This window comes from Shewanella sp. ENK2, from assembly GCF_043568515.1.
GTDB classification, from domain to species: Bacteria; Pseudomonadota; Gammaproteobacteria; order Enterobacterales; family Shewanellaceae; genus Shewanella; species Shewanella japonica.
Genome location: NZ_CP171406.1, coordinates 4,202,271 through 4,259,941 on the forward strand (window position 1 = coordinate 4,202,271; position 57,671 = coordinate 4,259,941).

Sequence of the window (57,671 nt, forward strand, 5' to 3'; positions counted from 1 at the left end):
CCCGTAATCTGGGTTTACAGGTCCAATTTGAGTCATAGAACAACAGTTGGTATCTGTTTCAGCATATTCTGCACGGAATAAAATATTAAAGTCTTCGCCGTCGTCATATAACAGTTGACCACGAAGTCCTGATTTATCTTGTTCACCGATTTTGTAGTCTTCATGACCTGGCATGGTATTGTCGATCCAACCATCAACTTCACTCCATTGTGCATTCATTCTGAATGCCCAATTATCACCAATCGGTACATTTACTACACCACTAACATCAATACCGTTATCTTGAGTGACTTCAGTTCGGATATTGCCGCCAACAGCATTCAAGTTAGGTTTTTTGGTGACATAATGCAGCATACCCGTCGAGGTATTTTGGCCGAATAGGGTACCTTGTGGACCACGTAAAGCTTCAACACGTTCGACATCAGCGACCGCGAGGTTAAGCATTGACTGTCGAGGTAAAACTTCACCATCAATGACTACTAAATTTGATGATTGCAAACCAATAGAGTTTGTGAATGTTCCAATACCACGTGATTTTAGTGTAGTTGTTCGGATTTCACTGCTTTCATCAATACCAAAACCTGGTAGGTATTTAACAAGATCAAAGCCATTTTGTACGCCTAACTCTTGAACTAAGTCGCCATCGAGTACTTCAATAGAAACAGGAACATCTTTTAATGCTTGTTCACGCTTTTGCGCGCTGACCATGATGACTTCAATATCTTTTGTTGAAGCGGCCTGTTCAGCATTATCCGTTCCATCCTGCGCATATAGATTGCTTGATGTGGCTGCAAAAGAACAACCAGCCAGCAATATTGCTTTGTGCAATTTACTATATTTCGGCATTTTCTTACTCCGTGTATTTATTATTTATGTCTCATTGCGGGAATGTGACTTCCCCCATACAAAATGAACCGAGTAAACGACGACTAACTGTTCACGATGTATTAAAACCTGCTTGTTGGTATATGTATAAAAAACAGGCAATACAGTTCATATGAAGTATTTAAACATGTGATGTTTAAATGTGCAACATGTTAAACTTTTGTTATTTTCACGGTCTATCGCATTGATTTTCTGTTATTTATTGGTGAAATTGTCCTTGCTTGTGGTATTTTTGTAAATAAAAAAATCAATTTATTGTGGTGATAAGAACCAAAAGCAAAGATTTCAAAAAGGATGGTTTATCAATAAAAGAGATAGAATTTAGGACAGGTTGTTGATGTCTTTTTACAGTAAACTCAATGATTAACGTTACTTTTCATTATCATGCGAAATCGATTTGCTGCTGTTAAATATTGCTAGTTGTTGGCTAACCTCGAAAACATTGTTTATAAATTTAAACATCATATGTTTATTAAATTACTATGTTTTAGTGTTAATTTAAGGTAGGTTAACAATATGTTGCGTCTTGGCTGAGTATATGAGGTCGCCAATCCTTTAACAGTGATGTCGGTATTAATGTCATGTTGTCTAAGCACGTTTTATATAGTCGCTGGGCATGTAGTTAGTCCTTATTAGTGTTTATGGCGTAAAGACCTTAGCTTGTAAGTCACGATTGTCAGCATGAAGTTGTAAATCATCGTGTATATGAAATGGAGTATTTTCTAAATGAAAGCATCAATAATAGGCAGTCTGGTATTGTTATCGAGTACCTTGTCTTTTAATACCTTTGCCGAAGAAGTCACTGAACAACCTAATATCATTTTAATCTTTGCCGATGATGCAGGTTATGGAGACTTTGGATTTCAGGGCAGTAAGGTTATGCAAACGCCACATTTGGATGATATTGCACAGCAAGGGGTTATTTTTGAGCAAGGTTATGTCAGCGATGCAACTTGCGGCCCTTCAAGAGCTGGGCTCATGACAGGTAAGTATCAACAACGATTTGGTTATGAAGAAATCAACGTGCCTGGCTTTATGAGTGATAACTCGGCTTTAGATGGTGCTGAAATGGGGTTGCCACTAGATCAATTAACCATGGCTGATTATCTTAAAAAGCAAGGTTATAAAACCGCTGTGTTTGGTAAATGGCATCTTGGTAGTGCAGATAGATTTCATCCATTAAATCGTGGTTTTGATGAGTTTTTAGGTTTCAGAGGTGGCGACCGCAGTTATTTTCCTTACCCTGACACTACACATAGTGATATCAATGACATTATGTACGATAAACAACTTGAAAAGGGCATGGGTAAGTTTGAAGAACGAGAAGGTTACTTAACTGATATTTTGGGTGATGCCGCGGCTGACTTCATTGAAAGAAACCAATCTGATCCTTTCTTTATTTACCTAGCATTTAATGCTGTGCACACTCCACTTGAGTCAAAGCCTGAAGATTTAAAGCAATTTCCTCATTTAACAGGAAAACATCAAGAACTCGCTGCTATGACATTAGCAATGGATCGTGCAACAGGTGTCGTCATGGATAAATTAGATGCATTGAATTTAACTGATAACACTATCGTTGTTTTCACGAATGATAATGGTGGGCCATCAGATAAGAATGCATCAAACAATGCCCCTTTAGCTGGCACAAAATCAAATCACTTAGAAGGCGGTATCCGTGTGCCATTTATTATGAGTTGGCCTGCGAAAATTAAAGAAAATCAGCGCTATACTTATCCTGTAAGCACAATCGACTTACTGCCTACTTTTGTCGCTGCGGCGGGTGGTTTAGATACTGTTACTGATACAGATGGTGTGGATTTAGTTCCGTACATTAATGGTGAAAATACTTCACGACCACATCCAGTCATGTACTGGAAAAAGGAAACCAGAGCCGTTATCCGTGACGAAGACTGGAAACTTATTCGTTATCCAGATAGACCTGCAGAGTTATACAATCTAGCATCTGACACAGGCGAGCAACACGATCTAGCAGCGAAACACCCAGAGCGTGTGAGAGCAATGTTTAAGTCATTATTCGATTGGGAGTTAACGCTTGAACGCCCAAGATGGTTATTAAAGCGTAAGTTTGAAAAATACGATTTAGACAGAATGGATAAATATCGTGAGCCTGCAACTCAATAAGTATAAAAACAAAATAATAAGCCGGTGAATACAAATGAAAATTGAATCAGTAGAAGCCTTGTTGGGCTGCGTTGGCGCAAGAAATCAGTTACTTGTTAAAGTCGTGACTGAATGCGGCATCGTTGGGTGGGGCGAATCAGGTTTATCCAATCGTGAACATGCAGTGATGGGAGCTGTTAAACACTTTGCGTCTTTCCTTAAAGGTAAGGACGCACGACAAATTGGCCGTATTTGGCAAGAATTATACCGCAGCCATTACTTCGAAGGTGGCCGTGTTGTCACCGCTGCCATCTCTGCAATTGATATCGCCTTGTATGACATACTGGGTAAAAAGTTAAATGTACCTGTATATCAATTACTCGGTGGCAAACAGCGTGACACTATTCCTTGTTTTGCTTGCTGTTACACAGAGGCTGATCCCGATAAACTTGACGAACTTGCCAAAGAGGCCTTGGCCTTAGTTGAGTTAGGTTGGACGACCATTCGAGTGATACCGAGTCGTTTTGATGATCCTGTTTACTTTGAACCACAAGAGTCTATCACTCGCACAGCTCGCTGTTTAAATGACTTACGTAAAATATTGGGGCCAGATATTACCTTAGGTATTGATTATCATCATAGGTTGAGCGTGGCTGAAACCGCCTCATTTTGTCAGCGATTAGCGCCAGACACCTTAGATTTTATTGAAGAGCCTATTCGTCACGAATCACCTGATGCGTACAAAACTTTAAGAACCATGACAAACATTCCATTTGCTATCGGCGAAGAATTTAGCTCTAAATGGGCCGCCAAACCTTATATTGAGCAAGGTTTGACGCAATATTTACGTGTGGATGTGTGTAATATTGGTGGTCTCACTGAGGCGATGAAGGTTTCAGGCTGGGCAGAAGCGCATTATATTGATGTCATGCCTCATAACCCCCTAGGGCCAGTTTGTACTGCTGCAACCAACCATTTTGCAGCCGCTTTACCTAACTTTAGTTTAATGGAAACCCACCAAGGGCCATTCAGTCCATTTGGAGCGCATGATAAGGCACTATTTCCTGTGCAGCATACTTTATCTGGCCCTCAATTTACGGTACCTGAATTACCCGGTTTAGGTGTCGAAGTGAATGAAGCCGCGTTTAGAAAAGCGACGCCGATTGAAGTTGAAGCGCCGCATTTAAGCAAACGTGATGGTTCACATACCAATTGGTAGTTTGACTAGGGACTGATTGAATGCAGCAAAATAACAGCATGTGTTACAAGGGATGTTATGAGTAAGCTTTTTGATGCAAGAATTAACTATGTTGGTGAAAGCCCGTTGTGGCATCCACTTACGCAAACGCTTTATTGGGTTGATTTTCCCAATAAATTAATCAGAGGTAAGAGTGCTACACAAACTGTGGAATATCAGTTAGCCGAAATGGCTACGGCCATGAGGCTGGATTGATGAAGCCCATTTATTAATTGCGACAGAAACAGGCTTATATCAGTTTCACTTATTAACTCAAAAAACAGTGTTAATTATTAATGTAGAACATACATTAACAACGAATCGCAGTAATGATGGAAGAGCAGATCCCTGGGGCGGCTTTTGGATCGGCACCATGGATAATGAGGCAACTCTCAATAAAGGCAGTTTTTATCGTTACTATCAAGGTGAGCTGACTCAATATATTTCAGAACTGACTATTCCTAATGGGATGTGCTTTGATAAGTCTCGTTGCCGGGCATATTACGCAGATTCACAGTCGCAGAAAATGTTTTGTCTTGAACTAGACCCTGAAAATGGTGCACCGCTAGCGGGCGTTAAGCCGACGTTATTTGCAGATTTTTCTTCAACAAAATTTTCACCCGACGGGGCTGTTGTTGATGCAAGTGGCAATGTGTGGATAGCACTATGGGATGGCGCTTGTGTGGTGTGTATTTCACCATCAGGTGAAGAGTTATCACGCATTGATGTGGGGACTCTGCGGCCAACTTGTCCTGGTTTCGGAGGCGCTAATGCCCATCAACTTTATACGACGACAGCGCAATGTGGACTTGAACAAGAGCCTGTATTACCGCATGAACATGGCACAACACTGTTAGTCTCTGAGCAGATTAAGGGCGTATATGAGCCAGCTGTGATCATAGCTTAGATTATTGTTGTTTTATCATTGAACGGAGTCACTGACTCCGTTTTTTTATCTCGTCATTCTCATCCAGGATGAATTCCTTCATCTCTGAGTAAATCCGGACTTTCAAAGCTCAGGAATAATTTTATTAACATTCCCATAAACATATTGCCTATTGAAACATCATATGTTTAAATCTTGTTAATAAATTATAACTAAACCCTCTTATCAGTAAATTGTACCTTGGTGAAACTCAAGTGAATTTACCAGGCATAAGCAAGGTTAACAGACTGCAAAAAACTGGGGATTTCACCGTGATAGAGACATCAACCGCAGACAACGCTATAACAAAAACGAATAAACATATTCAAGCCATTAAATTTTCGATGATTGCCGCTTTCGGTGGATTTGTATTTGGACTTGATGCTGCAAATATTTCTGGCGCACTTCGTTATGTGAGTTCTCAATTTGAGTTGACCAGTCTGCAAACGGGCAATGTTGTGGGCTGTGCGATTGTTGGGGTTATTCTAGCGTTATTTTTTACAGGCAGTTTATGTCAACGTTTTGGGCGTAAAAAGGTGCTGATTGGGATTTCGCTTACGTATTCACTATCAACAGTTATATCAGCATTTGCAGTAAGTTATGAAATGTTGGTGGTAGGCCGATTTATCGGTGGGGTTGCTTTTGCCTCCATCACAGTGTCCGCCATGTATATCGGCGAAATAGCACCAGCTAAACAGCGTGGTCAGTTTGTGTCGGTCAATCAGTTATTAATTACCTTAGGCAGCCTTTGTGCATTTATTATTAATTATTTCCTTGTAAAATCAATTGGAAACATTGAATCATTAACAGATGAAAATATTTGGCGATTAATGCTAGGTTTCGAAATTATTCCTAACATCATATGGTTCTCACTATTATTGACCATCCCAGAGTCTCCTCGGTGGTTAATCAGTAAACAACGTGATCAAGAAGCCCAAACAGTCTTTGAAAGAATTACTGAGCAGGGTGAAGTTGCCCCTTTGATGGCTGAGATTAAACAAACTGTTAAGCAAGACAGTAGCCAGTCAGTGATGCAGCAACTTAAATTATTATTCAGTAAGCCAATGCGGTTCTTAGTGTTAATAGCCGTGTGTTATGCGGTGGTTCAAGGGGCAACGGGTATGAATGCGGTGCTATTTTATGCGCCTACCGTATTTGAACAAATAGGCATGAGTGTTGAAAACACCTTTTTGCAGACCATCGTATTAGGTAGTGTGTCGGTGTTGTTTACCTTAGTGGCTATTTTTACCGTTGAAAAACTGGGTCGAAAAGCGCTGACCGTGATTGGCTTGTTGTTAATTACCTTAGCCCATGTCTCTATTTGGTATGGTTTTGATAATGCAAGCTACGTGATTAACCAACCTGTGATTGAAAAGGTTGCAGAGCAGCAAGTTGATGCCGATAAATTGTTACCGTTTTTAGGTAAACATTACCAAACAGACGTTGAGCTTAAAGCTGACTTAGCGAGTGTATATACCAAAAAAGAGTTGCCGTTAGTGAGTGGCGCTGTGATTAACGCATCAATTAATATTAATCCAGCTTTTGTATTGTTCGGTTTATTTGCATTTCTCGCTGCTTTTAACATGTCAATTGGCCCGATCATGTGGGTCATATTTTCAGAAATTTTCTCCAGTCGAGTACGGAGTGTCGCTTTACCTTTCGCAGCATTAGTGCAAAGTATATCAAGTTGGAGTATTCAGCAGTTTTTCCCTTGGCAATTAGAAAATATGGGCGCTGCCAATACGTTTTTGTATTATGGTGGCGTGGCATTTGTTGGCTGCATTGTAATGTGGTTAATCTTGCCAGAAACAAAAGGTAAAACGATTGAAGCGATTGAACGAGACTTGGTCACTGCAAAATAGTGGCAAAGAAATGAGCTACATTAATCCTAAAACTGGCTCATACAAGAAATATCAATAACACAAAACAATAATAGAGATAACTATGTCTGAACGTTTATTAGGTGAAGTTGCGATTGTTACAGGCGGCGCAGATGGTATTGGAGCTGCTATTGCACAAGAGTTTTGCCTGCAAGGTGCTAAAGTGTGTATTGCTGATAGGAACGAAGCACTAGGTATGCAAGTGGCAAGTCAACTTGTTGCTCAAGGATTTGATGCCACTTTTTTTGCCGTGGATATCTCAGATGAAACATTAGTCAATGCCATGGTTGCTCATACAGTCGCAGAGTTAGGTGAGCCAAGCATACTCATCAATAATGCTGCATTAATAAGTCCAGGCAATGATATAGATGCTGTGGGCGTAGATGCGTGGAAAAAAGTTTTTCAGTTAACGTGGATGGAATGTGGTTTTGCAGTAAAGCCGTGTACCCATACATGAAAAAGCATCAACGAGGTAGCATAGTCAATGTGGGCTCGGTTCATTCTTTTAAAATTGTACCGGGTTACTTTCCTTACGCAGTGACAAAGCATGCCGTTATCGGGTTAACAAGAAATATGGCGGTTGAGTTTGCCCAATTTAATATCCGCGTAAATGCGTTATGTCCAGGTATGATTGAGACGCCTATGGCATTCAAGTCATGGGATAACACCGATGACCCACAAGGCTCACGTAAAGCAATGGGCGATGTACATCCATTGAAACGTAATGGCACGACTGCTGAAATTGCCAAGCCTGCATTGTTTTTAGCCTCAGACGATTCAAGTTTTATGACTGGCCAAAGCTTAGTTGTTGACGGTGGACGTTCTGTTATTTATCACGATTAATTATCATTGATGTTGTCGCTGACTCGTTCTTTCGTAAAGGCTTTATCAGGCAAGAAAGAAACCAATATTGAAGTGATTACCTTAGCTAATGCACGTGTATCTATGAGCATTGTACCTGAATTAGGGGCTAAGATTATCTCGTTAAAGTCGTTAACGAATCAATATGAATGGCTGCAGCAGTCACCTTATTCCAAGATGTCAGTGCCAGAATATGGCGACTCCTTTATTAATGGATTCGATACGGGAGGTTGGGATGAATGCTTTCCAAGTATTAAGCAAGATATTTACTCAGCAGAAGGTTATAAGGATTTAGCGCTGCCAGATCACGGTGAACTATGGTGCTTACCTTGGAAGATTACTAAAATCATCGAAACTGATAACTTTGTGACATTGTCTTTATGTTGCCAAGGTAGGCAGCTGCCATATCAATTTACTCGCAGTATTACTTTACATAAAGACAGTCATGAATTTGTTATTCACTATCAACTGGTCAATCTTGGTCTTAATCCACTGCCTTATATGTGGTCAATGCATCCAATATTTGCTGCGCAACCTGGCATGCAAATACAACTTAGTGACAACGTAAAACAATTTTATACAGATAATGGCTTTAATCGTTTTTTTAATCATTCAGAGTCTGTAATTCATTGGCCATACTCTTACGCTCCTTCCAATATCGATAGCCTAATTGAAAATCATACCTTTAAAGAAGGTGCTCAGGCTTTAAATCAGCCCTTCGCGAGTCAGTCCTGCGATAATCAGCGATATTCTCAATATTGTTGTTTATCTTACGTGATGGACAAACAAAGCCATTTTGCATCAAAGCTCTTTAGTAAGCCCATGAATAACAATGCTCAAAATAACTTGATCACAGTTGCACTGACTCGTGAGAACGGTGCGCAGCGCTGTGGCTTTTCGTATTATTCAGATGAAGTGAGTCATGTTGGTCTTTGGCTCAATTATCAAGGATGGTCAGGAAGTGCATTAACGCCAGCCTATGTTGTTGGGCTGGAGCCCTGTATAGGCGGGCATGACTCACTGCAACAGGCCATGACTAAAAATGAATATGCGCAGGTTCCTGCGAGCGGCAAGCACAGCTGGAGTGTTAGCTGTTTTATTGAATAACTGTCTGAATTAACCAATCTTGCTTTAAAACCCATGTCGAGGGTAAAAACATTTTTTTAACAATTTTAACAGAATCTCTGCCGATAGGATTGTTATTTTAAACATCATATGTTTAAATAGTTACTATGTTATGTGGTTGTGAATTTTTACTTGTGATGAGACCTATTAATAGGTGACTTAGCTTTGCGCTAACTAGGCAAGCAGTTAACAACGAGTAATGTTTTAGAATGATACAAATGGAGCTGTACTAATGCTTTATAAAAAACTTTATATCGGTGGCGAGCTTGTTACAAGCAATGTAACGACAGATGTTGTTAATCCAGCAACATTGCAACCTGTAGGCAGTATCGCCGCTGCAGATATTCCACATGCTGAGCAAGCATTAGTGGCAGCACAAAATGCATTTCCGATTTGGTCGAAAACATCGATTAAAGAGCGTACTGATTGGATGTTTAAACTCCGTGATGCGGTAGTAGAAAATGAGCAGCATTTACGAGATTGTATTCAGCTAGAAATGGCAAAGCCTTGGTCATCAACGAAAGATGATTTCCAAATGTTAGTCGATAGTTTAGAGTTTTATGCTGATGCGATGTTAACCATGGAGCAAGAGCCGCTCGAAGACAAAGAGGGCACCCATTCACATGAGTTAAGACGTGAACCGTTAGGGGTTGCTGCCGCTTTTTTAGCTTGGAACTTTCCTTTACTTAATTTGGCTTACAAAATAGGTCCTGCGATGGCTGCAGGCTGTCCCATTGTCATTAAACCATCGGTAAAAACACCATTATCAGCTTATGCAGTAGGTGAACTTTGCGCTCAAATTGGTTTGCCTGCAGGTGTTGTCAACATCATATCGGGTCCTGATCATAAAGTCGGTGATGCTATTTCATCATCCACTATTCCAGCACTTTTAACATTAATCGGTTCAACGAATGTAGGTAAACATGTTATTGGAACCGGTGCGACATCGATCAAACGATATTCAATGGAACTAGGTGGTAATGCGCCCGCTATTGTGTTTGCAGATGCAGATTTAAATACTGCTGCTGATGTCATAAGTGGCGTTAAATTCAGTAATGCGGGTCAAATTTGTGTAACACCAAACCGCGTATTTGTGGATGAAACGATCGCTGCACAATTTATCGACATGCTACTGACTAAAGCAAGCAATGTTAAGGTCGGCTTCGATAAAAATGCAGACATCGATATGGGACCTTTAATGGATGAGGCTTCTTGGATTCGCATTGATAATCTCGTTAAGGATGCAATCAATCAAGGTGCAACACTACTCACAGGTGGCGGAAAGCCAAAAGGATTACAGACAGGCTACTACTATAGCCCAACCATTTTAACGGGTGTCACACCAGAGATGGCGATATATCAGGAAGAAATCTTCGGTCCTGTTATTTGTATTGCAACCTTCTCAAACGATGAGGCTGTGCTAGCTGATGCTAATGATACTGATGCGGGCTTAACCTCATATATTTTCACCCAAGATGAAACCAGAATCGCCCATTTTTCGAGTGAACTGAGGTTTGCCGAAGTGCAAGTTAACGGCATTAAATATGCGATTAATCTGCCGCACTTTGGGATCAAGCAGTCAGGAGTTGGGGTAGATTGTTCGTTGCTAGCGCTCGACGATTACCTTAGCTACAAACGTATTTCACGTGCTCTTTAATCAGTATCTAGGATAGTTATTCATGAAAATTATTGAAATAAAAAGTCACGTACTGCAATACGATCTTGAAGAAGAATTGGGTTACTCACAGCAATATTACGCCCAAAGAACAACCCACCTTGTTGAAGTTATAACAGATGCTGGGATTACAGGTTGGGGTGAATGTTTTGGTGGCGGCGGGATCGCTTTTGCAAACAAAACCATAGTCGAGAAAGTTATCCAACCAATGATCTTGGGGATGGATCCATTAGACAGAGAAGTGATTTGGCACAAAGTCTATAACTTGATGCGAGATCATGGTCAGAAAGGGATGCCAATCCAATCCTTATCAGGTGTCGATATTGCCTTGTGGGACATTGCAGGAAAATTCCACAATCAACCCGTTTATAAGCTACTTGGCGGTGCGTTTAGAGAACGTATCCCTGCTTATGGTTATGGGATGATGTTACAGCGCTACGATGATCTGGAAGCTCGATTTACTGATGAAAGTGCAAGAATAAAAGCGATGGGCTTTAACGCAACCAAGATGAAAATTGGATTAAGCCCTGAGCGCGATATTAAATTAGTCGAAGCGGTACGAAAAGGCATTGGCGATGACATGCGTTTAATGGTTGATGCTAATCATGCTTACACCGCAAGAGAGGCTATCCCGCTAGGTCGTGAGTTACAAAACCTCGGCGTTTATTGGTTTGAAGAACCTGTGGCACCAGAAGATAAACAAGGGTATCGCGATTTATGTGAAGCCTTAGATATAACTATTGCTGGTGGCGAAGCTGAGTTTACTCGTTGGGGCTTTAGAGATCTCATTGAAAATCGCTGCGTTGACTTATTACAGCCAGAAGTCTGTGCACTCGGTGGCATTACTGAGTATCAAAAAGTGCTCGCAATGGCGCACGCACATTTTATTCCAGTGATTAACCATGTTTGGGGCTCTGCCATTGCGGTAGGCACAAACTTACACCTTTTGGCTGCATTACCCGATTTGCCTGGTGCAGCCCATCCAGTTCAACCTATGCTCGAATATGACACAACGCCAAATAGATTTCGTGAAGACTTGTTAAAAGAGCCATTAAACATTCTTAAACAAGTTAAGGAAAATCAAGGAAGTGTTGCTTTACCTCAAGGTCCTGGGATCGGAGTCGAGCCAGATCCTGACTTTATTAAGCATTACGAAGTCTCTTAATAGTATATCGAGAACATTCTCATGATAGAAAAATCATCATCTCAACCTGCGTTAATCGCGGTTGACTGGGGAAGTAGTAACTTTAGATCCTTCTTATTGGATCAACGGGGTCAAATATTATCTGAAGTAAGCGCAGCAAAAGGCATGCTTAATTTAGAAATAGAGCAATTCGAATCAACTTTATTACAACAGATAAGTCCTTGGATAAATGATCAAGGCAAAACGGAAAACAGTTCAAATACCAAAAGCCGCTTGCCAATACTGATGGCCGGAATGGTTGGCAGTGCGCAAGGCTGGAGTGATGCAGGTTATATCAGCTGTCCAGCAGATGCCATGCAAGCGGCTGAACAGTTACATAAAGTGACTAATCAAGCGCAACTTAATATTCACATTGTGCCAGGAGTAAAGTGCCAAACGAGTAATTTACAACCCGATGTCATGCGCGGTGAAGAAGTACAGGCATTTGGCGCAGTGGCTTTATTGGAACAAGAGTTAGGCTTATTAAATAACGCACAACTTGAAAAACTGGTGTTTTGTTTACCTGGTACACACTCAAAGTGGATCAGAATGGCAAAAAGTGATGCGGGTGACGCATTAATTGATGATTTATCTACGCATATGACTGGTGAGGTTTATAACCTGATTGTTGAACATAGCATTTTAGGTAAAGGTCTAGCTAACACCAATAACGAAATGGCTTTTGATATTGCGAGCTTCTTGCAAGGCGTTCATACCAGTCAGCGTGAAGGTGGATTATTACATCATTTATTTAGCGCCAGAACATTAAGGTTAGAACAGCGCTTAACTGAATCAGATGTCAAAAGTTATATTTCTGGTGTACTCATTGGGGCAGAACTCAATGAAGTACTGACATCATCGCCTAATCTTGAACATATTTATCTTATTGGTGGTTCACAACTTAATTATTTATACAGCGAAGCATTAAAAGAATTGGGGTATTTATCAACGACGGTTAGTAGTTCGAAAGCGTCTGCCGTTGGCATGTTAAATATTGCAAAACAAGCAAAACTTGTAACATCAAAGGACATAGGATAATGACTATTTCATTAACAGATGCATTAAAAGAATTACCTTTAGTGGCAATTTTACGTGGCGTGACTCCTGAAGAAGTGATCGCTATAGCTGATGTACTTGTAGCAGCAGGATATCGTGTAATTGAAGTGCCACTGAATTCTCCTAATCCTTATGAAAGCATCAAACGCTTGAGTGAAAAGTATGGTGACTCTGTTGTAATAGGTGCAGGGACGGTAGTATCGAAGGAGCAGGTTGATTTAGTCAAAGAGGCGGGGGGAGAATTATTATATCGCCTCATGTAGATATCGACATTATTCAATACAGTAAAAAGCTGTCTTTATATAGCGTTCCAGGCTTCTTAAACCCGACTGAAGCTTACGCCGCAATTAATGCAGGTGCAGATTCATTAAAGTTATTTCCTGCTGATACAGTTGGTCCTAAAGGATTAAAAGCGATGTCAGTTGTGCTACCAAAAGAGATGCCGATTTTACCGGTAGGTGGCGTATCCCCAAGTACAATGAAAGCGTTTTTAGATGCTGGAGCCAGTGGTTTTGGTTTAGGTAGCGGGTTATACAAAGCGGGCATGTCAGTTGAGCAAACGAAGCAAAATGCATTGTCTTATGTTGAGGGATATCAAGCCGCCGTTAGCATTCATTAAGTTATAAATTGCTAAATTAATTACCTTTTTATTTTACCTTGTTAGTTTCCTATTTCACTTCTGTATCTTTAGCAGCCGCAAGGCTGCATTTTTTTAGTTTTTTATGCTACTTAACCGCTATTAATTTTTATGACCTATAACAAATGGCTAAAAATATAGAATAAAGACTAAGGTGTCGATTGTTTTCAATTGACACTGCAAACATACTATGTTTCTATAGGACTCATGAGTGAATTAATATATTACGATTTAAAATGCACCCAAGGAATGTCTCCAAGTCTATCGGTGCAAGTCGCGAAAGAGCTTGGTCGCAGAATTGTGTCAGGCGCTTTTGAAGCCCATAGTCTAATTGATGATGAAAATGCATTAGCTGCCCGTTATCAAGTTAGCCGAGTTGTTGTTCGTGACGCAGTTAAAATCCTCGTAAGTAAAGGACTGTTAGAAGTTCGACGTGGAATTGGTACTCGTGTTCAATCTAGAGATAAATGGAATATGCTGGATGACGATATTCTTGCATGGCATTTATCTGCGCCACCAAATCTTAGCTTTTTAAAACAATTGATGGATGTGCGATTGGCTTTTGAGCCTAAAGCGGCAAGGTGGGCTGCTGAGCGTGCTACCGCAGAAGATTTAGCCGACATCGAATCAGCTGTTGAGAGAATGGCTCAAGCTAATAATACCGCAGAAGATTTTATCACTGCCGACTCACTGTTTCATAAGTCAGTGATGAAAGCCGCCAACAATGGCTTTTTAGCGTCAATGGAAGGAGTGATTTACTCTGCGTTATTAGTGAGTATTAAAGTCACGAATAAAGATCCTCGTGAAAATGGGGCGTCGGTGCCTTTTCATCGAGAAGTTTATGAAGCTATTGCAGCTAAAGATGGTGATAAAGCAGAAAAAGCTCACTGAAAAATTGCTGAATGATGCCAGTATTCGACTTTCTTTGACTCAAAACAGCAATTAATCGTCTCTGGCGGTTGTCTATTGTCCTAAAATCAGATAAATAGTATGTAGTTATTTTTATGGACAATATAATTACATGAGTGAATTAACATACTACGATTTAAGACGAACAAATTCGATGTCACCGAGTTTACCTGTTCAAGTGGCGAAAGAACTGGGTCGTAGAATTGTTGCCGGCACCTATACTCCTGGGACGTTAATTGATGACGAAAACAAGCTAGCTGAGCGCTTCAAAGTTAGCCGTGTTGTAGTGCGTGATGCCGTTAAAATTCTAGTAGGTAAAGGCTTATTAGATGTTCGCCGTGGTATTGGTACGAAAGTTAAAGCGAGAAATCATTGGGCTTTACTTGACGATGACGTACTGGCTTGGCACCTTTCAGCACCACTGAATCCAGAGTTCCTAACTCAGTTGATGGAGTTTCGACTTGCATTTGAGCCCAAAGCTGCATCGCTAGCGGCCATGAATGCGACCGATGAAGATATTCAAGCAATAGCCGCTGCCCTTGAAGAGATGGCTTCTTCAACCAATGATGTTGATCGCTTTGTCGTTGCCGATGCCCACTATCATGGCGCAATTCTACGCGCATCTCACAATGAATTATTTATTTCTATGGAGTGTGTGATTTTTTCATCACTTTTGGTCAGTATTCGAGTCACCAACCAAAATGATGCAGAAAATAAAAGCTCTATTCCATTTCACCAAGAAGTTTTTGATGCCATTAAAGACCGTAATGGTGAGTTAGCGCAATCGTTAACTGAAACACTATTAAGTGATGCTAAAGCACGACTGACGCAGTTAATGAAGTAAGTTCCTCTTACTAGCAATCATTGTTAAATTGTAAAACATAAGCCCAACAATAGTTGGGCTTTTTTTGTACTGACTAAAAACATAGTGAATATATTTACATTGTTTATCGAAACATCATATGTTTAAATTTGTTTAATAAAAAATCAAGGCAACGTGTTGCTCAATCAATTAAAAATCAATTGATGTTATTAAAGGAATTATTGTGAGCGAGTTTAATCAAACAAAGCAGGACGATGTGCAAGAACATCAAGATTTGCACATGAACGAGGACAAACAAAAATACAGTCAATCTCAATTAGATGCCGCAACGCATTTATTAAAGCAGCGACAACAAGCTATACCTGTTTCTGATTTACGAAACAATGCGCCTAAGACACTTGATGATGCGTTTGCTATTCAACAAATCATGATGGCTCAAACCTCCAGTGAGCATATTGGGTGGAAATGCTTAATTCCACAACAAAACGGGAATGTGATCGTTGCGCCATTATTATCCCAATTAGCCGCAGAGCAGCAAGATTGTTCAATAAAATCAATAAAAGGTTATGCCCTAATCGAACCTGAAATTGCATTTGTATTAGCAAATGATTTATCTGCAGGTCAAACATACAGTAATGATGAAATCGATGATGCAGTAGGGGAAACACGCTTAGCATTAGAATTAATTGAACCACGATTTTCTAAAGACTACGATGCCAATCATTTTGAACGCTTAGCCGATGGCTTAAGTAATCAAGGCTTGTATTTAGGCCCAGTTATTGACAAACCTATTGCTTATAAAGCTGCAAAAATTGACATTAATATTAGCCAAGAAAAAACTGAGCAAGTCTTTGCAGGTGTTCATCCATGTGAGTTACCTCAGAACCCACTTTATTGGCTTGTTAATCACTTAACAGCAAGAGGAATTTCATTGAGAGCTGGGCAAGTTATTATTACAGGTTCCTATTGTGGTGTTGTAAAGGTAGCGATGAATAGCCCTGTTAACATTAATTACCAAGGGATAGGCCAATTTTCAGTGAATTTTACTGGCTAAGGATATGGCGGCAATTTATTAAAACAAACTGAGTTATTCGTCGGTTTTACCATAACTCAGTTTTTTTATGTCGTCATTTCAGTCGAGGTGTTTACTTGAATGAATCTAATTTGATTTCTCTGTCAAAAATTCTTATTTTATTTTCTATTATTGTATAAATTATGTTGACTCAGTGACATAACGACATTATTTTGCATCTCCATTTTTGACTTACATTACCAACAAGGAAAAAATCATGACAGAGCCATCAGCGATCAGTTTGATCCCGCCAGTGGTTGTTTTGATATTAGCAATTGTATTAAGAAGACCTATTTTAGCGTTAGTAATAGGTGCTGTTGTGGGTTTGTTAATGCTTGATCCTGTTGAAGCATTAAATAATTTTTCGGAAATATCGTTAAGTGTCATGGCTGATGAAACCATTGGTTGGTTAATCTTAGTATGTGGCACGTTTGGTGCGCTAATCGCTTTACTCGTTCGAACGGGCGGGGCATTCGCATTTGGAAAAAATGCACTGAAGGTAGCTAAAGGCCCTAAATCATCATTAATGATGACATTTGTTTTAGGTGTTGCCATTTTTATTGATGACTACCTTAATGCATTAACTGTGGGTGAAACCATGAAGCGAGTGACGGATAAATTTCGTATTTCTCGTGAAATGTTGGCGTATGTTGTCGATTCCACAGCCGCACCTATTTGTGTTCTCGTCCCTTTATCGACGTGGGCTGTGTTTTTTGGCGGCTTACTTGTTGATAACGGTATAGCAGAACCTGGGCAAGCAATCTCAGTTTATATGCAAGCCATTCCATATATGCTTTATGCATGGGTTGCTGTGATTATGGTTCCTTTAGTCATTTTAGGGGTGATGCCGCTTATTGGTCCGATGAAAAAGGCTGAGTTAAAAGCAAAGCAAGGTATTGGGATACCGGTTGATGAGTCAGCTGATATTCAAACCAGTAATGACTATGCCGTTAAGGCGATGGAAGATGAATTTAAAACGGCTGATCATCAAGGAAAATTACATAATTTCCTTGTGCCGATTATGATGCTTGTTGGTTTTACCGTATATTTTGATATTGATGTGTGGCTTGGTTTGTTAGCGACCATGACAATTACGATCCCTTATTATGCTGTGCAGCGTTTAATGCCTTTTGCTGAAATGATGGAGCAAATGATTGATGGCTTTAAAAGTATGTTACCCGCAATTGGGACAGTGATAGCAGCATTTATTTTTAAAGATGTATGCGATAAGTTGCTGTTACCTCAATATGTAATTGAGAGCTTAAGTCCCTACATGACAGCACAGTTTTTACCTGCAGTCGTGTTTGTTGCAATGGCATTATTAGCCTTTGCTACGGGGTCAAGCTGGGGGATTTTTGCCGTATCGATTCCCATTGTTATGCCGCTTGCTCAAGCGGTCGGCGCGGACATTCCGTTAGTGATCGGTGCATTACTTTCTGCATCATCCTTTGGGAGTCAAGCTTGCTTTTACAGTGATTCTACAGTGTTAGCAGCGCAAGGTGCAGGGTGTAACTTAGTCAGCCATGCCATCACTCAGTTGCCATACACCTTGATTGCGGCAAGCATCACCGTGATAGGTTTTATTGTGATAGCGTAATAATGTGACCACATGAAGTCGACGCGACTTATCTGTCGTGGCTAATAATGTTAAAACCAGTGCTTGTCACTGGTTTTTTATTGTCTGGAGTTCAGCCTAATGGATGACAAGAACACTGAGAAGTTTACGGGTTGTAAAATGGCGTTAATTTCAGGACGTCAGTTGGTCGTGTATTTAAGAGATAACCTTGCAACCATTCCTTATCCCAATTGTTGGGACTTTCCAGGTGGTGGGCGTGAGGGGAACGAAACAGCTGAAGAGTGTGTGCTTCGAGAATTGTATGAAGAGTTTTCACTTGTTTTAACTAAAGCGTGTTTGATATATAAACAAATCGACATTAATCAAACTGGTAATGGCAACGCTTATTTTTTGCAGCTCATATTGATAATGAACAGCTTGATAAGATTAGGTTCGGAAATGAAGGCCAGTATTGGAGGCTGATGGATATTGAAGATTACCTAGATCACCCACAAGCTATTAACTCTTTACAGCAGCGACTTAAACGATATCTATCCGAAATAGATTATTGATGAATACTATAATGACATCAACTAAAACAAGGATTTGTTTTGTATATTCCAAAAAATCTAAGAATTAATGATTTAACATCACTCCATAAGTTTGTTGCTGATTATGGTTTTGCTGTCATCACAACTGCGGATCTAACTGCGTCCCATTTACCCTTATTACTTAAAGCAGATGAAGGTGAATTGGGCACACTCTATGGCCATATGGCTCGAGCTAATCAGCACTGGAAGATAGTCGATGGGCAGTCAGTTTTAACTGTTTTTTCAGGCCCACATGGCTATATCTCGCCAACATGGTATGAGAGCAGTCCCGCTGTACCCACTTGGAATTATGCGGCTGTACATGTAAAAGGGACTGTCACATTGACAGACGATGAAACAACCTTGTCTATACTTAACGACACTATTGCGAAATATGAACCCAGTTTACTGAGTAGTGAAACCCATGGTCATGATGGTTTTATACCGCCTGACTATAAATTGAAGTTAGCCAAAGCGATAGTGGGCTTTAAAGTAAAAATCGATTCAATTGAAGGCAAAAATAAATTAGGCCAGCATCGTTCTCTAGCCGATCAAAAGGGAGTGCTTGCTGGACTAAGCGAATCAAGTCGATTAGACGATCAGGCGTTACTGGCATATACCAAACTGCACTACCAACAACATGAGTAAACCGCCCATTTTAAAAATCAACATGAAGCATCAGTAATCAGAAGTCTATAAGCACATACAGTAAATCGTACAGTAGGGAGCGACAGTGAATCAACATAATAAGTTTGAGTCTGTTCAACCGGTAGAGGGGTATTATATCGATACGGATAAAACTAATATCGATATAAATGTCGTCTATGGGTATATTTCCAATTCTTACTGGGCGAAAGATATCCCAATTGAAGTGCTGACCAAAGCCATTGCCAATTCATTATGTTTTGGTGTGTATACCGTGGATGATCAACAAGTTGGTTTTGCCCGTCTTATTACTGATAAAGCCTCTTTTGCCTATCTCGCTGACGTGTTTATTCTTGAGCAACATCGAGGTAAAGGATTAAGCAAATGGTTAATCCATGACATTATGACTCATCCTGAAATTGTCGGTTTACGAAGAATGATGCTAGCGACACGTGATGCTCACGGATTGTATGCTCAGTTTGGTTTCCTCCCAATAGAAAATCCAGAAATTTTAATGCAAATTTGGCGTCCTTCAATCTATTTAAGCTCTCAAAATGATGATTAAAAGACGTTAAAACGATGTAATAATCCATATATCGAACAAGATAAATGTAATCAATTTGCACATTCTGTGACATTTTCAGCTGTTTATTTATTTTCAACCCAGCATTGATAAGTTAAAGTAATTACTTAATATTTTACTATTTTGTTCATTACTTTGGATTTGGTATGTCGAATTCTCAACAAATTGATAAGACACAAGATTTAGATTTTGTCCGTAAAGCAACGCTCGATACGATCGCAAACACCATGATTCACTCAAGTGAATTACATGGATTTGGTTTGTTTGCTACAGATGCCATTAAAGATGAGCAAATTCTTTATTTATTTGATGGCCAAGTGGTATCAATTGCAGACTATGAAAAAATCGAGTCGCTCATGGCAAAAGACATTGCCCCTTATTCGAATTACATTTTCATGGAATGTAATTACCTCAATAATGAAACCTTATTAGTCAGAAATTTCAGAACTAAATACAGTTATATTAACCACTCAAGAACGCCGAATACTGAAATCCGGTATCACCCAATGCGTCTAGTGGCTATCAAAGAGATTCAAGTTGGTGAAGAACTAACAATTGATTATCGCAAAGAGCAACTTTCTGACGACTATCTAACTAACCCAGAAAAACAATTTTTATAATAATAAGAAATCGTTATGCCGAAAATTCGCGTTATGTGTGTACAGCCTATTGAGGTTGATTCAGAGCAATATGAACAACTCATCAGTAAGAAAAGCCGTATTGGCAAGTTAATTGGGACATTTGATAGAAACCATTTCAAAATTGAATGGCTTAAACAATTCAACGCATTACATCGTGATTTATCAAATTTTAAATGTATTTATCGCAGTGAAGAAAGCAAGGTTTCAAATCTTTTATTAAAGCAAGATCTACAGTCTATAGACTTTCATGTAAATGGTTTGCATGACATCAGTGAGTATCTTGATCTTGAAAATACAACCTATGAATTGGTTTTCGATCAACGATTTTTTAACTTTGTTTTGGTTGTTGAAATACACTTAAACTTACCTGATGACAAAACAGCTGAACTATTATCAACAGAGCTGACAGCAGATGAGCTCGCAGAAAATCAAGGCGCTGATTTTTATAATAATCTGAGAAATTTATTAGTAAAAGAGCATGACACTAGCGCACTCAGTCAATGGGGTAATGCAGTACGTTTAGAAGTGTGTAAAAGAATTCAGGCTATTAGCCATATTCCGTTAAAAAGTAGCCACAGACCATTAGCTTATATCGGTAATAATTCAGGAAATTTCACTTTCTTTGTCGAAGCTAGCCCGCAAGATAAACAAATGAAGCAGCAGTTTTTAGCCTGTAATGCTAAAGCTGAGCGTGTTAAAGGTAATAATACGACAATTATCGATAATGATTGTGTGCATTATGCCTTTTTCAGTCGTTTTCATACGATTATGACGTTAGATATAGGACGATATTACCGATTTGCGCCGATTCAGCATCATATTCAATCAACTTGGTATTACGTCAGTTTTTATAGCCGTGTTTTAGATAAACTAAATAGTCATATTCTTGCAAATGACTCGAAGAAAACCCTTAACTCAAAACGTAATGTTATTGATGAATATATTAATAAGATTGAGTTGCTACGAATGAATAACGAAAATTTCAAATTAGCAATTGAGTCAGACAACGAAGATGTTTATCAAAAAATTGAGTCTAAATGGAATGTCGAAAGCAGCCTAGAGCATGCTAAAACTTATGTTAGTTTTTTTAAAGACTATTTAGAACGTGCTTACGCTCGTAAAGCAGAGCAATCTAATCGTCGCCAAAATCAAATATTGTTCATCATATCCTGTATCCAAATATTGGGGTTGATTAGTATTTGGAGTGATTACCTAGGGTTAAGTAAAATAGAGCGCTTTATTAACTCAACAGGTATTCATACTGGTTCCAACGTCGATACCGTTTTGCAAATCAACACTTGGTTACCACTTGGCCTTATTGCAGTATTGGTTTTGTTGATGATGTTGGCTTATATGCGCCGAGACTAATCATCTTAGAAAAGAAAAAAGGAGCAATTGCTCCTTTTTTTATTGGTTTTGTAATTTTTGGTGTTTAAAAAAACGCGTTAATGGCAGCCAGATAAAGCCACAAAATAACCCACCGAGAACGCCAATAAAATGAGATTCGGTCGCGACTCGTGCATTGATAATAGCGCTGACACTTTCGCTGGCACCAAAGTACATTTCGTATCCCACTTTCGCAAATACACCTAGCAATAATAAATAACCTGAATTATAGCCTTTACGTATATCTAATAGGGCACCAAAGGTAAATAGGCCATGTAATAACCCGCTGAGTCCGACATAACCTTTAAGCTCTGGAAAAAACCAGTAAAGACCTAAGCCTTCTAATACACACAAACTGATAAACAACGAAGCAAACTGACTTATATGGCCTTTGTAATGAGATTCATGTAAAAATAAAATAACCCAAAAGCCTGCAAGGTTCATTAATAAGTGCCACAAGTTTGTGTGCAACAAATTACCTGTAATAATGCGCCAGTACTCACCTTGAGCGATGTTATCGTAGCGATAACTTAATAGATTATCGACATCAATTGTTCCCAATGGGTTCATCGACAAAACAAAGAATACACAGCATGTAATACTGACCAAAATTGCAAAGTAATAGGCACTTGCACTGTTACGACTTCTTCTTGCCATGTTTAAAGTCCGTTTTACCTTATAATATTGTTTATTATAGTGAATCGTTAACACTTTGCTTAACTAAATGCTGTTAAACACAGTCAGGAAATAGAGGTTTATGGCTGACGTTTCAAATCACCTATGCGATTTGTTGGTAAATGATTTGATAAAGTGACACGTGTTTTAACGTGCTGACTTACGATCTAAATCAGCCATAACGCTTTGACGATTGTTAAGGTAATCCTCTAAACCTCTTTGTCTCAATAAACAAGCTGGGCAATCTCCACAACCACTGCCTTTAATGCCGTTGTAACAGGTTAAGGTGTCATCTTTAACGAGAGTGAGTGAGTGATACTTATCAGCCAATGCCCATGTTTCAGCTTTATTCAGCCACATAAGGGGCGTAACAATATTGAGCGGTTTGTCCATACCAAGCTCTAATGCTTGTTGCATTGATTTCACAAAATCATTTCTGCAATCTGGATAACCTGAAAAATCGGTTTCACATACCCCGGTGATGATTGCATCGCAGCCTAATTGATAGGCATAAATCCCTGCTAATGTTAGAAACAATATATTGCGACCAGGAACGAAGGTACTAGGTAGGCCATTGTCCATTAATTCATGTGAAACCGGAATCGCATCTCGTGTTAATGATGAAATGGCTAATTCATTTAATAAACTGACATCCATGACTTTATGGCTTGCTACTTTAAGCTTTTTAGCAAGGGCTTGGGCAATGTCGATTTCTTCTCTATGGCGTTGACCATAGTCAAAGGTAATGGCATGGACTTCATCGTATTGAGTCAAGGCTTGAATAAGGCATGTGGTGGAGTCTTGACCACCTGAAAAAACTACAATTGCTTTGGACATTAAAATCACCGGAAAGACAAATATAAGGTAATGGACGAAAGTCATCATCACTATGCACATGTTTGTCTGTTATTAATAACAAAAGTGCATTTTATCTTATCCAGCATAAAGTTGGCAAAAACTTGCAGCTAGAAACAAAATCATCTATAAATGCGCCCTTGAAATTAATAAGGCTTGCAAATGAACTATCCTGTAAACGAAGTATTTGAAACAATTCAAGGTGAAGGTAGCTTTACCGGAGTACCTGCCATTTTTGTCCGTTTACAAGGCTGTCCAGTGGGTTGTGCTTGGTGTGATACTCAGCAGACCTGGGAAGTGTTAGCTCAAAACAAGGTAAACCAAGCTGATGTCATTCAAGTTGATGGCACTATTGGACGTTGGGCCGAGCATGATGCCAGTAGTTTAATTCAAGCTTTTCAAGTCAAAGGATATACCGCAAAGCACATTGTACTGACTGGAGGCGAGCCATGTATGTACGATGTCACTGATTTAACTAGTGAGTTTATTGCTGCAGGTTATGCTGTGCAGATTGAAACCAGTGGCACTTTTGACGTGCTGTGCCACGACAAGGTCTTTGTGACGGTTTCACCTAAGGTAAACATGAAAGGCGGATATGAGGTGCTTGAGCAGGCGTTAACACGCGCGAATGAGATTAAGCATCCCATAGCAACACAAAAGCACATTGATGAATTAGATGCCTTATTAGCAAATATTGATACGCAAGATAAAGTGGTGTGTTTACAGCCAATTAGTCAAAAACCTAGAGCGACTGAACTTGCGATGAAAACATGTATTGCTAGAAATTGGCGCCTTTCGATTCAAACGCATAAATATTTAGATATTGATTAAACAAAAAAACCGCTCATTGAGCGGTTTTTTGTTGGTGCACTAATCGCTTAAGGTTTTAACGAACCACTACGATTAAATTGTGTAAGTTGCTGGTCGAAAAATGCAGTATCGCCGATGTTTTTACTTATCCACTCAGGGTTGTAATAGGTGTCTAAATACCGATCCCCAGAGTCACATAATAAGGTGACTAACGAGCCTTGCTGATTGCGCTGTTTCATTTCACAAGCTAGCTGAAGAATGCCATAAAGGTTAGTTCCTGTTGACGGACCGACTTTGCGTCCAATCAGTTTGGCTAGCCAATTCATTGTTGCTAATGACGCTGCATCAGGTATTTTTTTCATATCGTCCACAACCCCAGCGATAAAAGAAGGTTCGACTCTTGGTCTACCAATCCCTTCAATTTTACTGCCATTTTCACACGTAATGGTGAGATCTCTTTTGTGGTAATAATCGTAAAACACCGAATTCTCAGGGTCTACCACACATAACTGTGTTGATAATTGTTGGTAATTTAAGTAACGGCCAATGGTTGCAGATGTACCGCCAGTGCCAGGACTCATGACTATCCAAGCAGGAGTAGGGTGCGGCTCTTTCAGCATTTGGTTAAATATAGAGTCAGCAATATTATTGTTGCCACGCCAGTCGGTTGCTCGCTCTGCATAAGTAAACTGATCCATATAATGACCATTAAGCTCAGTGGCTAACTTTTGAGATTCAGCATAAATTTTACTGCTGTGATCGACAAAGTGGCACTGACCACCATAAAACTCAATTTGTTCAATCTTAGTTTTTGCAGTTGAAGAAGGCATAACGGCAATAAATGGTAAGCCTAATAACCTTGAAAAATAGGCTTCGGACACGGCGGTACTGCCTGATGAAGATTCGATTATAGTGGTGTTCTCGTTTACCCATCCGTTTGAAAGCGCATATAAGAACAGTGAACGTGCTAAACGATGTTTTAAACTGCCTGTAGGATGGGTACTCTCGTCTTTAAGATATATATCAATACCTGAGAGCTGCGGTAAATCGAGTTTAATAAGGTGAGTATCGGCACTTCGCTGAAAATCTGCTTCAATTTTGGCGATTGCTTGATTTACCCATTGCTTTGACATGATGATATCCCGATTAACAAATAAAAAATCATCATAGACTCAAAGTGGCAATGCTAAAAGGTATACAGATCACTTTATCGATTAAATAACATTAATTGGCGCATCAAGCGGGTATATATAAAGTTTATTCGACACATTTACTGCTTTAAAGATAATAGACTTGAATAGAGAGATAATGAGGATATTTGAAGCGAGGTATACAAGATAAGAAGTGGTGGAGGGAGAAGGATTCGAACCTTCGAAGGCTGAGCCGTCAGATTTACAGTCTGATCCCTTTGGCCACTCGGGAACCCCTCCACATTTTCTTACTTGTCTTGCAGTATTGTTGGCCGCAACAATATTTTTTAATAATCAATAAACCGATAAATGGTGGAGGGAGAAGGATTCGAACCTTCGAAGGCTGAGCCGTCAGATTTACAGTCTGATCCCTTTGGCCACTCGGGAACCCCTCCACGAAACGGTATATTTATCATTGGTGCAAATGGTGGAGGGAGAAGGATTCGAACCTTCGAAGGCTGAGCCGTCAGATTTACAGTCTGATCCCTTTGGCCACTCGGGAACCCCTCCTCAATTGCGGCGGCAATGATAGTCACGAATTAAATATAAGTAAAGCCAAAATCGAAAATAACTCTCAAGTATTTGTTTAAGTGGTCGATAAAATATCAATCCTAGTAATTAATGATGTTTTTATATGCAAATCGAGTTTCCTTTAGTCAATGAACTGCAGTTAGGTCGTCGTTTAAATGACGCGATTGAACATGACCGCCGCGGCGAATTTGGCTTACTATTATCTATGCTATCGGCAGACGCTAGAGATATGTCTCAATTTCAGCTTGATAAAGAACTCGATGATAATCAAAAGCTTTATAAAGCCTTTGACTTACCCAAGCAGCAGCAATTGGTTTGTGATTTATCGAAACAACAAGCAATAGATAATGCTAGTGCATTTCATCAAAGCGGCTCATCTCAATTTCAGTTGACTCAAGCATTACATCCTGAGGCCATAGTGACTCGTGGTGAGTTTGATGATGATATGCAAATAGCACTAGCAAACTGTGATGTATTAACTAAATTAAAGCATCAGCAAAAACTACCTGAAGTATCTGAGTTAGATAAAATGCACTTTTTAGATCAGTTATCAGTACAGCGAAAAATCAGCGAAACAATTGCCAATCAGCTGTACGCAGTTGCATAACATAATATAGAGTATCTAGAAATAACCACCCGAGTCAGAATGAAATAACAGAAACCGCTAATAGTGTGAACTAGTTATTAAATTAATCTCAGTTTTTACGTTAAGCTGACGCTTTCTTTATCATTGTGATAGGTGACTAATTATGATTAAAACAATTACCCAGCAAGAAGTTCAGGTAAGTGATAGCTGTAATGATTGTGGATCATTTGTCGATATTGGCACTGTAATTGACGAGCAGGATACACGCCTTATTTTGAAAATTACTGGCGATGCCGTTGCCGAAGAAGCAGAAGATATCATTACAAAAGCAAAAACGCGTTTTGACTCAGTTAAGGTTAATAGCGAGCAAACGGAAGCAGATATTACTGTCATTATAGATTTTGAATTCACTGCTGAAAAAATGATCTTTCAATTAGAGAATAGCTTGTAAATAGCTAAAATATATCAAATATATAATGATTTTTGCGCTAACAACTTGCAATTTAATTCAGTGAGTGTAACCATCGTTACATTACTACTTTATGCTTAGACATATGTCATAAGCGCCAAGGCCATTTTACATTTGCTTTGGTACATGAGGGATGTTGATTTTTATCAAGTCATCCCTTATTTTAGCTGGAAAAAGCCTCCGAAGAATGAGGTGACCCGACTGTTATGCTGTCTTTTTGGGAACAATAATGAAGCAAAATGAGCAACAACATTTATTAGAGTTAATTGTTAACTCAAAAGCAAAAGAAAAGGGCGACTTTACTGCGACCTCTGAACTTGCCTGTAAATTGTTATTGAAATACTTTAATGCGACTTGTGTATCAGTTATTTCACTACGAAATAAGGCACTTGAGCAAAAAGTCGTTGCTTGCGCCTCACCCAATACATCTATGGTTGAAGTCACCCAGAAATTCCGCCATAAGCACTTTGCATCAGAACTGTATTTTGATGAAATCCGACGTTATCGACACGTTGTCAGTAATATTTCTCCTACAGATAAACGCCTTACTTGCTTCTCTGAGTATTATCTCCAGTCTGGAATCCAATCAAACTTAGATGTCGCAATTCGAATCAATGGTCATATTGAAGGACTACTGTGCATTGAATTTGATCACCAAATTGAACTGCCAAAACAGTCGATTGAATTTGCTTGTCAATTTGCAGACCAATTAGCACTGACACTTGCCACCCGTTACGCTTATGACAAAGACGAACGTTTAACCTTGTTCCATAGTGCAACAGAGCAAGCTAAACATGTGTTGATGTTGGTTAACTTAAAAAATCAAATTATTGAGTATATCAATCCTGCACATGAAAAAATGACAGGGCTGTCTCGTGACGTTGTGCAAAACAATGAACTCATTACCTTGGATTTCTTTAGAGGTAAGCGTGAGCTTGCTAATGAATTAACACAAGAATTGATAGCGGGTAAAACCGTTCAAGGCGAAACCGAATTACAACGAATCGACGGCACAAATTATTGGGTACAATATCAAGCTAGTCGTTTCGTTACCGAGCAAGGCAACTATTACGCATTGGTGTCGTGTTTAGATGTTTCAGAACAGCGACGTCATAAAGATGAACTTGAAAAGCTCGCATGGAACTGCACGTTAACGGGTTTACACAATCGACTTCATTTTACTCAGCAGCTCGACGTCACGTCTGAAGGTGTTCTGGTACTAATCGATTTAATGGGCTTTAAGCGTTTCAATGACACAAGTGGTCATGAGCAAGGGGATTCGTTGCTCACTGAAGTGGCAAGAAGACTCAAGCATTTTGCTGAAAGTAACGGTGCAATTGATGTTGCCCGAGTAGGCAGCGATGAGTTTGCCTTGATTTTACCAGCGATACATTCAAGTGACATTTTAGAAGAAACGATTGTTAAGCTATATCAAAAGCTTAGTGTTCCATCTGTGATCGGAAGAGAAAAAGTTGACCCGAAAGCCGCGATTGCTGTGGTTGATATTGCGCCTGTTGTTGGAGAGTTTTCACCGCTTTCTTGCGCTGATATTGCGCTTCAATATGCGAAAAAGAAAGCTATGATGAATTATCAAATTTTCAATGATGATTTATTAGCGACCTTTAAAAATAATGCAGAAATTGAACGTGATTTACAAACAGCAATACGTGGACGTCAGTTCGAGCTTTATTACCAACCTTTAATGGATTTAAAGAACCATAAGTTCATTGGCGCAGAAGCCTTAATACGTTGGCATCACCCTAAGAAAGGAGTGCTCTACCCAGGCGCATTCATTGATATTGCCGAACAAACGGGCATGATCAATGCCATCGGAGATTGGGTATTAGAAGCGGCCTGTAAACAACTTAACTTATGGCAGCGTAAAAATGTCGATATTGTTATGCATGTTAACGTAGCAGCAAGACAATTCTTTAGCGGGAATTTATTTGAGCAAGTTTGGAATTTAGTGACTCGCTACCGTCTAAAGCCACAAAGCTTGATATTAGAAATTACTGAAACTGAATTAATGGGTGATGTCCGTCATGCGACTTGTTTGTGTCAAGAGTTGGCTGATTTAGGGGTTGGGTTGGCCATTGATGATTTTGGTACGGGTTACAGTTCAATGCGTTATCTAAAACAGTTCCCAATCAGCAAATTAAAAATCGACCGTTCATTTATTTCAGATTTAACGACCAGTCATCAAAGCAGAGAAATTGTAAGTGCGATTATCGCGATGGCGAAAGCATTAAATATTTCATTGACGGCTGAAGGGGTAGAGACAAAAGAACAAGAGTTGTTTTTAGAAGATAGTCTTTGTAATCACGCTCAAGGCTATTTATACAGTCCCGCTATAAGAGAAAATGAATTCTCTCGTTTCATTTCTGAGCAAAATGAAACGGTACATTAACCTCGACACTCTCTACTCATAACTGCTCATTCATAACTGTTCATTCATAACAGCCACCAAATCTAAAAGCTTTTGCTAAACCAAATTAGTTAAGTCTGATTATTTTGACCTAACTGGTTAAGTTAGTTAAAACAGTTAAATCAAACCTCTTAAATTAAATCTCTATAAACACAGTGCTTTTACAAAGCGATAATGGTTACGGTGATGATGCATATCCAAGTGTGGAAATAGGTTGGTGTTTGAAACGACAACCTAGGTGTTATCTGACTCATTCACTTTTCAACTAATTCATTCAGTTTGCAAACTAACTTATTTTCTTTAAACAACAGGTTTTAAACTTTTTGCCGCTGTGACAGATACACGTTTCATTACGTTTTGGTAATTTAGCTTGTTTTTGCTCGCCAGTAGTATAAAACCATTGTCCACCTACACGCTCAAATTGTGATGCTTCAAAAATGGCATCAATAACACCATCATGTAAGAACCATGCTTTAAAGGTGACAGTACCATGGTTAGCGGTTTGATTAGCCTCATCGACAGTTAATCCCAGCCAAGTTGTTGATGACGCATTTTCAGCCAGTAACGCAATGCTAAGCCCGTTCAGAAAATCAGGGTGATGGGTATCGAGTAAATATTGAAATTCTTGTAATACAAAAGCGCAGTAACGTGAGCGCATTAATGTCTCTACGTCAGCTGCTGTATTTACGTTTAAGTGATAAGGCTCACAGCACTCAGAATAGTGTTGATTTCGACCGCAAGGGCACCTTGTATTGGCCATCTGACTCTTAGCAGTTTGAGTATTGATTAAACGAGTATTCATTACAGGTCGCTTTAATGATTATGGGCATCTGTCGAATCTATCGGCTGCTGCGTATTTTGTTCTGATTCAGTTTCAATCATGATGTCTGGTTTGGGGGCTTGGTTGAATTGTCTGCCGTAATATAAGTTTGAAACAGGCTTAGCAGTAAAATAGTACTTAGGATCTGTTTTAGTGTTTGAATCAACAATAAATTGCCACTGATCTTTCGCTGTCTTTCGTGATACTAAAACAAACTTACCAGAGAAAACACTTGTAGGATCGCCAGTTTCTTTACGAGGGTGAAACCTCACCAGGTAGTAACCAACATCTGTGGCACTTGATTCAGTTAATTCACGGTTAATCACTCTAAAATCAACTTCGATATGTGCATCTTTTTTGGCTATTTTCTTGAAAAATACCGTATAGAGGTCGAGGATATTTTGTTTACCAATGACGATTTCTTGATCTAACACCTCAGATATATATGTGGCATCATCCGTGTATATTTTATTAATAAAATCCAGATCTAGATTCTCGAAACCTGTGTGAAAGGTTTTATAATTATTATTAATGATGTCGTTGTCTGACAAAGTTGTTTCAGGTGTTTTTCCTGCTAAGGCATTGATGCTGAGAAGCATAAAAGTACAACAAAACAACAATTTGATATAAGTCATCAAGATTTTTTACTCTTTACTCTGGCTAATGAATAATTTCAGGTGCAGATTTTGATAATGCATGACACTATAAATTATTCTATTAATTAGCAACAGTAAGTAATCTTTACAAAGTGTGTAGGAGTTGATTATGAGCGTTGATGATACAGCATTATTTTTAGCTGAAATGGGCGACGTTAAACCATTAACCACTAATGACAAGGTATTTGTCTCATCACAACAACTCGATACGGATGCACATCGAGCAAGACGTAAAGCAGCAATGCAAAATGAGTATTTGGCGAAATTACCCATTGAACCAAGGTTATTAACTCCAATAACGCCTGACGAGATAATGAGTTACAAACGAAATGGTGTCCAAGAAGAAGTGTTCCGCCATTTGCGTTTAGGCAAATACAAAAAGCAAACAGTATTAGATTTGCATGCCTATCGATTGAGTCAAGCCAGAGAGTTGCTTGTTGAAACGATTATTCAAGCACAAGAAAGAGGCGAACGAAATTTATTAATCATTCATGGTAAAGGAGTGAATAATAAACCCTATCCAGCGCTTATGAAATCTGCGGTCAACGATTGGTTGATGCAGTTTGAACAAGTACAAGCATTTCACAGTGCGACCCGTGAACAAGGCGGAACTGGTGCATTGTTTGTGATGTTGGTTAAATCTGATGAGCAACGCATTGTATCAGGAGAAACGAATAGGAAAGGCAGTGGCTTTCGGTAACGCTTGTATATTGTTGGTATATGACATATTTACAAGGGCTTTTAATAAAGCCCTTATCAAACACCGTTAAAAACAATTCTTAAAAAAGATGCTTGCAAGTTAAACGAGTAAGAAAGCTAGGATGGCAAGGAGTACAATAACAGCCACTATCATTTTAGGATTCGTTTCTCTTGGCGTCTCTTCATTATTTAATCGTTTTGAACGTTCATTTCTTAATTTTTGGTAATGACTTTTTTTCATGCTACACCTAGGCTAACAAACAACAACAAGTGTAATTCACACAAGCAGTGACGCTAGACTTTGTCACTTTCAAGCATGCTAATAACCTTGTTTGGGTTAGATTTGTGATCTTTGCAGAAAATGACTGCTTTTCATTCTAGAGATGCTAAAGAACCTAGTTAGAAATGTAAGTGTACTTTAGTGAATTTGTTAATCTCGTTATCATGTTAACGTTATTTTAGTTATCACTAATTCAGCACAAAATATAAAATAGCGATGGTAATAAACAATAAATGAATACTACTCTTATGATTACTATAATTAAGGGTTGAACCTTTACGGATCCGCTTAGCACGGCCATTTCTTAATTTTACGTAGTTTCTTTTTTCATTAGCAATATCAAACGACAAAACAGAAATGAATCTGTATCGTTATACTCAAAATATAGAAGGTTTTAATACTTGATAAGCGTAGATAAAACGGAAAGCCGTATTGATACTTAATGTGACTTCTGGCTTTTATTACACTTGTCATAATGACGTGTACAAGTAACTCCATTCACTTTGTGTACCGCGTAAAATTATCATAAACGACAGGGTTGAGAATGGGTTTTTATGTGATCTCGATCACACATTGGTGCAAATTGACACGTGTCAGAATATTGTCGTTAAAGCACTTGGTGCTTTGTGTTTTAGGGATGTTTTTGCTCTGTTGGTTTAATGTTAATTCTTGGTAGGGGTATACATTAACTGAGAATTGCGATGATTGAAGCCAAAATATAAAGCACCCTAAGGTGCTTTATATTTATTGTTATATTGCTATTGATTTTAACGTATTTTGAGTCGATACATTACCAGCCACATTGACGGCTTTTAGATTGATTTTGTTTGTCGAGCCATACATGTAATGGCGCAAAATAGTCTAAAACAGCGTTTGCATCCATTGCTTTAGTGCCAGTCACGATATTAAGTGCTTCAGGCCAAGGTTGGCTTAATCCAGCTTCTAGCATTTCATTTAACTTATGACCCGCATCTTTATTACCGTAAATACTACAACGGTGAACTGGTCCTTCGTTACCCGCTATTTCACATAATGATTGATGGAATTGGAACTGTAATACGTGAGCTAAAAAATAACGTGTATATGGCACATTACCAGGTACATGATATTTGGCGCCAGGGTCAAAGTCAGCCTCAGTTCGTGCTATTGGTGCTGCTACACCTTGGTACTTTTCACGCAGATCCCACCATGCTTGGTTATATTGCTCTGGTGAAATCTCACCGTTGAACACTTTCCAGCGCCATTGATCAATCATTAAACCAAAAGGCATGAAAGCGATTTTGTCTAATGCTTGTTTGAGTAATAAACCTATATCTTTCGATTCGTCAGGTACTTGTTCTAGTAAGCCAATTTGTTTTAAATAACTGGGTGTAATGGAGAGGGCGATAGTGTCACCAATTGCTTCATGAAAGCCATCATTAGCAGAGCCTTTAAACAAATGTGATTGGTTTTTGTAGGCACGTTGATAATAGTTATGACCCAGTTCATGGTGAATGACTGTAAAGTCTTCCGCTGTTTTTTGAATACACATTTTAATGCGGATATCATCTTCGTTATCTAAATCCCAAGCAGAAGCGTGGCAAACGACATCACGGTCTTTTGGTTGAACAAACAACGACCGAGTCCAGAAGGTATCAGGCAATGGACTAAAACCTAGTGAAGAAAAGAAGCCTTCAGCTTGTTTGACCATCTTAATTTCATCATATTGATTCTCTGCTAGCAATGCGGTGACATCATAGCCTGGATCTGCATCTTGTGGCGCAACAGAATCATATATTGTGCCCCATTGCTGAGCCCACATATTACCTAATAAATGCGCTGGGATAGGTCCTTGATTCGGTACAATATTATCGCCATATTGTTCGTTTAACTCACCACGTACATAACAATGTAGTGAATCATAAAGTGGTTTAATATCTCCCCATAACCTATCTAGTTCATTTGAAAAATCATCAGGTTTCATATCATATTGGCTACGCCAAAGCTCTGAGAGGTCTGTAAAGCCGAGATCGCGTGCGCCTTCATTAGCGAGCTCAACCTCGCGTTTGAATAAAGGTCGCATTGGTTTGGCAATTTCACGCCAGCCTTGCCATGCTTCTAATAAAATTGCAGGATCTTTAGAGTCTGCCATCAACGCTGACAGCTCTGGCTGAGTCATGCAACGATCATCAGCGAAACAATATTTACCTTTACCATATAAGCCATTTAATTCAGAACTAATTTGCGCAAGCTCTGCATTTTTAGCAGGATCTAATGGGGCTGGTAGTACTAAGCTACTGCGAAGGATGTGAAGTTTACGCGCATTGATTGGATCAAGTTTTACATCGGCATACTTAGCTGCTTCTGTAGCAAAGTATACTGATCGTGATGTCAGCTTTTCACCAATCGCTGCCGACATCGCTGCAGTATCTTCAGTAATAAAATTACTGTAAACCCATTCGGTTCGAGCACCTTCAACGGATAATTGAGCTAATTCAGCTTCTGCTTCATTTAAAAATGCAATAGCAGATTCCGTTGAAATACTTGCTGATTGTTGAGTGACTTTTACGGTTGATGTAATGATTTCTTCTTCAGCTTGCTGGCATGCTGTTAATCCCAATACGACTGAAATGACGATTGCAATTTTAGACGGCTGTTTAAAAGGCTGGTTCATCTTACAGGTTTCCTTATTTTTATTGTCGTCGACAGTTTACATAATTAGGGCAAATATTGCATTTTAGTTAATAAACAGTGCTAGAAGAGTACTAAAGACGGCGTAAGCTTGAACATATAATCTGATTTAACATTGACAAGTGTGCGCTCAGTGTTTAATTTAAACGGGTGTTTTAAATTGAATTGGGTCACGGAATGGCAAGCAGAACTGATACAAAAACAAGAATTCTCGATGCTGCTGAAAAACTTTTTGCAGAAAGAGGTTTTTCTGAAACATCTTTGAGGCTAATTACCAGCAAAGCTGAAGTAAATTTGGCCTCTGTGAACTATCATTTTGGTTCAAAGAAAGAGTTAATTCGCGCTGTTTTAGCACGGTATTTAGATGTGTTTATGCCTAGCGCAGCATCTGAAATTAAAAGACTTTTTAAGAATCCAGAGCTGGCGAATTTGAATGAAATTTTTTCATCACTAATAAAGCCGCTGTTAGAATTAAATCAAGTTAGGCAAGGTGGTACAACCATCTTTCTTCAATTACTGGGTCGTGGATATATAGAAAGCCAAGGCCATTTAAGATGGTTTATCACTACGCATTACGGTGAATACTTACAAGTGTTTGTTAAAGCCGTTTCAGCTAGTGCGCCACATATTCCGCCTGCTGAGATGTTTTGGCGACTACACTTTACCTTAGGCACCATCGTTTTCACTATGGCATCAGCTGATGCATTAAATGAAATCGCAGAGGCTGACTACGGTGAACATAATGATACTGAAGCGATTATTCGTAAGGTTATTCCATATATGGCAGCTGGTGTATCTGTACCGATTTTAGGAAAGGAATAAGGGATTAACATGACTGTCCTCATACTCGTATTAATAGCACTGCTAGTGCTATTTGGTGTTCGAAATTTACGTATGCGTTTTATCACGCGACCTGTATTTAGCTTCTTTAAAAAAGTGTTACCCCCTCTGTCCAGTACAGAGAAAGAAGCCATGGAAGCTGGAGATGTTTGGTGGGAAGGAGAGTTATTCCGCGGTAAACCTGATTGGAATATGCTTCACAATTATGGCAAACCTCAATTAACGGCAGATGAACAAGACTTTATCGACAATCAAGTGATGACAGCGCTCACCATGATTGATGATCATGACATTGTTAATAACCGTAAAGATTTACCTCCTGAATTATGGGATTACTTTAAGAAAGAAGGCTTCTTGCACTTATCATTCCTAAAAAGTTTGGTGGTCGAGAGTTTTCTGCATACGCCAATTCGACCATTGTCAGTAAAATTGCCACGCGCAGTATTAGTGCTGCCGTAACCGTTATGGTGCCAAACTCATTAGGCCCAGGTGAATTACTAACGCATTATGGCACTCAAGAGCAAAAAGAGCGTTGGTTACCAGCGCTTGCTAAAGGTGAAGAGTTACCCTGTTTTGCATTAACGGGTCCTGAGGCTGGTTCGGATGCTGGTGCTATTCCTGATACTGGCATTGTTTGTCGCCGTGAGTTTAATGGTGAAGAAACACTCGGGTTAAGCTTAACTTGGAATAAACGATACATCACACTAGCACCTGTAGCGACAGTGCTTGGTTTAGCATTCCAAATGCGCGATCCTGATGGGTTACTTGGTGATACAGTTAACTTAGGTATAACTTGTGCGTTAATTCCGACTGATCACCAAGGTGTAGAAATTGGTCGACGTCATAACCCGTTAATGATGGCATTTATGAACGGAACGACAAGTGGCGAAGATGTGTTTATTCCGCTTGATTGGATTATTGGTGGGCCACAATTTGCAGGTAAGGGCTGGCGAATGCTTGTTGAGTGTTTATCAGCTGGGCGTGGTATTTCATTGCCTGCGCTGGCGACCGCTTCTGGTCATATGGCCACTAAGACGACTACAGCTTATAGTTTTGTAAGACAACAATTTGGCATGCCAATTGGTAAGTTTGAAGGTGTACAAGAAGCTTTAGCACGTATTATTGCCAATACATATCAATTGGAAGCTGCACGTTGTTTGACTACGACAGGAATTGATTTAAAAGTTAAACCTTCAGTTGTTACTGCAATTGCTAAATACCATATGACTGAGTTAGGTCGTGATGTAGTTGAAGATGCAATGGACATTCAATCAGGTAAAGGGATCCAGCTGGGTACTAAAAACTATCTTGGTCATGCATACATGGCAAGTCCCATTTCAATTACGGTTGAAGGGGCAAATATTTTAACGCGTTCGTTAATGATATTTGGCCAAGGTGCAACGCGTTGTCATCCATATGTGCTCGCTGAAATGGAAACAGCAGCAATGGAAGATCAAAAAGCGGCTATCAACCGATTTGATGCTTTACTCATGGGACATATGGGCTATGCTGCTCGTAATGGCTTTATGGCGTTTTTTAATGCGCTAACAGCAAGTAAAACGAATTCAGCGCCAGTGAGTGGTACAACGCAGCAGCATTACCGTGATATGAGCCGTTTATCTTCTGGTTTAGCTATCATGACTGATTTATCTATGTTGATCATGGGTGGCGATCTGAAACGTAAAGAAATGATTTCTGCACGAATGGGCGATGTATTAAGTCAGTTGTATTTAGCGTCTGCGACGTTAAAACAGTTTGAAGACAATGGTCGTCAACAAGATGATTTGCCGATTGTTCATTATGTAATGACACAGCGCCTCCATTTAGCTGCTGAAGCATTGCAACAAGCTATCCGTAACTTCCCGAGTAAGTTTGTTGGCATTTTATTAAAGTTAGTGATATTCCCATTAGGCAATCATTTTAATGCGCCAACGGATAAGCAAGCGACAGTATTAGCTGATAACTTCTTACAACCTTCTCCTGCTCGTGATCGAATTACTTTCTTATGTGCAGAATTTGAAGGTGATAAGAGTGGCATAGCAGAAGTCGAACAAGCATTTTTAGCTAAATACGCTTGCAAGCAGTTATTTAAACGATTAAAGAAAGCGCAAAAGGCCGGAGAGTTAACGCCTAAACTGTCTACATTAACGTTATTTGCTCAAGCATTAGAGAAAGGGGTTATCAATGATGAAGAGCATGCTCAACTTGTTGATGCAGATACCAAACGCTTAGCTGCTATCAATGTTGATGACTTTGAAAGTCTATAGCTTGCTAATGAAACTAGCCTGCTAAAAAACGATTTAAGCACAAATAAAAAACCACCTCATTGAGGTGGTTTTTTTATACTTTTATTTGCTGAGTTAATTTTATAACAGACCAACTTAACTCATATTTGCGATGCCAGAATTATGCAACAACCAGCACTTTACATGTATTGGTGCCACCGACAGTTTCCATCGCATCGCCTTTAGTCATCAATACCATATCACCTGATTTTAAGTAACCTGCTTTAGCGACTGCTTTTAACGCTTCAGATGCTAATGCATCTGCAGGTACAGCTGTTGAATCAAATTTAACGGGCAATACACCACGGAACAAAGCTAATTTAGCTAATGTCTTTTCGTGACGAGACAGAGCAAAAATAGGTAAAGAAGAACTAATGCGCGACATCAACTTAGTTGTCTCACCAGATTCCGTTAAACTAATAATCGCTTTAACACCTTCAAGGTGGTTCGCTGCATACATAGTTGAAAGTGCAATCGTCTCTTCGATAGAATTGAACTTCTGGTCTAGTCTATGCTTAGAAGACATCACTGAAGGGTGTTTTTCTGCGCCTGCGCAAACATTACCCATTGCGAGTACTGTTTCTTCTGGGAAATCACCTGCTGCAGTTTCTGCTGATAACATAACTGCATCAGTGCCATCTAAAACAGCATTAGCAACGTCCATGACTTCTGCACGTGTTGGCATTGGACTTGAAATCATAGATTCCATCATTTGAGTTGCAGTAATAACCACCTTGTTCAACTGACGAGAACGTTTAATTAGTTTCTTTTGAACAGCTACAAGGGCTGCATCACCGATTTCAACACCTAAGTCACCACGTGCAACCATTACAGCATCAGATGCTTTGATAACGTCATCCATTGCTTCGTCAGTGCCAACTGCTTCAGCACGTTCAACTTTTGAAACGATCAATGCAAAACTGCCAGCTTCTTCTGCTAATTTACGAGCGTAATCTAAATCAGCACCTGTACGTGGGAAAGATACTGCTAAGTAATCAACTTGAATTTGAGCAGCAGTTAAAATATCAGCTTTATCTTTATCAGTTAGTGCAGGGGCTGTTAAACCGCCACCTTGTTTGTTGATGCCTTTATTATTTGAAAGGGGACCGGCCACAGTGACAGAGGTAAATACCTTGTTACCTTCAACTGATTCAACTTTAAGTTGAACTCGACCGTCATCCAGCATCAAAATATCACCAATGGTGACATCTTTTGGTAATTCTTTGTAATCAATGCCGACTTGCTTTTCGTCACCTTCGCCTTTTGCTAAATCAGCATCTAAGATAAAGGTATCACCTAAATTCAATTGAATTTTTTTGTTATCTTTAAATGTAGAAACGCGGATTTTCGGGCCTTGTAAGTCACCAAGAACTGCAACATGAACACCTAACTCTTTAGCGATGTTACGAGCGTCTGTAGCACGTTTTAAATGATCTTCTGGTGAGCCATGTGAGAAGTTAAGACGTACAACATTTGCGCCGGCTGCGATGATTTTACGTAGGTTGTCATCACGATCTGTTGCTGGACCAAGTGTTGTAACGATTTTAGTTCTGCGGAACATAAGATACTCCGTTAATATTAAGAAAAAGAATTCGGTACAAATATGAAACTATATTAACAGAGATTTTAGTATTTTGTAGGAAAGTTACGAACAAAAAGGTCATTTTTAATGTTTTATTTTTGTGACAGATTCGATATTTACAGAAAATAAAGGCCAAACAGTCAAGACTGTTCGGCCTTTTGGAAGTGTCATTCAACAGAAATATTTAGATAGTAAGATCTTTATTAACTCGTGATTCTTTCAATACTTCCTTAACTCGCTTCAAATTGTCACGGAATCGAGGTCCACGTCTTAGGGTAAATCCAGTTGCGAGAACATCGATAGTGACCAACTGAGCTAGACGAGATGCCATGGGTAGGTACATATCGGTATCTTCTGGTACTTCCATGGTTACAGGCAACGTACATTCATGGGACAGTGGGGAATTACGTGCTGTAATCCCAATCACTGCAGCACCATTTTCACGTGCGATACGTGCAATTTCAATCAATGATTTAGTACGGCCTGTATGGGATATCAACACAACAACATCACCTTCATTACAACCAATGCAGCTCATACGTTGCATGAGAACATCATCAAAACAAATTACTGGGACGTTAAAACGAAAGAATTTATTTTGAGCGTCATGTGCAACAGATGATGAGGCACCAAGACCAAAGAATGAGATTGTTTTTGCTTGAGTGAGAATATCGACGGCTTTGTTGACAGCAACCACATCAAGGCTTTGACGTGCGGTATCAAGGGATGCCATTGAAGACTCAAAGATTTTTGTTGTGTACGACTCAGGTGAGTCATCTTCTTCTACATGTCGACTTACGTATGGCGTACCATTAGCAAGACTTTGAGCAAGATGTAATTTAAAATCAGGGAACCCTTTAGTATCCAGTCGTCGGCAAAAGCGGTTTACGGTCGGCTCACTGACGTCAGCCATTTTGGCAAGGGTAGCGATACTTGAGTGGATAGCTGTTTGAGGAGAAGCTAAAATAACTTCTGCCACTTTACGCTCTGACTTACTAAACTGTGTCAGGCTCTTTTGCACCTTTTCAAGGGTATTCATAAGCAATTGTCCGCTAAAATGGATGATGTAATTTTATATCATAAATTACAATTTGAGAGGAAATGAAGTAATTTTTATCCCTCTAAAAACAAAATGTAGTCACTTTTCATCGTTGTTTTGTAACTAGACTAAGATAGTAAAGTAATTTAATCACCAAAATACTATCAGGTTTTATGTTAATAATGCTAGATACAAAACAAAGGATTATTTTCAAATTATAGATGCACAAAACTAATTCTGTTGTTATATTACAACAAAAGTGTGGTTTTAATCGTCGGATACTTAAATTTCGTAAGGTGAATCACACAAAATAAAGGAGTATGTAGAGCAATGAGTAACTCAACTTCAGGGGCTAAAGCTTGCGATTTTGTGCTTTTTGGTACAAAGGGCGATCTCGCGAGACGTAAATTGTTGCCTTCGCTTTATCAACTAGATAAAGCTAACCTGTTAGATACAGACACTAAAGTGATTGGCGTTGCAAAAGATGCCTTCACTCAAGAAGAATTTATCGCGTTAGTACAAAAAGCATTAAATACCTTTGTAAAAGATGAATTATGTGAAGAGACCTTAGAACGCTTTATTGGGCGTTGTCATTATATAGGGACTAATTTTACAGAAGCTGAAGGTTACAAAGCATTCCATGACCTATTAGAACCAACAAAACGTGTCATGGTTAGTTACTTCGCAACGCCTCCTTCTATTTTTGGCGATATCTGTCGCTGTTTAAATGAACAAAACCTCATCCATCCTGACACTCGTATCGTTTTAGAAAAACCAATCGGTACGTGTTTAGCATCATCAAAAGTCATTAACGACAAAGTTTCTGAATACTTCAACGAAAACCAAGTTTATCGTATTGACCATTATCTTGGTAAAGAAACCGTTCAAAACCTAATTGCTCTTCGATTTGCTAACTCGCTATTTGCGTCAAAGTGGGATAATCGAACAATTGATCATGTACAAATTACAGTTGCTGAAGAAGTGGGCATCGAAGGGCGTTGGGGCTACTTTGATACTGCTGGTCAAATGCGTGACATGATTCAAAACCATTTATTACAAGTGCTGACACTGGTTGCAATGGATCCGCCTGTCAATCTTGATGCTGACAGCATCCGTGATGAAAAAGTAAAAGTACTTAAATCTCTTCGTCCAATTACGCCATACAATGTTTTTGAAAATACCGTACGTGGTCAATATACCGCAGGTTTCTTAAAAGGCAGCCCTGTTCCTGGTTACCTTGAAGAAGAGGGCGCTAATGTTAAGTCTAATACTGAAACGTTTGTCGCACTGCGTGTTGATATTGATAACTGGCGTTGGGCTGGGGTGCCATTTTACTTGCGCAGCGGTAAACGTATGCCGTTCAAGAGTTCAGAAATTGTGGTTTATTTTAAAAACCCACCATTGAATCTATACCGTGACAGTATGCGCAACCTGCCACCAAATAAATTAACCATTCGTCTGCAGCCTCACGAGGGTGTAGAGATCCAAATGATGAATAAAGTGCCTGGTCTTGAAGAGAAGCAGCGCATTCAAACTACTAAACTTGATTTAAGTTTTACCGATACTTTCAAAAATGAACGTATTGCTGATGCTTATGAGCGTTTGTTACTTGAAGCCATGATAGGTAATCAAGCCTTATTTGTTCGTCGTGATGAAGTTGAAGAAGCGTGGACATGGGTTGATGGCATCATGAACTCTTGGGAAAAAGGCGGTGAAAAACCTAAGCCTTATCCAGCAGGGACTTGGGGCCCAGTTGCTTCAGTTGCACTGATCACTAAAGACGGCCGCTCTTGGGACGAATAAGGAATGAGTCATGATTAAAGAATCTGTGTTTAAATCATTCGATACTCCTGCTGATTTAGAAGCTAAATTAGCAGAGAAAATTTCTAATCAACTACAAAATGCTGTTGATAGTCGTGGTAAAGCCAGTCTTGTAGTATCAGGCGGTTCCACACCGTTAAAACTGTTTAAATTACTTAGTAATAAAGCAATCGATTGGAGTGATGTTTACATTACATTAGCTGACGAACGTTGGGTTGATGCTGAAGAAGCTGATTCTAATGAGCGCCTAGTCCGTGAGCACCTTCTACAAAACCGTGCTGCTAGTGCTAAGTTTCGTGGTTTGAAAAACATGTTCGATAGTCCTGAAAAGGGCTGCGAAATGACCATTGAATCATTAGCTAACTTTCCAAAGCCTTTCGATGTGGTGGTATTAGGTATGGGAACAGATGGGCATACATGCTCATGGTTCCCATGCAGTACCGAACTAGAAAACGCTTTTACGACTGATTTGTTATGCGCAGCTGTCAATCCGACAACCGCACCGCATCCCCGCATCACATTATCAAAAGGGGCAATCTTAAACAGTCGTCAGATTTATCTTCATCTTGTCGGTGAATCTAAATTATCCGTATATCGCCAAGCATTACAAAATGACGATGTGAACGAAATGCCTATTAGAGCCGTATTAGCGCAGCGTAAAACGCCCGTTGATGTGTTCTATAGCGCTTAAGGAGTCAATTATGCACTCAGTAGTTCAAGCTGTTACCGATAGAATAATCGAACGAAGCAAAGATACACGTAAGAAATACCTTGAAGCCCTTAACGACGCTAATGCAAAAGGCGTACACCGCAGTGCTTTAAGCTGCGGTAACCTAGCCCATGGGTTTGCTGCTTGTCAGCCTGCAGATAAAGAATCATTACGTCAATTTACTAAAGCTAACATTGGCATTGTTACAGCATTTAATGACATGCTGTCGGCGCATCAGCCATATGAAGATTATCCAAATTTCTTAAAGAAAGCCTGTCAGGAAGTAGGCAGTGTTGCTCAAGTTGCCGCTGGTGTACCTGCGATGTGCGACGGTGTGACACAAGGTCAACCTGGTATGGAACTCAGTCTACTTAGCCGTGAAGTCATTGCGATGTCGACTGCTGTAGGGTTATCTCACAATATGTTTGATGGCGCTTTATTATTAGGTATCTGTGACAAAATCGTACCGGGTTTATTGATCGGTGCGTTAAGTTTTGGTCACTTACCGATGTTATTTGTGCCAGCTGGCCCAATGAAATCGGGTATTCCTAATAAAGAAAAAGCGCGAGTACGCCAACTTTTCGCTCAAGGCAAAGTTGATAGAGAAGCATTGTTAGAAGCTGAATCTAGCTCTTACCACAGTGCTGGTACGTGTACTTTCTACGGTACTGCAAATTCAAATCAATTAATGCTCGAAGTTATGGGGCTTCAATTACCTGGTTCGTCATTTGTTAATCCAGATGATCCGTTACGTGATGCATTAACGTCAATGGCAGCTAAGCAGGTATGTCGTCTAACTTCAATGGGAACGCAATACAGCCCAATTGGTGAAATCGTTAATGAAAAATCAGTTGTTAACGGCATCGTTGCACTATTGGCAACAGGTGGCTCTACCAACTTAACCATGCATATTGTTGCTGCTGCTCGTGCTGCAGGCATCATTGTCAATTGGGATGATTTTTCAGAACTTTCTGCAAACGTGCCTTTACTTGCTCGTGTTTACCCTAATGGCCATGCTGACATTAACCATTTCCATGCAGCTGGCGGTATGGCGTTATTGGTTAAAGAACTATTGGATGCCGGCCTGTTACACGAGGACGTTAATACAGTTGCAGGTTTTGGTTTACGTAAATATACCCAAGAGCCTCGATTGGTCGACGGCGAACTGATTTGGGTTGAAGGCCCAACAGAAAGTTTAGACAAAGAAGTGTTAACCCATATTGATACACCATTCCAATCAAATGGTGGCTTAACATTGCTCAAAGGTAATATCGGACGAGCTGTTATTAAAGTATCGGCAGTGCCAGTTGCTAATCGTGTTGTTGAAGCACCAGCAGTTGTTATTGACGATCAAAACAAGTTAGACGCTATCTTTAAAGCGGGTGAGTTAGATAAGGACTGTGTTGTCGTGGTTAAAGGTCAAGGACCTAAAGCCAATGGCATGCCAGAACTTCATAAGTTAACCCCATACTTAGGTACGCTACAAGATAAAGGCTTTAAAGTCGCACTAGTGACTGATGGCCGTATGTCAGGTGCGTCAGGCAAGGTGCCTGCCGCTATTCATCTAACACCAGAAGCGTTAGACGGTGGCATGATTGCAAAAATTGAAAACGGCGATGTAATTCGTGTTAATTCTGATACTGGTGAACTAACACTTTTAGTTGACGATGCAACATTAGCCGCTAGGACAGCTGCTAAAGTCGATTTACATCATTCAAGTTTTGGCATGGGACGTGAATTATTTGGTGCTTTACGAAGTAATTTAAGTGGTCCTGAAACCGGCGCTCGCTGTACCAGTGCCATTGATGAAAAATACTAATTGTAAGGAAGAATAACGAATGCTTGAGAATAACTGGACGATACAGCCACAAGATATTTTTAAACGCAGTCCGATTGTTCCTGTAATGGTTATCAATAAAATTGAGCATGCAGTACCGTTAGCGAAAGCATTAGTTGCGGGCGGTATCAGTGTTTTAGAGATAACTTTACGCACAGAGTGCGCTTTAGAAGCAATTAAATTAATTGCTAAAGAAGTGCCAGAAGCCATTGTGGGTGCAGGTACAATTTTAAACGAACAACATCTTCAGCAAGCAATTGATGCAGGTTCGCAATTCATCATCACCCCTGGTGCAACAGAAGGATTATTGAAGGCGGCCATGAAAGGTACTGTACCTTTAATTCCTGGTGTTGCGAGTATTTCTGAAGTCATGGTCGGAATGGAATTAGGTTACACTCATTTCAAATTCTTCCCTGCTGAAGCCTCTGGTGGTGTTGGTGCGTTAAAAGCATTTTCAGGTCCTTTGGCAAATATTCGTTTTTGCCCAACAGGCGGTATTACTCCAACTAGTTACAAAAACTATTTGGCTTTACCCAATGTTGATTGTATTGGTGGTAGCTGGATAGCGCCAACTGATGCTATGGAGCAAGGCGATTGGGACCGAATTACCCAGTTATGTAAAGATGCGATTAGTGCGCTTTAATTACTCTCTGTAAGTGAGCATTCGTTAAATAAAACCACCTTCGGGTGGTTTTTTATTGGTTAAAATAGACTAATGTTTAAAATGCACATTCATTAAAATAATGTTCAAAATTGAAATGGTTGATATCACTTGGTTAGGAGTTAGCAGTTAGCAGTTAGGGGAGAGTTTAATTGTTAGCATCTTAGCCATAGTTTTACTCTTTTATTCCTTATAAAGGTCATATGGATAAATCAGCGCAAAGTGTGGCAACATTTAATAAGATGGCACAACAATATCAAGATAAATACATGGATTGCAGTTTATATAGCCATAGTCTTGATAAGTTGTGCGACTATATTTTCAAAATGGCTTTATCTCCCGATGTTGATCAAGTTTCGGATGTTGACTCAGTCACTTATACAAAGGCCATTTTCATATTGGATATAGGTTGCGGCCCAGGTAATGTGAGTTTGTATTTATACCGGCAGTGTAAAACCTGGCAAGCGGCTCGACAAATAAGCATAGATATTTGTGTCTATGGTTTCGATCTTGCTGAGCAAATGGTTGCTCAAGCAACAGCTAACAATCCATTGTTTCATTATGAAGTGTTGGATATGCGTAAGGTACGTAATGCCTCTACTGCGTTAGTATCTAATAAGTATCACTTTGCTATTTGTGCTTTTTGTTTTCCTTATTTAAATCAACGCGAACTGAAGCAATTTATTGCTAACTTGCCTCAGTTTATGGCCAATAACAGCATCTTGTTTGTCAGTTTTATGACCTCAAATAAGCACTATTCACAAACTCAAACCTCAACCCAAGGATATAAAGTACATATGTATTTTTACCCGTCAAAATATGTCGCAAATTTATTTCGTGAGAATGGCTTTGAGGTTATTGATCAATACGAAAAAGACTATTTAATTGAAGGTGAGAAACAAGCTACAGATTGTTTTATGTATCTTAAGCGTTTAGGGTAAATAATTTGATTTACTGACAGTTTTACTGATTGAAATGGACATTCATGAATATACAGCGCGTACACGTTATTGAAAAACTACCACTGGTATTTCTGATATTGATGGCTGCAAGCTGGTGGCATTTTTTAATTATGACACCTGGCTAAATGATTTTGGCCAGTCAAAAAGTGATTGGTTATTGTTGATTGATATTGGCGTTACCTTACCTTTGCTGTGTTTTATTTGTATTAAACCTAAAAAGATAGCTTTAATAAAATCGATTGGTTATTTTGCATTGTTGGTGGCTGTAGGTAGCTACATTATTCCCAATCAGTATCAAGTTGTATGGCCTTACCTTACAGACCTACGTTACCTCATTTTATGCGGCTTCATTGTCGTTGAATTGAGCGTTATTGCTTGCGTAATATTTGCAATTAAACAGGCGATAACCAAGGGGCTTGATCCCGACTTTGCTATCGAAAAGCCAATCAAACGTTTTATTGGTGATAGTGCTATCAGTAAGTTAATTATTTTTGAAACGAGAGTGTGGAGCTTTATTTTTTGCAGTCGATTGATTCATTCAAGTGCTTATGAAGGAGATGAACAATTTAGTTATCATTTAAAAGATGCAAATCAATCTAATTCCCTAGGTTTTATATTGATGATTGCATTCGAAATTCCACTCATGCACCTAGTATTACATTTTATTTGGTCACCCTTAGCAGCTTATATAGTGACATTGTTAACTGCACTCAGTTTAGTTTTCTTTGTCGCCGAGTATCTAGCCATGTCTAGACGACCTATCTCGATTGATGATCGCCAGATATATTTACGTTATGGGGTGTTTAACGTGTTTACCATTGCGTTGGATAATATTAAAACAATAGAATTTAATCAGAGTGTAATAAGAAGGCAAAAAGGCGTTAAGCGATATAATTTTAGTGGTGCACCCAATATCCACATCGTTTTGAAGACTGAAATTGATGATGAAAAACAGATTTATATTGGTGTAGATAGCCCACAAAAAATGATTTCGCTAGTTCAGCATCGGATAAACTAACTTAGTTAACCATTATCGGTTTCCCACTTTTTAATATTGCGTAGACTATCAAAAGAGCTACGCGGTGAGCTTAATGCTTTATCACAATGAATTAATAGACACTGGTTAAATGATGAGAAAAAGATTGGATAATATTACTTTTAGAACAGCGTTACCGGCAGATATAGCCATTTTGCGAGAGTTAGAACAAAAGGTGGTTCAAGCGGAAAGGCCTTATAATTCGAGTATTAAAGCCGAAAACGCTATTTATTATGATTTGGAATCATTACTGATAGACCCACTAAGTTGTGTTTTAGTTGGCGAAATACAAAATGCCATTATCGCAACAGGTTATGCACAAATCAGACAGTCTAAAATATCTTTGAATCATGCTAAACACTGTTATTTAGGCTTTATGTTTGTTGAGTCTGAATACAGAGGGCAAGGCATTAATAAATGTCTGATAGACAAACTTGTTCACTGGAGCAAGGAACAAGGTGTTTTGGATTTTTATCTAGATGTTTATGATGCTAACGATGCAGCGATTCGAGCCTATGAGAAAGTAGGTTTTACAAAAACCTTAGTAGAAATGAAGTTAAACTTGTAGACAGTAACAAAGTTCGTCTTATGTTCGAGTGATAATTTCACTTAGGTGATTATTAATGTGCATGACATGGGCGAGTTCATATTCTGCTTTTGTTAATGCGCCATAAGCAAAGTGGGGCATTAACGTTCCAGCGTAAGATTCAAAATCGGTTAGTGATTTTCTTAGTCTCGATAAAGCCGATAAATAATAGCTAACGTCTTGATTTAATGAAAGCTGAGGTGCTCCTGGTATTGTTTCATGAAGACTATGAGTCATTTTTCCTTTAGCAGTGAATGCCGAAAAAGCGATATGGCCTAAGGTGTTTTTAAATAGTGCTGATTTATGTTCGGGGTAACCTGTCATCGAATATTCAACACTCTGGGCGCAGTGTTCAAATATTTGCCCCAATTTCCATTGTCCTGCTGATGATATGTACTCGGAATTGGATTCACTCTGGGTGACTAGAATCATATGGAGTGTATTTAAGGTGTTAATCGTCTGCTTGATTGTCAGAGGTTGGTTTTCTGGCGAGATAGAAAACCAAGTTATACCAGCTGCACTGAACACTGCACCACCTGCAATTAATGACTTTAAAACCAATCTACGTTGCATCGCTTGTGAGTTACCGTTTTATGTTTAATTTGTAGACTAGTAAATCAGATGTGAAAGATTTCAGCAAATAGCTTGCTTTGCGAATTATCTAATCATAGAAATGCTATATAAAAAAACGCTAACAAATTCAACATTGTTAGCGTTTTTCTTTATGCGTAATGAAAACTAAAGGGGAAATGTTTAGCTATCTTGATACGCCTTACCATAAAAGCTATCGAGTAATATTTGCTTTAACTCTTTGATCAAAGGATAACGTGGGTTAGCACCAGTACATTGATCATCAAATGCATGTTCTGCTAGTTCATCGAGTTTTGCTAAAAAGTCTGCTTCATTAACACCTGCTTCTTGAATTGAACCTGGTATACCGACAACCGATTTTAGTTCATCAATTTTTGCTATTAGTAGTTCAACTTTGTCATTATCAGTTTTAGCTTTTTCCACACCGTCAAGTTTTAGGTGATCTGCAATCGTTGCATAACGACACAGGGCTTTTGGACGATCATATTGGCTGAAAGAGGCTTGTTTAGTTGGCATGTCAGTCGCGTTAAAGCGAATGACATTACTGATTAATAATGCATTTGCAAGACCGTGGGCTAAGTGGAATTCAGCGCCAAGTTTATGAGCAAGAGAGTGGCAAATTCCTAAGAAAGCGTTAGCAAATGCAATACCAGCAATCGTGGCGCCATTGTGAACTTTCTCTCTGGCAACAGGTGCATTCGATCCTTGCTCGTAAGCTGCTGGTAGATACTCAACCAGTAAATCTAGTGCTTGTAGTGCTTGACCATCGCTAAACTCATTTGCCATCACACTAACATAGGCTTCTAATGCGTGAGTAACCGCATCAATTCCACCAAAAGCGGTTAATGATTTTGGCATATCCATTACTAAGTTAGGATCGACAATGGCGATATTGGGTGTTAACTGGTAATCCGCAATAGGGTATTTCATCCCAGATACTTCATCAGTTACAACTGCAAACGGGGTCACTTCAGAGCCTGTTCCTGATGTGGTTGGGATGGCCACCATTTGAGCTTTTACGCCCAGTTTAGGGAATTTATAGATACGCTTACGGATATCCATAAAGCGTAGCGCTAAATCTGCAAAATCAACGTCAGGATGCTCATATAAAACCCAAATGATTTTAGCCGCATCCATTGGTGAACCGCCACCTAGTGCAATTATGACATCAGGTTGAAAGCTTTGAGCGACCTTTGCACCTTGTTTAACAATCGCTAAGGTCGGATCCGCTTCTACTTCATAAAATACTTCAGTTTCAAGTCCTTGAGCTTTTAAAATCTTGATGGTTTCGTCACAATAACCGTTATTGAACAGGAACTTGTCGGTAACGATCAAGGCTCGTTTTTTAGTTTCAAGTTCTTCAAGTGCGATAGGTAAACTGCCACGGCGGAAATAAATTGAAGATGGAAGTTTATGCCACAACATATTTTCAGCCCTTTTCGCGACGGTTTTCTTATTAATTAAATGACTAGGACCCACATTTTCTGAGATAGAGTTGCCGCCCCATGAACCACAACCTAAGGTTAATGATGGTGCGAGTTTAAAGTTATATAAATCACCAATTCCACCTTGAGAGGCTGGAGTATTAATTAAGATACGAGCGGTTTTCATTCTAAAACCAAACGCTTTAACTCGATCGCTTTGACTATCTTGATCGGTATATAGACCTGATGTGTGGCCTATACCGCCTAGGGTGACTAATGCTTCAGCTTTATCCATTGCATCGTTAAAGTCGGTTGCTCGATACATACCTAGTAATGGCGATAGTTTTTCATGGGCGAATGCTTCTGCATCAGAAATGTCAGAGACTTCGCCAATCAATACTTTGGTCCAGCTTGGGACAGTAATATCTGCCATAGCAGCAATCGTCGCGGCGCTTTGACCAACGATATCTGCGTTTAAGCCGCCATTTTTAAGAATGACACCTTGCATAGCCTTTGTTTCTTTTTTAGATAGCATATAGCCACCATGGCTAGCAAAACGCTCTTTGACTTGATCGTAAATACTATCAACAACCACAACGGCTTGTTCAGAAGCACACACAACACCGTAATCGAACGTTTTAGACATGAGAATCGAACTCACGGCACGTTTGATGTCAGCTGTTTCGTCAATAACGATAGGAGTGTTACCCGCACCGACACCAATTGCTGGCTTACCAGAAGAATAAGCCGCTTTTACCATACCAGGACCACCAGTTGCTAAAATGAGATTAATTCTGTCATGAGTCATTAACTGATTCGAAAGCGCAACTGAAGGTTCGTCAATCCAACCAATGATATCTTTGGGAGCGCCAGCTTCAATGGCGGCTTCAAGTACAATTCTTGCAGCTGTTGTGGTTGATTCTTTTGCTCGAGGATGGGGTGAAAAAATAATCCCATTTCGCGTTTTAAGGCTAATTAGCGCTTTAAAAATTGCTGTTGAGGTTGGGTTAGTGGTCGGGACTATGCCACAGATAATACCGACAGGTTCTGCAATTGTTATTGTACCGAATGTGACATCTTCATCGATAATGCCGCAGGTTTTATCATCTTTGTACTTGTTATAGATGTACTCTGATGCAAAGTGATTTTTGATGACTTTATCTTCAAGTAACCCCATACCGGTTTCACTTGCTGCCATTTTGGCCAGCGAAATACGAGCATCAGTTGCAGCGAGTGCTGCAGCTCTAAATATATTATCGACTTGTTCTTGGCTGAAATTAGCAAATTCTTTTTGCGCCTTGGCAACACGATCGACTAATTGGTTAAGTTGTTCAGAATTGGTGACAGTCATAATCACTCCCTTAAAAATAGTTAACTAAATCAGTTTAGTTAACGACTCTTTCAAATTCTTAATTTGTCCCTCTGTTATAAAATTACCTCTTTAGAGGCATTTATGTCGTGATCAATCCCACAGATTCAAGTTAAGTGTAATTTTATTACAGTTAGCGTGAGAGGATTTAACGTTGCAGTTGCTAATCATATGCTGATTTATTGAACTAAAAATGACAGTCATTGAATAGTGCACTTTAGTGTTAACTTAGCTGGTAAATTGATGAATAATCTCAGGTCATTAGTAGATTGCCACTAGGCTAATTTACTTATGGAATCACAGTTAGGATTATATATAGATAATGAGCGATAACGCTAAAAGTCAGCTTTAAAGGGGTTATGGGTTAATAAGGGCATACGGCAGTGCTACTTGATAGGTCGACTGCCGTATATGCCGGGTTAGCGCTCTAAACTGATTTCAAAAATACCCGCTGACTTTGGACCGAACAGTTGCTGATGTAATCGTCCAGCAAATTCATCTGTCATTCCCGAAATATAATCGGCAATCACACGCATTTCGTTCAAATTATTATCCTTGGCATGTTGCCAACGCTCTTGAGTATTTAGCGGTAATAAACGTTGCGGGTCGGATTCAAATGCTTCGAATAACTCCATAATGATTTGTTGTCCTTTGTATTCAAGCATTTGAATTTCAGGTTTTCGAATAACGAACTTGAATACGAAATTTTTCAGTGTCGTTAAGGCATCAGCAAATGCTGGCTCTAGTTTGGCATTAAAACGCAGCAAGGGTTCATCAAACAGGGGATCTTCATCAATGACAATCGCAGTGACAAATCCATTAACTAGGGTACCAATGGCATCTTTACGGAGGTGATGTTGATGTGAAAACAATTTCTCTGCGATATGAGTAAACTCATTGCTAAGCCATTCATCCTCACTCAGTGATAAATGAGAAGCAACATCTTGTTGCCATTGTTTTGGTGACACAACACCCATCACGATAGCATCTTCTAAATCATGGACTGCATAAGCAATATCATCAGCTAATTCCATAATGGAACAGTCAAAAGATTTATATTGCGTTTTAAGATGAGGGTAAACAGATACGCCAGTGCTTTTGTAACTGACAAACCGTTTTCTGTCTTGGGTCGAAAGGGCTGATAATACCCAATCATAGATATCTTTATCATCATCGAATAAGCCTTTTACTGGCGGCCACTCGGATGGTTTAAGTTGACGATGGTTTTTAATTTCTTGCTGTCCGAGATCAATATGAAGCTGATGATAAAGGGCTGGGTATTTTAAAATACCGAGTAACGTTCTGCGGGTTAAGTTCATTCCCCAATACTCAGTGTAAGGCTCAAGACGAGCTAAAATCCGAAATGTTTGCCCATTTCCTTCAAATCCTCCGTGATTTCGCATCATATAATTTAATGCGACTTCACCACCATGACCAAAAGGCGGGTGGCCAATATCATGTGCTAAACATAATGATTCTATTAAACTCATTGAATCTAACAAATGGCTTATGTGTGGGTATTTACGTTTTAATTGAGCCGCTATACCAGTGCCTATTTGCGATACTTCTAATGAATGGGTTAACCGAGTACGAAAAAAGTCATTCATACCAATACCATGAACCTGGGTTTTAGCTTGTAGTCTTCTAAATGCTGCGGAATGTAATATACGAGCTCTATCACGTTGAAAAGGGCTGCGATGATCATTGCGTCGGGCTTTATCTTCACCTAATCGTCTTGCATGCCAAGGAGTTTCATTTGATGAGGTATTAAAAGAAATGGTATCTGACATGGCGCTTCCTTTTCGTGCTTACAATTAGGTCGTTCATTAAACAAAAGATGTTAATTGTTGAACTAACTATAGATGGGGATCATCTTGGGTTAGTTTATCGAGTGTTGAAGTGCAGCTATCTAAAAATATATCTATAAAGCATTTTACTTCAGGTAAAGCCTGTTGGATCTCACTTAGTTTACGATCTAAGTTATCTTTAACATGGTGAAATTCATCATTGTTAAATCTCAATTCGTTCATAGTTTTAACGTATGCTTGTAATATATCAGCGGCTTTGACTATGGCCTTATATTCAGGATCGACCTCTGATTGCACCAGTAAAGGTTCCATTTCATCTCTAAGATCGTCAGGAAGGGATGCTAAGCATTCCTTTTCAGCTAAATCTTTAAGTTTTTTAAATGCTTTAGTAAATTCAGGGCTGTGGTATTTAGTGTTTGAATTGATATCTTGTAATTTGGTTTCTGATACTTCGTGATACAAGGCTATAGTAGCGGCTTTTTCTGGATTGAGTTGACCACCAAAGCGTTTGTTTTTAATCACGACCAAAAGGTGTGCAATGACAGCGACTTGGTGACAATGTTCAGATACATTTTCTTTTTGAAAGCAATGCATCAATGCCCAGCGTTCTAATAATGGCATACGTGTTATCCATGCCATAAAGGTACTTGGTTTCATGTTCGCCCCTTAGTGAGTAGTGACTCGCTGAATTCAAAAAGCCTCAGGCTTAAACGTTATTATAAATAAGCCTTTTTGTTGGTTAACATTACTGCAGTTATTCAGTAACTGCCAGAACATTACCTTGTTTTTATTCATTAATTTAATGATATTTGTCGATATTGTTGAATTTAGGATGTGATAGTTTTACTCTGACTTATTGATCTAATCATAGAGTATTGACATGGATGATGCCCACTGCGTTGAGTTAAATAAACGCATGACTAATGAAGATTTGTACCTCCTTGAAAACGTTAAATCCCATACCTTTATATGCGATGAATGCGGCGTTGAACTAATCCCATGTTCTTATAAAAAAGCCATTAACTTACGTAAACCTTATTTTAAAACCGGTAAGAATAAAGAACATAAGCCACATTGTTTTGCTAAAGCCGTGTCTAGAATTAGAGAACAAGCTAAGAAGTCTAGGATTACTACTGAAGAAGGCTTTCCATTATCTTATCCTAATTGTTTTAATCTAACTGCAGCAAAATCGGTAAAACAAAGTCCTGAAGTGTCAGATGAAAAGGGGACTGACACGTCTCATTCTAAAAGGACTGCTAAAGCAAATTTGGGCGTTCGTCAGAAAAATAACTATGTGACGAGTTCATTTCAAACAGTAGTTGATCAATATTTTAATTTTCCTTACGACCGAGATAGAAAGCTTAACTTTGAAGGAATAACTGGTTCTGAATATCGAGATGTTTTCCAAAAAATCTTAAATCCAGTGGGTAAGCAAAAATTTCGATTTCAAAGCAAAGATGATGAAAATAAGGTGTTTTATTCAACCTTGTCTTGGGAGAAACCTGGCATTACAGAAAATACCATAACAAGTAAAACTTTCGGCTGGCTGGTGGCAAGAAGTGGACGGTAAAAAGCAAAATCTAAAGCCATATTATATCGAAATTAATATTGCTAGTTGGACCCAAACAAGCATTAATCACTTGAACGAACGCTTAAAACACATACAACAACTGGTCCAAGGCACTGATAAAAAGGCTGCGATCGTGTTTGTCGGTAGGCAAGACAGAGAAACTGATTTTTATCGCTTTACTTGTAATGAGCCACGTTTAATTAGCCTCAAAGTCTTCTAGAACAGCATTGTGACAGATTGAAGTACAATACTAATTAGGTTCTCTAAGGGGCCCCGTTATTCATTTATCAGCATGAATTGTGTTTTTATCGGGTTATGATCTGATGCTGTCGTTCTATCAGAATTAGCCTCAACCAAAGTAAGCCCACGGTAATATAAATGATCTAGTGGCAAGCCAAATACGCGTTTTCTAAAATCAGTTCTATAGTGTGCTTCTTGTAGTCTTATTCCCTGTGTCAGATGCTTTACGATGTTAAGCCTGCCATCACGCCATGTATTAAAATCACCAGCAAGAATAATAGGCCCACGGTGTGAACTGATTTTGTGGATGACTTGCTTAAATTGAGCTTCGAAACGATTTAATCGAATGTCAAAATTTACTCCATGGAGATTAACCACCATAAGCGTTTCACCGGTTGATAATGGATAAGATGCGACAAGCGTTGATTTTGCAAACCGTATTAAAGGCTCAGTGGTTTGATAAGCACAAGCCTGATTGGCTGGCTGTGATGAAATGTTCATGACACCCATAGGTACATTCAATAACTTAAAGCCTTTAGCCATCACAACGTGATGCTGAATCTCTTCAAGATAAGTGGCAAATGTATGATTAAGTTTGGCTTCTTGTAATAATACGAGATCATTATGATCTGTTAACTGCTTAAGTACGGGTTGCCAATCTTGCTTTTTTTGCTTGTATATATTCCAGACAGCAATACTCAACCGTCCATTTCTATCGAGTGGTGAAGTTGTGTCTTGGGAAAGGCATTGGCTAGAAAAATAGGGTTTTGATTCCGTCATCATGATCTCGGGATTACCGTTAAAATAGCAAATAGCAACGATATAAATCCCTAAAATCGTTACAAACGTAAATAACAGCCAATATTGAATACTTCTTGTCTGCAATTGAGCCTCACAATAGCGAAGTTTAGTCACTAGAATGCAATTTATTAACGAAGATTAATGCCATTTGTGACGATTTATAAAGAATTGAGTACAATCAAACTTTACTATTAATCATTCTACTATTCTCTAGCACCAAGGATAACATTTTTAAAAATGGATCAGTTAACTCAAATCATTGCGGTCCTTGGTGTCTTTCTATATTGGCTGATATTAGGCGCCGTAGCGACCCGTATTGTCATTAAACGTCGCAGTATTGGCGTATCTTTTTCTTGGTTACTGATCATTTATTTTCTGCCTTTTGTCGGTGTATTTGCCTATATGCTATTTGGCGAATTGCATCTAGGCAAAGCTCGCTCAAGCCGCTCAAAAGCAATGTATGAACCCTATGGGAAGTGGTTTAGTACGCTATATAGCCATAATTCACACCAACCAGATAAGCAAAGTGATTATGCCGCTTCAATCAGTAAGTTGTGCGACTCACAGCTTAATATTCCTTCACTCACTTCAAATGAATTAGAGTTACAGCACACGCCCGAGCAAATATTACACGCGATAATTAACGATATTAATCACGCTAAAACGACCATCAATATGGAGTTTTATATTTGGCATCCCGGTGGATTAGCGGATGAAGTTGCTAAGGCGTTAATTAGCGCTGCGAATCGAGGTGTAAAAGTTAACTTATTATTAGATGCCGCTGGCAGTAGACAATTCTTTAAGTCTGAATGGCCTAAAGCGATGAAAAAATCTGATATCAACGTAGTTCAAGCGTTAATTGTTAGTCCTATACGGATGTTTTTTAGAAGGATGGACCTGCGACTTCACCGTAAAATAGTGGTTATAGACAACCATATTGGTTATACAGGTTCGATGAATTTAGTTGACCCTAAATACTTCAAACAGGGAGATGGTGTGGGTGAGTGGATCGATATGATGGTTCGGATTACTGGACCAGTTGTTCCTGTTATCAATACCGTTAGTGCTTGGGACTGGGAAGTTGAAACTAACGAACGTTTATTGCCAGCGTTCCCAGACAAAGCACAATGTACTGATACGTCATCTTTAGTACAGGCCATTCCATCTGGTCCAGGTATGCCTGAAGAAGTCATTCATCAAGTTTTACTGCAAAGTTTGTATCAAGCGCAAAAGAAAATTGTTATCACCACGCCATATTTTGTACCAAGTGAACAATTGTTAGATGCGTTAGTGACTGCCTCACTACGTGGGGTTGAAGTAAACATTATTATTCCTAGGCGCAATGACTCGACAATGGTGAAATGGGCCAGCAGTTCGTTCTTTAGTGAGCTGTTAGCTGCTAATGTCAATATATATCAATTTAATGATGGTTTATTGCATACCAAATCCGTGTTAATTGATGACGAACATTGTTTGATTGGTACTGTTAATATGGATATGCGCAGTTTATGGCTAAACTTCGAATTGACGCTTGCGGTAGATGACACCAAATTTGCCACAAAGCTAAAGGGGTTGTTACAGACTTACATGGATAATTCTGACAGGTTATCGCATGATGAATGGCAGAAGCGTCCGATGTATCGCCGAGTCATTGAGCAAGTGTTTTATCTATTTAGCCCCTTACTATAAGCCTTTATTCAGAGGCATAAAAAAGCCACTGTTTAAGCAGTGGCTAGTTAATCTTCAAGCTTTTGATGTTTATCTTGTTTGTGTACAAGCATCGTGTGCTTTATTTATTGAGAATAATCTTCCAAGAAATTACCAAAGTCTGATAATGCTTTATGCAAATCTTCTTTATGAGGTAGAAAGACAACACGAACATGATCGGGTTCTGGCCAATTAAAAGCGGTACCTTGCACTAATAAGATTTTTTGTGACTTCAACAAATCAAGTACTAGGCGTTCATCATCTCGTAGATTGAATTTCTTCATATCGAGCTTAGGGAAAGCGTAGAGCGCTCCTTTAGGCTTTTTAACACTAACACCAGGAATA

Annotated in this window: 48 protein-coding genes, 3 tRNA genes and 4 pseudogenes (2 of these 55 cut by a window edge); 36 read left to right on the forward strand and 19 right to left on the reverse strand. The window is 39.2% G+C overall.

Translation table 11 applies throughout. The features are described 5' to 3' along the window. Positions 1 to 846 carry the 5' portion of a TonB-dependent receptor gene (locus ACGEDC_RS18355; protein WP_055024034.1) on the reverse strand. It extends 1,701 nt beyond the left edge of the window, so the window shows 846 of its 2,547 coding nt (coding positions 1-846); the start codon lies at positions 844 to 846; its stop codon lies off the left edge, out of view. Positions 847 to 1,611: 765 nt separating this feature from the next. Between ACGEDC_RS18355 and ACGEDC_RS18360 the strand changes: the two genes are divergently transcribed. The 20 genes and pseudogenes from ACGEDC_RS18360 (at position 1,612) to ACGEDC_RS18455 (ending at position 21,774) form a co-directional block, all read left to right on the forward strand. Continuing rightward, positions 1,612 to 3,030, forward strand: coding sequence for a sulfatase-like hydrolase/transferase (locus ACGEDC_RS18360; RefSeq protein ID WP_394494948.1), 1,419 nt, complete (start codon positions 1,612 to 1,614; stop codon positions 3,028 to 3,030). 34 nt (positions 3,031 to 3,064) lie between these two features. Beyond that, positions 3,065 to 4,228, forward strand: a complete 1,164-nt coding sequence (locus ACGEDC_RS18365; RefSeq protein ID WP_394494950.1) for a mandelate racemase/muconate lactonizing enzyme family protein — start codon at positions 3,065 to 3,067, stop codon at positions 4,226 to 4,228. Between the two features lie 57 nt (positions 4,229 to 4,285). Continuing rightward, the gene (locus ACGEDC_RS18370) at positions 4,286 to 4,462 is read left to right on the forward strand and encodes a hypothetical protein (protein WP_394494952.1); all 177 of its coding nucleotides are present in this window, start codon (positions 4,286 to 4,288) and stop codon (positions 4,460 to 4,462) included. Continuing rightward, a complete protein-coding gene (locus ACGEDC_RS18375; protein WP_394498400.1) occupies positions 4,458 to 5,153 on the forward strand; it encodes an SMP-30/gluconolactonase/LRE family protein in 696 nt (231 codons plus the stop codon). The genes ACGEDC_RS18370 and ACGEDC_RS18375 overlap by 5 nt, the downstream gene beginning before the upstream one ends. A gap of 290 nt (positions 5,154 to 5,443) precedes the next feature. Next, positions 5,444 to 7,033: an MFS transporter gene (locus ACGEDC_RS18380; RefSeq protein WP_394494954.1), complete on the forward strand. Its 1,590-nt coding sequence runs from the start codon at positions 5,444 to 5,446 to the stop codon at positions 7,031 to 7,033. Between the two features lie 82 nt (positions 7,034 to 7,115). Then, positions 7,116 to 7,894, forward strand: a pseudogene (locus ACGEDC_RS18385) (SDR family NAD(P)-dependent oxidoreductase). Positions 7,895 to 7,903: 9 nt separating this feature from the next. Next, positions 7,904 to 9,019 (forward strand): hypothetical protein, encoded by a 1,116-nt coding sequence (locus tag ACGEDC_RS18390; protein ID WP_394498402.1) that lies wholly within the window; start codon positions 7,904 to 7,906, stop codon positions 9,017 to 9,019. 250 nt (positions 9,020 to 9,269) lie between these two features. Continuing rightward, positions 9,270 to 10,694 carry an aldehyde dehydrogenase family protein gene (locus ACGEDC_RS18395; protein WP_394494956.1) on the forward strand — a complete coding sequence of 475 codons (1,425 nt, stop codon included), beginning with the start codon at positions 9,270 to 9,272 and terminating at the stop codon, positions 10,692 to 10,694. Between the two features lie 22 nt (positions 10,695 to 10,716). Then, positions 10,717 to 11,877, forward strand: coding sequence for a mandelate racemase/muconate lactonizing enzyme family protein (locus tag ACGEDC_RS18400; protein ID WP_394494959.1), 1,161 nt, complete (start codon positions 10,717 to 10,719; stop codon positions 11,875 to 11,877). A gap of 21 nt (positions 11,878 to 11,898) precedes the next feature. Then, a complete protein-coding gene (locus ACGEDC_RS18405; RefSeq protein ID WP_394494961.1) occupies positions 11,899 to 12,933 on the forward strand; it encodes a 2-dehydro-3-deoxygalactonokinase in 1,035 nt (344 codons plus the stop codon). Then, a pseudogene (locus tag ACGEDC_RS18410) lies at positions 12,933 to 13,570 on the forward strand (2-dehydro-3-deoxy-6-phosphogalactonate aldolase). Before ACGEDC_RS18405 ends, ACGEDC_RS18410 begins: the two are co-directional and overlap by 1 nt. Positions 13,571 to 13,795: 225 nt before the next feature. Beyond that, positions 13,796 to 14,479 carry a FadR/GntR family transcriptional regulator gene (locus ACGEDC_RS18415; protein WP_394494963.1) on the forward strand — a complete coding sequence of 228 codons (684 nt, stop codon included), beginning with the start codon at positions 13,796 to 13,798 and terminating at the stop codon, positions 14,477 to 14,479. 130 nt (positions 14,480 to 14,609) lie between these two features. Further along, on the forward strand, positions 14,610 to 15,341 hold the full coding sequence (locus tag ACGEDC_RS18420; protein ID WP_065108156.1) for a FadR/GntR family transcriptional regulator: 732 nt from the start codon (positions 14,610 to 14,612) through the stop codon (positions 15,339 to 15,341). 202 nt (positions 15,342 to 15,543) lie between these two features. Beyond that, positions 15,544 to 16,374, forward strand: a complete 831-nt coding sequence (locus ACGEDC_RS18425) for a 2-keto-4-pentenoate hydratase (RefSeq protein WP_394494966.1) — start codon at positions 15,544 to 15,546, stop codon at positions 16,372 to 16,374. Between the two features lie 235 nt (positions 16,375 to 16,609). Further along, positions 16,610 to 17,989, forward strand: coding sequence for a Na+/H+ antiporter NhaC family protein (locus ACGEDC_RS18430; protein WP_119969534.1), 1,380 nt, complete (start codon positions 16,610 to 16,612; stop codon positions 17,987 to 17,989). Between the two features lie 99 nt (positions 17,990 to 18,088). Continuing rightward, positions 18,089 to 18,430 carry an NUDIX domain-containing protein gene (locus tag ACGEDC_RS18435; protein ID WP_394494969.1) on the forward strand — a complete coding sequence of 114 codons (342 nt, stop codon included), beginning with the start codon at positions 18,089 to 18,091 and terminating at the stop codon, positions 18,428 to 18,430. A 128-nt stretch (positions 18,431 to 18,558) separates the two neighbouring features. After that, positions 18,559 to 19,185 carry an FMN-binding negative transcriptional regulator gene (locus ACGEDC_RS18440; RefSeq protein WP_394494971.1) on the forward strand — a complete coding sequence of 209 codons (627 nt, stop codon included), beginning with the start codon at positions 18,559 to 18,561 and terminating at the stop codon, positions 19,183 to 19,185. An 85-nt stretch (positions 19,186 to 19,270) separates the two neighbouring features. After that, positions 19,271 to 19,747, forward strand: a complete 477-nt coding sequence (locus tag ACGEDC_RS18445; RefSeq protein WP_394494973.1) for a GNAT family N-acetyltransferase — start codon at positions 19,271 to 19,273, stop codon at positions 19,745 to 19,747. A gap of 164 nt (positions 19,748 to 19,911) precedes the next feature. Beyond that, on the forward strand, positions 19,912 to 20,385 hold the full coding sequence (locus ACGEDC_RS18450) for an SET domain-containing protein (protein ID WP_394494976.1): 474 nt from the start codon (positions 19,912 to 19,914) through the stop codon (positions 20,383 to 20,385). A gap of 15 nt (positions 20,386 to 20,400) precedes the next feature. Further along, positions 20,401 to 21,774, forward strand: coding sequence for a hypothetical protein (locus ACGEDC_RS18455; protein ID WP_080915653.1), 1,374 nt, complete (start codon positions 20,401 to 20,403; stop codon positions 21,772 to 21,774). Between the two features lie 39 nt (positions 21,775 to 21,813). Here the strand turns inward: ACGEDC_RS18455 and rrtA are convergent, their stop codons facing one another. Then, positions 21,814 to 22,449 (reverse strand): rhombosortase, encoded by a 636-nt coding sequence (gene rrtA, locus ACGEDC_RS18460; RefSeq protein WP_055024016.1) that lies wholly within the window; start codon positions 22,447 to 22,449, stop codon positions 21,814 to 21,816. A 165-nt stretch (positions 22,450 to 22,614) separates the two neighbouring features. Then, positions 22,615 to 23,304: a 7-cyano-7-deazaguanine synthase QueC gene (gene queC, locus ACGEDC_RS18465; protein ID WP_080915655.1), complete on the reverse strand. Its 690-nt coding sequence runs from the start codon at positions 23,302 to 23,304 to the stop codon at positions 22,615 to 22,617. 180 nt (positions 23,305 to 23,484) lie between these two features. On the opposite strand from queC, the gene queE reads away from it, so the two are divergent. Further along, on the forward strand, positions 23,485 to 24,153 hold the full coding sequence (gene queE / locus ACGEDC_RS18470) for a 7-carboxy-7-deazaguanine synthase QueE (protein ID WP_394494980.1): 669 nt from the start codon (positions 23,485 to 23,487) through the stop codon (positions 24,151 to 24,153). Between the two features lie 47 nt (positions 24,154 to 24,200). Here queE and ACGEDC_RS18475 read toward each other — a convergent pair whose 3' ends face one another. The 4 genes from ACGEDC_RS18475 to ACGEDC_RS18490 form a co-directional block, all read right to left on the reverse strand. Further along, on the reverse strand, positions 24,201 to 25,265 hold the full coding sequence (locus tag ACGEDC_RS18475) for a PLP-dependent cysteine synthase family protein (protein ID WP_394494982.1): 1,065 nt from the start codon (positions 25,263 to 25,265) through the stop codon (positions 24,201 to 24,203). Between the two features lie 212 nt (positions 25,266 to 25,477). Further along, positions 25,478 to 25,562 (reverse strand) — tRNA-Tyr (locus ACGEDC_RS18480). Positions 25,563 to 25,632: 70 nt separating this feature from the next. After that, a tRNA-Tyr gene (locus tag ACGEDC_RS18485) sits at positions 25,633 to 25,717 on the reverse strand. Between the two features lie 30 nt (positions 25,718 to 25,747). Then, positions 25,748 to 25,832, reverse strand: a tRNA-Tyr gene (locus tag ACGEDC_RS18490). Between the two features lie 124 nt (positions 25,833 to 25,956). Here ACGEDC_RS18490 and ACGEDC_RS18495 point away from each other — a divergent pair. The 3 genes from ACGEDC_RS18495 to ACGEDC_RS18505 all read left to right on the forward strand — a co-directional run bounded on the left by ACGEDC_RS18495 (position 25,957) and on the right by ACGEDC_RS18505 (position 29,315). Beyond that, positions 25,957 to 26,460: a VC2046/SO_2500 family protein gene (locus tag ACGEDC_RS18495; RefSeq protein ID WP_119969527.1), complete on the forward strand. Its 504-nt coding sequence runs from the start codon at positions 25,957 to 25,959 to the stop codon at positions 26,458 to 26,460. Between the two features lie 142 nt (positions 26,461 to 26,602). Further along, the gene (locus ACGEDC_RS18500) at positions 26,603 to 26,890 is read left to right on the forward strand and encodes a DUF406 family protein (RefSeq protein ID WP_394494985.1); all 288 of its coding nucleotides are present in this window, start codon (positions 26,603 to 26,605) and stop codon (positions 26,888 to 26,890) included. Between the two features lie 247 nt (positions 26,891 to 27,137). Further along, a complete protein-coding gene (locus ACGEDC_RS18505; RefSeq protein ID WP_394494987.1) occupies positions 27,138 to 29,315 on the forward strand; it encodes a sensor domain-containing phosphodiesterase in 2,178 nt (725 codons plus the stop codon). A gap of 304 nt (positions 29,316 to 29,619) precedes the next feature. Here the strand turns inward: ACGEDC_RS18505 and ACGEDC_RS18510 are convergent, their stop codons facing one another. Together ACGEDC_RS18510 and ACGEDC_RS18515 are read right to left on the reverse strand one after the other, a co-directional pair. Then, positions 29,620 to 30,135 carry a YchJ family protein gene (locus tag ACGEDC_RS18510; RefSeq protein ID WP_394494989.1) on the reverse strand — a complete coding sequence of 172 codons (516 nt, stop codon included), beginning with the start codon at positions 30,133 to 30,135 and terminating at the stop codon, positions 29,620 to 29,622. Between the two features lie 11 nt (positions 30,136 to 30,146). After that, positions 30,147 to 30,752 (reverse strand): YybH family protein, encoded by a 606-nt coding sequence (locus tag ACGEDC_RS18515; RefSeq protein ID WP_144430160.1) that lies wholly within the window; start codon positions 30,750 to 30,752, stop codon positions 30,147 to 30,149. A 166-nt stretch (positions 30,753 to 30,918) separates the two neighbouring features. Between ACGEDC_RS18515 and smrA the strand changes: the two genes are divergently transcribed. Continuing rightward, positions 30,919 to 31,509, forward strand: a complete 591-nt coding sequence (gene smrA, locus ACGEDC_RS18520) for a DNA endonuclease SmrA (protein WP_394494992.1) — start codon at positions 30,919 to 30,921, stop codon at positions 31,507 to 31,509. 99 nt (positions 31,510 to 31,608) lie between these two features. Here the strand turns inward: smrA and ACGEDC_RS18525 are convergent, their stop codons facing one another. Next, positions 31,609 to 31,749, reverse strand: a complete 141-nt coding sequence (locus tag ACGEDC_RS18525) for a hypothetical protein (RefSeq protein WP_156003214.1) — start codon at positions 31,747 to 31,749, stop codon at positions 31,609 to 31,611. 829 nt (positions 31,750 to 32,578) lie between these two features. Next, a complete protein-coding gene (locus ACGEDC_RS18530) occupies positions 32,579 to 34,441 on the reverse strand; it encodes a M2 family metallopeptidase (protein WP_394494995.1) in 1,863 nt (620 codons plus the stop codon). 194 nt (positions 34,442 to 34,635) lie between these two features. Here ACGEDC_RS18530 and ACGEDC_RS18535 point away from each other — a divergent pair, with 194 nt between their 5' ends. Both ACGEDC_RS18535 and ACGEDC_RS18540 read left to right on the forward strand, forming a co-directional pair. Beyond that, the gene (locus tag ACGEDC_RS18535) at positions 34,636 to 35,280 is read left to right on the forward strand and encodes a TetR/AcrR family transcriptional regulator (RefSeq protein WP_055024008.1); all 645 of its coding nucleotides are present in this window, start codon (positions 34,636 to 34,638) and stop codon (positions 35,278 to 35,280) included. 9 nt (positions 35,281 to 35,289) lie between these two features. Then, a pseudogene (locus tag ACGEDC_RS18540) lies at positions 35,290 to 37,565 on the forward strand (acyl-CoA dehydrogenase). Positions 37,566 to 37,704: 139 nt separating this feature from the next. Here the strand turns inward: ACGEDC_RS18540 and pyk are convergent. Both pyk and ACGEDC_RS18550 read right to left on the reverse strand, forming a co-directional pair. Next, a complete protein-coding gene (gene pyk, locus ACGEDC_RS18545) occupies positions 37,705 to 39,144 on the reverse strand; it encodes a pyruvate kinase (protein WP_055024006.1) in 1,440 nt (479 codons plus the stop codon). A gap of 205 nt (positions 39,145 to 39,349) precedes the next feature. Then, a complete protein-coding gene (locus ACGEDC_RS18550; RefSeq protein WP_055024005.1) occupies positions 39,350 to 40,204 on the reverse strand; it encodes a MurR/RpiR family transcriptional regulator in 855 nt (284 codons plus the stop codon). A 330-nt stretch (positions 40,205 to 40,534) separates the two neighbouring features. Here ACGEDC_RS18550 and zwf point away from each other — a divergent pair, with 330 nt between their 5' ends. The 7 genes from zwf (at position 40,535) to ACGEDC_RS18585 (ending at position 47,798) form a co-directional block, all read left to right on the forward strand. Next, positions 40,535 to 42,007, forward strand: a complete 1,473-nt coding sequence (gene zwf / locus ACGEDC_RS18555) for a glucose-6-phosphate dehydrogenase (protein WP_055024004.1) — start codon at positions 40,535 to 40,537, stop codon at positions 42,005 to 42,007. A gap of 10 nt (positions 42,008 to 42,017) precedes the next feature. Then, a complete protein-coding gene (gene pgl, locus ACGEDC_RS18560) occupies positions 42,018 to 42,716 on the forward strand; it encodes a 6-phosphogluconolactonase (protein ID WP_394494999.1) in 699 nt (232 codons plus the stop codon). Between the two features lie 10 nt (positions 42,717 to 42,726). Beyond that, positions 42,727 to 44,553, forward strand: a complete 1,827-nt coding sequence (gene edd / locus ACGEDC_RS18565; RefSeq protein WP_065108140.1) for a phosphogluconate dehydratase — start codon at positions 42,727 to 42,729, stop codon at positions 44,551 to 44,553. 19 nt (positions 44,554 to 44,572) lie between these two features. Beyond that, positions 44,573 to 45,214: a bifunctional 4-hydroxy-2-oxoglutarate aldolase/2-dehydro-3-deoxy-phosphogluconate aldolase gene (locus tag ACGEDC_RS18570; RefSeq protein WP_055024001.1), complete on the forward strand. Its 642-nt coding sequence runs from the start codon at positions 44,573 to 44,575 to the stop codon at positions 45,212 to 45,214. Positions 45,215 to 45,435: 221 nt separating this feature from the next. Further along, complete coding sequence (locus tag ACGEDC_RS18575; protein WP_394495002.1) at positions 45,436 to 46,173, forward strand: methyltransferase domain-containing protein; 738 nt, start codon at positions 45,436 to 45,438, stop codon at positions 46,171 to 46,173. 115 nt (positions 46,174 to 46,288) lie between these two features. Continuing rightward, positions 46,289 to 47,212 (forward strand): hypothetical protein, encoded by a 924-nt coding sequence (locus ACGEDC_RS18580; RefSeq protein ID WP_394495004.1) that lies wholly within the window; start codon positions 46,289 to 46,291, stop codon positions 47,210 to 47,212. A gap of 124 nt (positions 47,213 to 47,336) precedes the next feature. Beyond that, the gene (locus tag ACGEDC_RS18585) at positions 47,337 to 47,798 is read left to right on the forward strand and encodes a GNAT family N-acetyltransferase (protein ID WP_394495006.1); all 462 of its coding nucleotides are present in this window, start codon (positions 47,337 to 47,339) and stop codon (positions 47,796 to 47,798) included. An 18-nt stretch (positions 47,799 to 47,816) separates the two neighbouring features. On the opposite strand, the gene ACGEDC_RS18590 is transcribed toward ACGEDC_RS18585, so the two are convergent. The 4 genes from ACGEDC_RS18590 to yfbR form a co-directional block, all read right to left on the reverse strand. Continuing rightward, positions 47,817 to 48,389: a DUF1569 domain-containing protein gene (locus tag ACGEDC_RS18590; protein ID WP_394495008.1), complete on the reverse strand. Its 573-nt coding sequence runs from the start codon at positions 48,387 to 48,389 to the stop codon at positions 47,817 to 47,819. A 180-nt stretch (positions 48,390 to 48,569) separates the two neighbouring features. Continuing rightward, positions 48,570 to 51,182, reverse strand: coding sequence for a bifunctional acetaldehyde-CoA/alcohol dehydrogenase (adhE, locus tag ACGEDC_RS18595; RefSeq protein WP_394495010.1), 2,613 nt, complete (start codon positions 51,180 to 51,182; stop codon positions 48,570 to 48,572). 437 nt (positions 51,183 to 51,619) lie between these two features. Beyond that, on the reverse strand, positions 51,620 to 52,990 hold the full coding sequence (locus tag ACGEDC_RS18600; protein WP_394495012.1) for an anti-phage deoxyguanosine triphosphatase: 1,371 nt from the start codon (positions 52,988 to 52,990) through the stop codon (positions 51,620 to 51,622). 66 nt (positions 52,991 to 53,056) lie between these two features. Further along, positions 53,057 to 53,665 carry a 5'-deoxynucleotidase gene (gene yfbR, locus ACGEDC_RS18605; RefSeq protein WP_394495014.1) on the reverse strand — a complete coding sequence of 203 codons (609 nt, stop codon included), beginning with the start codon at positions 53,663 to 53,665 and terminating at the stop codon, positions 53,057 to 53,059. Between the two features lie 223 nt (positions 53,666 to 53,888). Between yfbR and ACGEDC_RS18610 the strand changes: the two genes are divergently transcribed. Then, positions 53,889 to 54,578, forward strand: coding sequence for a hypothetical protein (locus tag ACGEDC_RS18610; RefSeq protein ID WP_394495016.1), 690 nt, complete (start codon positions 53,889 to 53,891; stop codon positions 54,576 to 54,578). Between the two features lie 276 nt (positions 54,579 to 54,854). Here ACGEDC_RS18610 and ACGEDC_RS18615 read toward each other — a convergent pair whose 3' ends face one another. Beyond that, positions 54,855 to 55,703 (reverse strand): endonuclease/exonuclease/phosphatase family protein, encoded by an 849-nt coding sequence (locus tag ACGEDC_RS18615; protein ID WP_394495018.1) that lies wholly within the window; start codon positions 55,701 to 55,703, stop codon positions 54,855 to 54,857. Between the two features lie 153 nt (positions 55,704 to 55,856). Here ACGEDC_RS18615 and cls point away from each other — a divergent pair, with 153 nt between their 5' ends. Continuing rightward, complete coding sequence (gene cls, locus ACGEDC_RS18620) at positions 55,857 to 57,308, forward strand: cardiolipin synthase (RefSeq protein WP_394495020.1); 1,452 nt, start codon at positions 55,857 to 55,859, stop codon at positions 57,306 to 57,308. 104 nt (positions 57,309 to 57,412) lie between these two features. Here the strand turns inward: cls and ACGEDC_RS18625 are convergent. Continuing rightward, positions 57,413 to 57,671 (reverse strand): annotated as a pseudogene (locus ACGEDC_RS18625) (pyridoxal phosphate-dependent aminotransferase) (it continues 958 nt past the right edge of the window).

Bases quoted from the DNA above. Each gene is read 5' to 3' on its own strand.
- ACGEDC_RS18360 (WP_394494948.1), top strand. From the start codon at position 1,612: ATGAAAGCATCAATAATAGGCAGTCTGGTATTGTTATCGAGTACCTTG.
- ACGEDC_RS18365 (WP_394494950.1), top strand. From the start codon at position 3,065: ATGAAAATTGAATCAGTAGAAGCCTTGTTGGGCTGCGTTGGCGCAAGA.
- ACGEDC_RS18370 (WP_394494952.1), top strand. From the start codon at position 4,286: ATGAGTAAGCTTTTTGATGCAAGAATTAACTATGTTGGTGAAAGCCCG.
- ACGEDC_RS18390 (WP_394498402.1), top strand. From the start codon at position 7,904: ATGTTGTCGCTGACTCGTTCTTTCGTAAAGGCTTTATCAGGCAAGAAA.
- ACGEDC_RS18395 (WP_394494956.1), top strand. From the start codon at position 9,270: ATGCTTTATAAAAAACTTTATATCGGTGGCGAGCTTGTTACAAGCAAT.
- ACGEDC_RS18400 (WP_394494959.1), top strand. From the start codon at position 10,717: ATGAAAATTATTGAAATAAAAAGTCACGTACTGCAATACGATCTTGAA.
- ACGEDC_RS18405 (WP_394494961.1), top strand. From the start codon at position 11,899: ATGATAGAAAAATCATCATCTCAACCTGCGTTAATCGCGGTTGACTGG.
- ACGEDC_RS18415 (WP_394494963.1), top strand. From the start codon at position 13,796: ATGAGTGAATTAATATATTACGATTTAAAATGCACCCAAGGAATGTCT.
- ACGEDC_RS18420 (WP_065108156.1), top strand. From the start codon at position 14,610: ATGAGTGAATTAACATACTACGATTTAAGACGAACAAATTCGATGTCA.
- ACGEDC_RS18430 (WP_119969534.1), top strand. From the start codon at position 16,610: ATGACAGAGCCATCAGCGATCAGTTTGATCCCGCCAGTGGTTGTTTTG.
- ACGEDC_RS18435 (WP_394494969.1), top strand. From the start codon at position 18,089: ATGGATGACAAGAACACTGAGAAGTTTACGGGTTGTAAAATGGCGTTA.
- ACGEDC_RS18450 (WP_394494976.1), top strand. From the start codon at position 19,912: ATGTCGAATTCTCAACAAATTGATAAGACACAAGATTTAGATTTTGTC.
- ACGEDC_RS18455 (WP_080915653.1), top strand. From the start codon at position 20,401: ATGCCGAAAATTCGCGTTATGTGTGTACAGCCTATTGAGGTTGATTCA.
- rrtA (WP_055024016.1), bottom strand. From the start codon at position 22,449: ATGGCAAGAAGAAGTCGTAACAGTGCAAGTGCCTATTACTTTGCAATT.
- queC (WP_080915655.1), bottom strand. From the start codon at position 23,304: ATGTCCAAAGCAATTGTAGTTTTTTCAGGTGGTCAAGACTCCACCACA.
- queE (WP_394494980.1), top strand. From the start codon at position 23,485: ATGAACTATCCTGTAAACGAAGTATTTGAAACAATTCAAGGTGAAGGT.
- ACGEDC_RS18475 (WP_394494982.1), bottom strand. From the start codon at position 25,265: ATGTCAAAGCAATGGGTAAATCAAGCAATCGCCAAAATTGAAGCAGAT.
- ACGEDC_RS18495 (WP_119969527.1), top strand. From the start codon at position 25,957: ATGCAAATCGAGTTTCCTTTAGTCAATGAACTGCAGTTAGGTCGTCGT.
- ACGEDC_RS18500 (WP_394494985.1), top strand. From the start codon at position 26,603: ATGATTAAAACAATTACCCAGCAAGAAGTTCAGGTAAGTGATAGCTGT.
- ACGEDC_RS18505 (WP_394494987.1), top strand. From the start codon at position 27,138: ATGAAGCAAAATGAGCAACAACATTTATTAGAGTTAATTGTTAACTCA.
- ACGEDC_RS18510 (WP_394494989.1), bottom strand. From the start codon at position 30,135: ATGAATACTCGTTTAATCAATACTCAAACTGCTAAGAGTCAGATGGCC.
- ACGEDC_RS18515 (WP_144430160.1), bottom strand. From the start codon at position 30,752: ATGCTTCTCAGCATCAATGCCTTAGCAGGAAAAACACCTGAAACAACT.
- smrA (WP_394494992.1), top strand. From the start codon at position 30,919: ATGAGCGTTGATGATACAGCATTATTTTTAGCTGAAATGGGCGACGTT.
- ACGEDC_RS18525 (WP_156003214.1), bottom strand. From the start codon at position 31,749: ATGAAAAAAAGTCATTACCAAAAATTAAGAAATGAACGTTCAAAACGA.
- ACGEDC_RS18530 (WP_394494995.1), bottom strand. From the start codon at position 34,441: ATGAACCAGCCTTTTAAACAGCCGTCTAAAATTGCAATCGTCATTTCA.
- ACGEDC_RS18535 (WP_055024008.1), top strand. From the start codon at position 34,636: ATGGCAAGCAGAACTGATACAAAAACAAGAATTCTCGATGCTGCTGAA.
- pyk (WP_055024006.1), bottom strand. From the start codon at position 39,144: ATGTTCCGCAGAACTAAAATCGTTACAACACTTGGTCCAGCAACAGAT.
- ACGEDC_RS18550 (WP_055024005.1), bottom strand. From the start codon at position 40,204: ATGAATACCCTTGAAAAGGTGCAAAAGAGCCTGACACAGTTTAGTAAG.
- zwf (WP_055024004.1), top strand. From the start codon at position 40,535: ATGAGTAACTCAACTTCAGGGGCTAAAGCTTGCGATTTTGTGCTTTTT.
- pgl (WP_394494999.1), top strand. From the start codon at position 42,018: ATGATTAAAGAATCTGTGTTTAAATCATTCGATACTCCTGCTGATTTA.
- edd (WP_065108140.1), top strand. From the start codon at position 42,727: ATGCACTCAGTAGTTCAAGCTGTTACCGATAGAATAATCGAACGAAGC.
- ACGEDC_RS18570 (WP_055024001.1), top strand. From the start codon at position 44,573: ATGCTTGAGAATAACTGGACGATACAGCCACAAGATATTTTTAAACGC.
- ACGEDC_RS18575 (WP_394495002.1), top strand. From the start codon at position 45,436: ATGGATAAATCAGCGCAAAGTGTGGCAACATTTAATAAGATGGCACAA.
- ACGEDC_RS18590 (WP_394495008.1), bottom strand. From the start codon at position 48,389: ATGCAACGTAGATTGGTTTTAAAGTCATTAATTGCAGGTGGTGCAGTG.
- adhE (WP_394495010.1), bottom strand. From the start codon at position 51,182: ATGACTGTCACCAATTCTGAACAACTTAACCAATTAGTCGATCGTGTT.
- ACGEDC_RS18600 (WP_394495012.1), bottom strand. From the start codon at position 52,990: ATGTCAGATACCATTTCTTTTAATACCTCATCAAATGAAACTCCTTGG.
- yfbR (WP_394495014.1), bottom strand. From the start codon at position 53,665: ATGAAACCAAGTACCTTTATGGCATGGATAACACGTATGCCATTATTA.
- ACGEDC_RS18610 (WP_394495016.1), top strand. From the start codon at position 53,889: ATGGATGATGCCCACTGCGTTGAGTTAAATAAACGCATGACTAATGAA.
- cls (WP_394495020.1), top strand. From the start codon at position 55,857: ATGGATCAGTTAACTCAAATCATTGCGGTCCTTGGTGTCTTTCTATAT.